Raw genomic sequence first — 55,016 nt, 5'->3', positions numbered from 1 at the left:
GGTGGCATGGTCAAGCGAAGGCGCGGCGTGCATCGCGGCCGGGGACGGATCTGCACCAAAGGGCAGGTGCCTTGCCCGATAGGTGCACCGTTCAAGCCAGGCCAAGCGCCTGGCCGCGCCGCGCCAGCGTCAGGTCGCGAAACGCCCGCGCCCTTCGGCCTTGGCCTTGTAGAGGCGCGTGTCGGCGCGTTCGATCAGCTCACGCCAGTCGCCGTTGCCCGCCTCGCCCAGGGCCACCCCCACGCTGGCGCCGATGGCCAGCGTGAGCGAGCCCACGATGAAGGGCGCATGCGCCGCCGCGACGATCTTCTGGGCCACCGCATCGGCATGCACCCGGTCGCGGATGCCCACCAGCACCACGGCGAACTCGTCGCCGCCCAGCCGTGCCACGGTGTCGCTCGGGCGCACCGTGCCGAGCAGGCGTTTGGCAAACGCCTGCAGCAGCTTGTCGCCCACGGGGTGGCCGTGCGTGTCGTTCACCGGCTTGAAGTGATCGAGGTCCACGTACAGCAGGGCGACGCCGGCGAGGCCATCCGACTCCTGCGCTGCCAGTTCGAGGCAGCGCTCGAAGCCTGAGCGGTTGAGCAGGCCGGTGAGCGCATCGCGCTGGCTGAGTTCGATCAGGCGGCCCTCTTCGCGCTTGTGGTGGCTGATGTCCTGTCCGATGCCGATGAAGCCTTCAAGCTGCCCCGCATCGTTGAACATCGGGATGTAGCTGATCGACAGGTGCTGCGCCACATCGTGGCCCGGGTACTCGCGCTCGAAGCTGACCGACTCGCCCGCGAGTGCGCGCTCCATCCACGGCAGGCTGCGCGTGTGGTCGGCCGGCGTGAGCACCTCGCTCACCAGGCGCCCCACGAGTTCGCTGCGCGGCTTGCCTGCCCAGCGCTCGAAGCCGCTGTTGACGTAGCGGTAGCGGCGATCGGCGTCGACCACCGCCACGAAGCCGGGCATGGCCTCGGTGATCGCGCGCAGCACCGCCGCCTGGCGCTGCTGTTCACGCTTGCTGTCGATCTCGCGCGTGATGTCGCGCATGATCCCCGAGAAGCGCGTGATCTGGCCCTGGCTGTCGCGGTGGCCGATCACCATGTGGTTGACGGGCACCCGAGAGCCGTCGCGCCGGAAGAAGCTGGTCTCGCCGATCCAGATGCCGTGCGCCTCCACGGCCGGCATGACCACGCCGGCCAGCAGATCGTTCGTCTCGGGCGTATTGAAGTCGCTGAAGCGCAAGCCATCGAGCGGCGCGTCGGGCGCGATGCCGAGCACCGCGCGCGCCGCGGGGTTGAGGTAGGTGAGGTCACCTCGGCGCGTGGTCTGCAGCACGTAGTCGCTCGTGTTCTCGAAGATGGCGGTCAGCTCGCGCAGCGCGTCTTCGAGCTGGCGGCGCTCGGTCACGTCACGCCCCACCGAATGCAGCATGGGTTCGCCGCGGCGGCCGAGCTGCAGGCTGTTGGTCCACGAGACCCAGCGCTCGGCACCCTCGGGGTTGAGCATGCGGTTCTCTGAGGTGTACGGCACACCGGTACGTATGACTCGGGCAAGTTTGTCTTCGACGGCTGCGCGATCGGGCGGGTACACGTGGTCGAGCAGGTTGGCGCCCAGCAGCTGCTCGGCCGTGACGCCGAAATGCCGGGCATACGACGGGTTCACATACGTGAGCCGGCCATCGGGCGTGGCCAGCGAGACCATCTCCGTCTGGTCTTCCAGGATGCCCTTCATCTTGCGTTCGCTGGCCACCAGTCGCATGAGCACCGGCTGCACCACGCTGCGCAAGGCATAGATGGCCAGCGCGACGATGAGCGCCATCACGCCGAGCAGGAGCGCGATGCGCTTCTTCAGGGGTGCATAAAGCGTGTCGAGATCGGTCTTGTAGCCGAGCGCGAGGCCATAGTCCTTGAGCGGCGCGTAGGCGCTGAGCACGTCCTTGCCCCGCGGGTCGCGCGCGAAGAGCACGCCGGTCTTGCCGTCGAGCGCGCGCGCGATGGCGCTGCCGGCCTCGCCTTCCATGTCGCGCAGCGGGAGCTCGAAGTGCTGTGACCGAAAGCGCGTGGCGGCGCACACCGCGCGGCTGCCCTCGCGGCCGCACAGCGCGGCGTCGGAGGTTTCGTCGGCGCGGCGCATCTGCACCAGCAATTGATCGACCAGCGGCAAGGGCTGTTCGGTGCGCACGCGCCCAACCGTGCGGCCGTTCTCATCGAGCACGGGCGACTCGGCCAGCAGGTGGTAGCCTTCATCGCCCCAGGCCAGCGTGGCGCTGCGCCCGGGCACATGCAGCGCATGCAGCAGCTTGGCGTGCCCCTGCGTCGAGCTGCCCACACTCACCACCAGGCGGTCCTGCGCGTCGTAGAAGACTGCGGCGCTCACTTCGTTGTGCAGCAGGTTGTTCGCGAGGCTTTGCAGCGCGGCGCGCGCCGCTGCGTCGTCCGGGTGGGCCGACAGATGCGCGAGGCCGCTGCTCACCAGCGGCCGCGTGGCAAGGGTCTCGGGATAGAGGAGCGCCACATCGAGCGTGTGTGCGAGCGAGGTGGCGTTGTTCACCGCCGACTGTTGCAGCGAGGTGGCGAGCACTTCTTCGAAGGTGACGCGCATGGTCCAGAAGCCTGCCACGCTGGCAGCGAGCGCGAGCAGCAGCACCACCGCAAGTGAGCGGCGCTGGATGCGCCTGGCGGCATCGTTCAGGTCGAAGCCCAGCCTGCCTTCGCGCAGCGCCCACAGGGCGATCGCCGCCACCGCGAACCCGAGCGCGGTGGCCGGGCGCAGCACGTTCGCGTTGGCAAATTTGTAGAGCGTGGCGAGGCCGAGAAAGTGCCCCACCAGGCCGGCCACACCGATCAGTGCCACCACGACATTCGCGATGCGGTAGGCCTGATCGCGCCGCGGTGAGCGCGGGCCGCGCAACAGCCACAGCGCGACGCCGCATGCGAGAAAGCCGATGCAGGCGTTGGCCGAGAGCCGGCCCGGGTTCGGCTGCTGTGGCGTGGGCACGCTGCCGGGGCTGGCGATGTCGATGCCCAGGTCGATGCCGAAGAGGATCTCGCAGAACTGCAGGGCAGACACCGCCACCAGCAGCGTGATCGCCACCGCGCCGAGGCGGCGTGCCGCAGCCCGATCCGACTGCGCTGCGTAGAGGCCCAGGCTGGCCGCGCCAAAGAGCAGCGGGTTGGCGAGGCCCACATCGCGCGAACCCGGCACCCAGAGGGCAACCGACTCCCACGGGAGCAGCCAGCGCGCCGCCGTGAGAGCAGCCAAGCCCGCCAGCAGGGCGGCGGCGATGCGAGGGGCCGTCCAGGTCGAGCGATCCATGTGCTGCTGCGCGGCCGCCCGGTGGCTCACCGGGGGCGCGGCGCCTCCATCACCAGCCGAATGCCGACCAGCGGGTAGCGGGTCGCGGTGGTGTTCCAGTTGCGGTAGCTGCACCGTGCGTAGATCGGCCAGGTGTGCCACGAGCCACCGCGGCGCACTTTCACGCTGCCGTCGGCCGGGCCCTGCGGGTCGTCGGCATCGGCGCGGCCGTAGTAGTTCTCGTCGTGCCAGTCGGACGTCCACTCCCACGCGTTGCCGTGCATGTCGTAAAGGCCGAACGCATTGGGCGCAAAGCTGCCCACCGGCGCGGTGAATGCAAAGCCATCACGCACCGGCAACGCCTGCAATTGCCACTGCGGCCAGTTGGCGGCTGCGTCGATGTCGAACACGTTGCCCGTGCGGGCGAGCGTGGCTGGGTCATCTCCGCTGGCGAATTGCGATTGCGTGTCGGCGCGGCAGGCGTACTCCCACTCGGCCTCGGTGGGCAGGCGGTACACGCGCTTCTCTGTGGTGCTCAACCAGTCGGCGAGCGCCACTGCGTCATTCCAGGTGACGTTGACGACCGGGTGCGCATCGGTCTGCGCAAAGCCCGGGTTCTGCCACGAGTAGCGCGGGTTGCGGCCTTCGAAGGCGTCGCCGCGCCGCGTGGTGGCGGGGTCGTACTGCGGGTTGTAGCCGTAGCCGCCTGTGCCGTCGGAGATGGATTCGGGCACGTACTTCGAGGCCTCGACGAAGCGGCGGAACTGGCCGACCGTGACCTCGTGCCGCGCCATGTAGAACGGCCGGTTGATGCGCACCGGGTGCGCGGGCCGTTCGTCGCCCAGCTCCTGCAGGCGCTTGGGGTCGACGTTCGGGAACAGGCGCGCCATCTCGGCATTGGTGGCCGAGTTGCCCATCACGAAGCCACCCGCCGGCACCAACGCCATCGACATGCCCAGGCTGTTGTTCACTTCCATCGGCAACGGGGGCGGGCTCGCACAGCCGGCCATTGCGGCGGCCGCGATGGCCAGGGAGATGTGGGTGCCGAGCTTCATGCGCCTCCTCGCTATCTATGTATGGATTGCGGGCCTCACCCTACCAGAGGCCCCGCGCCTCTACCATCCGGTGATGCTGACAAGCGCTCAACTCCTGGCCTTCCTGCTCACGGCGCTGCTCATCACGGCATCACCCGGCCCTGACAACCTGATGGTGCTCGGCATCGGCATGGCGAAGGGTCGGCGCCAGGGCATGGCCTTCGGCCTGGGCTGCGCGCTCGGCTGCCTGAGCCATACGCTGCTGGCCGTGATCGGCGTGAGCGCGCTGATCGCCGCATCGCCCGTAGCCTTCACCGCGTTGCGCTGGGCGGGCGGGCTGTACCTGATGTGGCTAGGCGTGCAGGCCGTGCGCAGCACCATCGGCAGCCGCGGGCCGGCTCAGCAGCTCGATGCCGCGCCGGGCGACGCCACGCTGAGCGCGCTGTTCTGGAAGGGCGTGCTTGCGAACGCGATCAACCCGAAGGTTGTGCTCTTCTTCCTGTCGTTCCTGCCGCAGTTCGTGGTGCCTTCACAGGGCCATGTCGCCGCGCAACTCGGCGCGCTCGGCCTGGTGTTCACCGCGCAGGCCGCCTTGCTGTTCGGCTTGCTGGGCTACTTCGCGGGGCACGTGGGCGGATGGCTGCGGCGCACGCCGCGCGCAGGCCTGTGGCTCGATCGCATCGCCGGGCTGATCTTCGTGGGGCTCGGGTTGAAGCTCGTCGCCGGGCGCTGACTACGCCTCTTTGCGCGGCTGCGGCCGCATCAAGCCCTCTTGCGCCACCGATGCGACCAGCCGCCCATCGCGCGTGTAAATGCTGCCACGGCAGAACCCGCGTGCGCCGCGCGCGGCGGGCGAGTCGGTCACGTAAAGCAGCCACTCGTCCATGCGGAAGCTGTCGTGGAACCACATCGCGTGGTCGAGGCTCACGCCCTGCACGCTGCCGTTCATGAAGCTCAAGGCATGCGGCAGCAGCGCCGCGTTGAGCAAGCCGAAGTCGGACGAGTAGGCCAGCATGGCCTGGTGCAGCACCGGGTCGTCGGGCAGGTGGTCGGCGGCACGGAACCACGAGTTGTTCGCGGGCTCGCGCACCGGCGGGTCCATCGGGTCCCAGGGGTTGCAGGGGCGGATGTCGATCGCGGTTTCGGCGTGCAGCACCGCGCGCACGCGCTCGGGCAGGCGGTCGATGTTCTTGCGTCGCATCTCGTGCACGCTCATCAGACCCTCTGGCGGCGGCGCCTGCGGCATCGTGGCCTGGTGTTGCGGGCCGTCTTCGCTCACATGGAAAGACGCTGCGAAATTGAAGATCGGCTGGCCGTGCTGGATGGCCACCACACGCCGCGTGGTGAAACTGCCTCCGTCGCGTATGCGCTCGACGTCGTAGACGATCTTGGCCTGCTTGTCGCCTGGGCGCAGGAAGTACGCATGCAGCGAGTGCACGCGGCGGCCGGCTTCGACGGTGCGCGCAGCCGCCATCAGCGCCTGGCCGAGCACTTGGCCGCCGAACACACGGGGGCTGCCGGTGTCGCCGCTGATGCCGCGAAAGATGTTGTCCTCGAGCTGCTCGACCTGCAGCAAACCGACCAATTCCTGCACTTGGGTGTTCATGCATCGGATGATCGCACCGATGCCTGGCACGTACCATCGCAGCTCGTGATGCAACTCGAGAAGCCGTAATGACGATCACGCACTTCCTTCGTTCCCCTCTGGTTCTGGCGCTGTTCGTTGCCGCTGCGGGGCCCGCCATGGCGCAACAGAAGCCGCTGCCCACGCTGCAGGAGTGCGCCGCCATCGGCCAGGCCGCCGACCGCCTGGCCTGCTACGACCGGCTCGCAGGCCGCGCGCCGGCCACACCCGAGCCGGCGAGCACGCCGATCGAGGCGATCACGTCGACCAAGCCTTCCTCCGAGATCGCACCGAAGGACGTGGCCACCACGCCGGGCACCGAACAGACGGGCACGCCCAGCCTGCTCTCCAAGTTCTGGGAACTCGACGCAAAGGACAAGCGCGGCACCTTCAACCTGCTCGGCTACCGCAGCAACTACCTTCTGCCGCTGCATGCCACCAACCACGTGAACCGCAGCCCACAGTCACCCACGCAGGCGCCGGTCCCCAAACCGAACTACCGCAACGTGGAGGCCAAGTTCCAGATCTCGTTGCGCACCAAGGTCTTGCAGGACGTTCTGCTGCCTGGCGGCGACGTGTGGCTCGCCTTCAGCGAAGTGGCGATGTGGCAGATCTATAACGGCTCGGACTCCAAACCCTTTCGCAACACCGACTACGAACCCGAGGCCATGTACATCCTGCCCACCTCGGAGGGCCTGCAAGACCTGCCCTGGGGCTGGAAGTGGCGCTACAGCCAGTTCGGCATGGCGCACCAGTCGAACGGCCAGTCCGACCCGCTCTCGCGCAGCTGGAACCGCGCCTACCTCGGCGCCGGCATCGAGCGCGGCGACTGGACACTCAACGCGCGCTTCAACCAGCGTTTCAACGAGCCGAGCGATCGCGACAACAACCCCGACCTCATCGACTACCGCGGCCGATTCGAGTTCGACGTGAGCTGGGCACCGGGCGCGGCGACCGCGTGGCTGCAGCTGCGCCCGGCCTCGAAGGGCACCTCGCTGCAGTTTGAGTGGACGTACCCGGTGTTCCGCGACCAACCCAACGGCGTGCGCTGGTTCGTGCAGGCCTTCAGCGGCTATGGCGAGACACTGACGGACTACAACTTCCGGCAGAACAGCGTCGGGTTCGGCCTCTCGTTCCTGCAGTTCTAGCTGCTCCTCACGCAGCGCGGCGCACCCCATCGCGCCACTCGGCCATCAGGCCTGCCCATTTCCCGCGCGCCGCCGCGAGGTGGCGCTCCTTCACGTGGCCGTAGCCGCGGATCTCCTCCGGGATCTTCGCCACCGCGATGGCCTGCGCGTGGTTGCCGGCGTTCAGGCCTGACAGCAGTTCGTCGATGCTCGCGCGGTACTCCGCGATCAATGCGCGCTCGGTCTTGCGCTCTTCAGTTCGGCCGAAGGGGTCGAAAGCGGTACCGCGCAGGCCCTTGAGCTTGGCGAGCACGCTGAAGGCGGATCTCATCCACGGGCCGTAGCGCCGCTTCATCAACTCGCCGCGCTCGTTCTTCTTTCCAAACAGCGGCGGGGCGAGGTGGTAGTTGAGCGTGTAGCCGCCCTCGAATTGCGCGCTGATCTTGTCGGCGAAGCTCTTGTCGGTGTGCAGGCGCGCGACCTCGTACTCGTCCTTGTAGGCCATCAGCTTGAAGAGATAGCGTGCCACCGCCTCGGTGAGCTTCGTGCTCGCAAGCGGCGCCTCGGCGGTACGCACCTTGTCGATGAACGCGCGGTACTGCGCGGCGTAGGCCGCATTCTGGTAGCTCGTGAGGAAGTCCACGCGCTTGGCGACCATCTCGTCGAGGTTGACCGAGGGCTTGCGCACGAACTCGATCACCTGCGCCGGCTGGCCCAGCGCCTGCACCGCGCGCAGATCGTGCGCGGCGCGGCGGCCCCATTCGAAGGCGGCCTTGTTGTTGTCGACCTGCACGCCGTTGAGCTCGATCGCGCGCATCAGCGCATCGTGGCTCAGCGGCACGCGGCCCTGCTGCCACGCATAGCCCAGCATCAGCGGGTTGGTGTAGATCGAGTCGCCGAGCAGCTGCACCGCGAGCTGTTCGGCGTCGAGCATGCCGACCAGGCCTGCGCCGGCTGCGGACAGCACTGCCTGCTCGCAGTTCGCACCGGGGAACTGCCAGTCGGGGTTGGTGACGAAGGCCGCCGTGGGCGAGCCGTGGGTGTTCAGCGCCACGTAGGTGCGGCCCTCGCGCACCACGGCCAGCGTGCTCTTGTTCGCGCCGACGATCGGGTCGCAGGCGATCACGAGATCGGCCTCGGCCGTGCCCACCTTGGTGGTGTAGATCGCGTCCATGCTGTCGGCGATCTGGATGTGGCTCCAGGTGCTGCCGCCCTTTTGCGCGAGGCCGGCGGCGTCCTGCGTGACGATGCCCTTGCCTTCGATGTGCGCGGCCATGCCGATCAGCTGGCCGATGGTGATGACGCCGGTGCCGCCCACGCCGCCCACCACGATGCCCCAGGCGGTGCGTGCCGACGGGATCGCCGGCTCGGGAATCGCTGGCTGCGCTGCCAGGCTGGGCCGCGCTGGCTGCGCCTTCTTCGCGCTCTTGAGTTGCCCACCCCGCACGGTGACGAAGCTCGGGCAGAAGCCCTTCACGCAGGAGTAGTCCTTGTTGCAGGTGTTCTGGTTGATGCGGCGCTTGCGGCCGAACTCGGTCTCGACCGGCTCGACGCTCAGGCAGTTGCTCTGCACCGAACAATCACCGCAGCCTTCGCACACCAGCTCGTTGATGACCACGTGCTGCTCGGGCTGCGCCATCGTGCCGCGCTTGCGGCGGCGGCGCTTCTCGGTGGCGCAGGTCTGGTCGTAGATGATGGACGTGGTGCCCTTCAGCTCGCGGTACTCGCGCTGGATGCGGTCAAGTTCATCGCGGTGGTAGGCCTGCACGCCGGGCAGCAACGCCACGCCGTTGTACTTGCCCGGCTCGTCGCTCACGATGCACAGCGCGCTCACGCCCTCGGCCTTGAGGCTTTGCATGATCTGCAGCACCGAGTGGCCCTCGGGCCGCTCGCCCACGCGCTGGCCGCCGGTCATGGCCACGGCGTCGTTGTAGAGCAGCTTGTAGGTGATGTTCACACCCGCCGCGATGCTCTGGCGGATGGCGAGGATGCCGCTGTGGAAGTAGGTGCCATCACCCAGGTTGGCGAAGATGTGCTGGTCGGTGGTGAACGGCGCCTGGCCCACCCAGGGCACGCCCTCGCCGCCCATCTGCGTGAAGGTGCTGGTGCTGCGGTCCATCCACACCACCATGTAGTGGCAGCCGATGCCGGCCACGGCGCGCGAGCCTTCGGGCACCTTGGTGCTGGTGTTGTGCGGGCAGCCGCTGCAGAAGAAGGGCAGGCGGTCGCCGCTGTCGGCCTGGAGCACCTGCAGCGACTTCTCCTTGGCGTCGATCAGGGCGAGGCGCGCGTCGATGCGGGCCGCGGTGTCGGCGTCGACGCCCAGCTTCTTGAGCCGCTTGCCGATCGCCTTGGCGATGATCGCGGGGGTGAGGTCGGCCTGCGCGCGCAGCAGCCAGTTCTTGGCCGGGTTGGGCTGCGACCACTCGCCGCCGCTCTGGTCGCCGTCGGATTCGTCGAACTTGCCTAGCACGTTGGGGCGCACGTCGGGGCGCCAGTTGTAGAGCTCTTCCTTCAGCTGGTACTCGATGACCTGGCGCTTTTCTTCGACCACCAGGATCTCTTGCAGGCCCTGCGCAAACTCGCGCGTGATGGTGGCCTCGAGCGGCCACACCACGTTGACCTTGTGCAGGCGGATGCCGAGGCGGCGGCACGCGCTGTCGTCAAGCCCGAGGTCGTGCAGCGCCTGGCGGGTGTCGTTGTAGGCCTTGCCGCTGGCGATCAGGCCGAAGCGGTCGTTCGGGCCTTCGATCACGTTGTGGTTCAGCTTGTTGGCGCGCACGTAGGCGAGTGCGGCGTACCACTTGTGGTCCATCAGACGCGCCTCTTGCTCCAGCGGCGCATCGGGCCAGCGGATGTGCAGGCCGCCTTCGGGCATCGCGAAGTCCTCGGGCAGCACGATGTTCACGCGGTCGGGGTCGACGCTGATGCTGGCCGAGGATTCGACGATCTCCTGGATCGTCTTCATGCCCGCCCACACACCCGAGAAGCGGCTCATCGCGAAGGCATGCAGGCCCATGTCCAGGATGTCTTGCACGCTGCTCGGGAAGAACACCGGCAACCCGCAGGCCTTGAAGATGTGGTCGCTCTGGTGGGCGGCGGTGCTGCTCTTGGCGATGTGGTCATCACCCGCCAGCGCGATCACGCCGCCGTGCTTGGCCGTGCCGGCCATGTTGGCGTGCTTGAAGACGTCGGAGCAGCGGTCCACGCCCGGGCCCTTGCCGTACCAGATGCCGAACACACCGTCGAACTTCTTGCTCTCAGGGTAGAGGTCGAGCTGCTGCGTGCCCCACACGGCGGTGGCGCCCAGCTCTTCGTTCACGCCGGGCTGGAAGACGATGTTCTGTGCGGCCAGGTGCTTCTTGGCCGCCCACAGCGCCTGGTCGTAGGTGCCGAGCGGCGAGCCGCGGTAGCCGCTGATGAAGCCCGCGGTGTTGAGCCCGGCCATCGCATCGCGCGTGCGCTGCAGCATGGGCAGCCGCACCAGGGCCTGGACGCCGCTCATGAACGCGCGGCCAGTGGGCAGCACGTACTTGTCGTCGAGGGTGACGCTCTCCAGCGCCTTGCGGATCGAATCGGGTAGCGGTGCGTTCATGGCGGAATGTGGCTCCTGTCCTGATGAAGGGCGCCGCCGCAGCTTGTGGCCGCGGTGCGCTTCGCCGTTCTTGCGTGGCAAACGGCAAGCCCAGTGTAGAGATTGAGGCTACGGATGTCCTTGCTTTGTATGCCGTGATTTCGCAGGCTGCGGCAATAATCTTTCTGCAACCTGTCATATGGTGACGAAATGACGCTCAAAAAGCCGACTTCAGGGAAAACCAGCAAACCACCCGCCGACGTGGCCGACGAGCCCCACGGCACCGAACTCGACCGCTACGACGTGCTCATCCTGCGCGAGCTGCAGGCCGACGCGCGGCTGTCCAATTCGGAGCTGGCCTCGCGCATCGGCCTGTCGGCCGCGCCCACCTGGCGGCGCGTGAAGTGGCTCGAAGACCAGGGCTACATCACCGGCTACCGCGCCGAGATCGACCGCCGCAAGATCGGCCTGGGCGTGCTGGCCTTCGTGCGCGTCGATGCTGAACGCAACAACGGCCTGGCGACCCGCGCATTGGAGGACGCGATCCGCAAGCTACCCGAGGTTATCGCCTGCCACTACATTTCAGGCACCGGCACCTTCGAGCTGCAAGTCATGGCGACCGACCTCGATGCCTTCTCCCGTTTCTCCATCGACACCTTGCTCAACCTGCCGAACGTCAAAGACATTCACACCAGCTTCTCGCTGGGTGAGGTGAAGGCCGGCGCCGCATTGCCGCTGGGCCACCTTCAGGCGGCCAAGGCGCGCGCCGCACGCTGACCAGCGCATGTCTCGCTTGAACGCATTGGCAGACTGGCTGTTCGGCACCGAACCCCGGCAGCGCCTGCGTCTGATCCAGTGCGGCACGGCGATGCTGCTGGTGCTGGGCAGCGTGTTCAACATGCACTACCTCGTGTGGGCGGGTCTCGCGCCCGCGGTGCCCACGGCGTGGTGGACGCTCGTGCTGGTGGGCGGCTTCGTGATCTTCTTCCTGGTGATCCGAAGCGGCAGCAACCTCGCCTTTGACGACCCCTCGCTCACCATCCCGCAAATCGTGTTCGCCATCGCGTGCGGCGCGGCGGGCTACGCCATCGCCGGGCGCGGGCGCGGTGGCGCCTTCCCGATCCTGATGGTGATCTTCATGTTCAGCATGTACTCGGTGTCGCCACGCACCGTGCTGCGCACGAGCTTCTTCGCGGTGGCGGTGTTCGGCCTCACGATGGCGGTGATGGCGCGGCTCAAGCCCAGCGTGTACGAGCCGGCGGTGGAATGGGGCCACTTCATCATGATCGCGATCATGGTGCCCGCGGTGGCGGTGCTGGCCGGCCAGTTGAGCCGCCTGCGCGACCGCATGCGCCGCCAGAAGAAAGACATCGCGGTGGCCCTTGCACGCATCCAGGAGCTGGCCACGCGCGACGAGCTCACCGGCCTCATCAACCGCCGCCACATGCTCGAGCTGATGGAGCAGGAGCGCCAGCGCGGCGTGCGCTCGGGCCACCCGTTCAGCATCGCGGTGATCGACATCGACGACTTCCGCGACTTCAACGACCGCTTCGGCCACGACTTCGCCGACAAGCTGCTGCGCCGCTTCTCGAACGAAGCGCTCAACGTCATCCGCATCTCGGACCTTCTCAGCCGCTGGGACGGCGAAGAGTTCCTGCTGATGCTCTCCAACACGCGTGCTTCACTCGGCCGCCTGAGCCTGGAGCGGCTGCGCGACCGCTTTCGCGCCACAGCCATCGACACGCAGGACGGCCCCATCCACCTGAGCTTTTGCGCCGGCGTGACCGAGCACCGCGCGGGCGAATCGGTGACCGAGACGGTGCAGCGTGCCGAATCGGCCCTGCTCAGCGCCAAGGCCTCGGGCGAGAACCGCGTCGTGCTCGGCTGATGGCCGCCGCCAAGCCACCGGTCGCCGGCCACCCGCCGTGGCAGCACCTGCTGCTGGCGCTGGCCGTGGTGGCGGTGTGGGGCACCAACTTCGTGGTGATCAAGGTCGCGCTGGCGCACCTGCCGCCCTTGCTGTTTGCCACGCTGCGCTACCTGTTCGCGTTGCTCCCTGCGGTGTTCTTCTTGCCACGGCCCGCCGTGCCGTGGCGCAACCTGGCCGCCTACGGCGTGCTGATCGGCGTGGGGCAGTTCGGCGTGCTCTACCTCGCCATGCGCAGCCAGATCACGCCGGGCCTGGCCTCGCTCGTGATCCAGACGCAGGTGTTCTTCACGATTCTGCTGGCCATGCGCATCGCTCGCGAGCGCGTGCAGCCTTACCAGTGGCTGGCGCTGGTGCTGGCCGCCGCGGGCATCGCCGTGATCGGCACGCACACCGACGGCAGCACCACGCCGCTCGGTCTGCTGATGGTGTTGTTTGCGGCGTTGTGCTGGGCCGCCGCCAACATCGTCAGCAAGCAGGCCGGCCAGGTGAACATGCTGGCCTACGTGGTGTGGGCGAGCGCCGCTGCGGTGCCGCCGCTGCTGCTGCTGTCACTGGTGTTCGAAGGCTGGCCTGCCATCGAGACCGGGCTGCGCCAGGCCGATGCCGCCACCTGGGCCGCGGTGCTGTGGCAATCGGTGGGCAACACCCTGTTCGGCTACGCCGCCTGGGGTTGGCTGCTGGCGCGCCACCCGGCAGCAAGCATCACGCCGATGGCGCTGCTGGTGCCAGTGTTCGGCATGGCCGCGGCGAGCCTGATGCTCGCGGAACCCTTGCCTGCCTGGAAGCTCATGGCCGCCGCGTTGGTGCTGTGCGGCCTGGCGCTCAACGTGGTCTGGCCCCGCTGGAAATCACGCCGTTCTTCATGAATGTGCATGCTGCACCGCAGCGTGGCACGGCGCTTGCAATTGGTGAATCACACCCTGTCGTGAGTGCGAGATGTTGTCCGAGCTGTCCGAGTTGCCCGCGCCCACCCTGCCCGAAGCTGCGCCGCGCGCATCGCAGGTGAGCGCCGCCTGGAGCGAGCGGCTGCAGTTGCTGCTCGAATCCACCGGCGAAGGCATCTTCGGCATCGACCTCTCGGGCCGCTGCACGTTCGTGAACGGCGCTGCGGCCGAGATGCTCGGCTACCGCACCGAGCAAGTGCATGGCCAGAACATGCACGCGCTGATCCACCACACGCATGCCGACGGCCGCCACTACCCCGAGTGCGACTGCCCGATCTTCAACGCCTTCCGCCAGGGCCTGCCCTGCCGCATCGACAGCGAGGTGCTCTGGCGCGCCGACGGCACCTCGTTCAGCGCCGAGTATTCGTCGCACCCCATCCTCGACGGCGGCGTGGTGCAGGGTGCGGTGGTCACCATCGTCGACATCACCGAGCGCAAGCGGGGCGAGCTGGCCTTGCAGCAGGCGCGCGAGCAACTGGAACGCCGCGTGGAGGAGCGCACACACGAGCTGACGCAGGCGCTCGGCCAGATGCGCGAGCTCTCGGCCTACCTCGAGACGGTGCGCGAAGAAGAGCGCACGCGCATCGCCCGCGAGATCCACGACGAACTCGGCTCGCTGCTGGTGGCGCTCAAGATGGACCTCAACTGGCTGGAAAAGCGCATCGACACGCGCGCCGAGCTGCAGTCCAAGTGCCAGGGCATGGGCCACCTGATCGACACCGCCGTCGACAACCTCGGGCGCATCATCACCGACCTGCGCCCGAGCATCCTCGACCACCAGGGTTTGTGGGCCGCGCTCGAATGGCAGGCGCAGGAGTTCATCGAAACCACCGAGCTGCAGCACGAGCTGCGCGTGCATGTGGCCGCCGGCGTGGAGCCGCCCACCGGCCCGCGCGGCGAGCGCTGGGCGATCGCGGTGTTTCGGATTTTCCAAGAGATGCTCAGCAACGTGGCGCGCCACGCGCGGGCACGCTCGGTCTTCATCCGCCTCTATGTCGATGGCCCGCCCGGGCCCGAGCTGCACCTGGAGGTGCGCGACGACGGCGTGGGCGCCGAGCGCAGCGCCTTCGACGACCCGCGCAGCTATGGCGTGATGGGCATGCGCGAGCGCGCCGGCCACTTCGGCGGGCGACTGCTCATCGACAGCACGCCCGGCACCGGCACCCTGGCCCGGCTGACCATGCCGCTGCCGCCATCGACCGAGGGCTCGTCATGAAACCCGTGCGCGTGCTGATCTGCGACGACCACCTCATCGTGCGCCAGGGCATCCGCCAGGTACTGGCCGATGCGCCCGACATCGACGTTGCCGGCGAGGCCGCCAATGGCCCCGACGCGCTGATGCGCGTGCGCGAAGGCGGCATCGACGTGGTGCTGATGGACATCGCCATGCCGCACCGCGACGGGCTCGACGTGCTGCGCCAACTCAAGAGCGAGTTCCCCAAGCTTCCGGTGCTGATGCTCAGCACCTACCCCGACAAGCAGTACGCCGTGCGCAGCATGAAGCTCGGCGCGGTCGGCTACCTCAACAAGAGCGCCGACTCCGAGCAGATGATCGCGGCCATCCGCAAGGTGGCGGTGGGCGGGCTCTTCATCACGCCCGCCGTGGCCGAGCAACTCGCCGGCGCGATCGGCGCGGGGCACGTCGAGGACAAGCCGCTGCACGAACGCCTCTCGCACCGCGAGTACCAGGTGTTCCATCTGCTGAGCCACGGCCGCAGCGTGAGCGAGATCGCCGACCAGCTCTCCTTGTCGCCCAACACCGTGAGCACCTACCGCTCGCGCATCCTCGAGAAGACTGGCGTGCGCAACGACGTGGAGCTGGCGCTTTACGCCGTGCGGCAGGAGCTCATGCAGGCCTGATCGATCGGCCGGCCTGCACAGGGATACCTGGGCGCGGCCTGGGTGATCTTCGTGAACTACTGCACGGATCGACGCGCGCTGTCCTAGACTGGCCGCTCCCCTCACCCGGAGCGCCAGCGACCATGACCAGCCCCCGCGACTACGCCACCGCCGCCCCTGCACGCAGCGAGATCGACGCCCTCCAGGGCCCCGCCGTGCTCGAGTTCGGTACCGGCTGGTGCGGGTTCTGCCGCGCCGCGCAGCCGCTGGTCGAGGGCACGCTGGCGCAGCAGCCGGGGGTGAAGCACCTCAAGGTCGAAGACGGCCCGGGGCGGCCGCTGGGCCGGTCCTTCGGCGTGAAGCTGTGGCCGACGCTGATCTTCCTGCGAGACGGGCGCGAGATGGCGCGAGTGGTGAGGCCTCAGTCGCAGGGCCAGGTCGCCGAGGCGCTGGCACGCATCGCGTGAGCTGGCCGCGCGCGGTGCCCAGGCCATTCGGCCCGCTCTGCGACCTGCTCATCGGTCTGCTCGGCGCCCTCTGCCTGAGCACCGCGCAGGCAGCGCCCAGCGTGCCCTGGATGCCCAGCACCACAGCCCGCGCCGATGTGCAATTGCTCATCGACGACGCCGGGCTCGACCTGATCGCGAGCCACTGGCCGCTTCCGCGTGCCGCGGTGCAGCGCGCGCTGGCCGCCCTGCCCGCGCAGTTGCCCCCCGCGCTCGATGCCGCGCGCGAGCGGCTGCAGCGCGAACTCGCCGCGCACGGCGGCAGCGCCATGTCGCTCACGCTGCGCAACCGCGCCGAGGCCTTGCCCGGCTTCGGTGACGACAGCACGCCCGGCAGTTCGCTCAGTGTGCGCACGCCCTCGCTCGATGGGCCCTACCTGGCCGCCCAGGTCGGGGCGCGCGTCGAGGCCCGTGCGCATGTGGACCGTACGGGGGAGACCGCCCGCCTCGACGAGAGCGCAGTTGCGGCGGAGGTGCTGGGCTGGCAGTTGCAGGCCTGGGCTCACCGAAGCTGGTGGGGGCCGGGCTGGCAGAGCGCACTCGAACTCAGCAACAACGCGCCCGCGCTCGCCGGGGCAGGATTCCAGCGCAACTCGGCCTCCACCTCATCGTCGCGCTGGCTGTCGTGGATGGGGCCATGGAACTTCGAGTTCTTCGTCGCCCGCACCGAGGGCGTCAGCAACCCGATGAACCCGATGCTGACGGGCACGCGCCTCACGCTGCGGCCCTTTTCGTGGCTCGAACTCGGCCTCACGCGCACCGCGCAATGGGGGGGCGAAGGGCGACACGAGTCGCCCACCGAACTGGCCCGCCTGCTGCTCGGCCGAGGCACCAACGCGGACACCGAGGCCGAACAACCGCTCGACCCCGGCAACCAGATCGCCGGGCTGGACCTGCGCGCGCGCTGCCCCTCGAGCCTGGGTTGCGCGGCCTACCTGCAGCTGGCGGGCGAAGACCAGGGCGGCCTGCTGCCCTCGAAGCTGCTCGGCCTCTACGGCTTCGAGACCTGGACGGCCGACGGCGCGCACCGCTACTTTGCCGAGTACGCCGAGACCGGCTGCCGCATGCCGATCGGCCAGGACGCCGACCCCAACTGCGCCTACCGCAACCACGCCTACCCGCAGGGCTACGTCAACGCGGGGCGCTGGCTCGGCGCGAGCGTGGGGCCCAACTCGCGGCTGCTCACGCTCGGCTGGATCGACGTGCGCCACGCCGGCTCGCTGCGCCTGCACTTCGGCGATGTCGGTTCGCGCATCGGCAGCTACAGCCCCTTCGACGACGACCCGCGCACCTCCGGCCGGCTGTTCGGTGTGTCGGCGCGGCGCAGCTACACCTGGGGCGAGGCCACGATCACGCCCGAGTTCGACTGGACGCGCGTGGACGCGGCCGATGGCCCATCAACCGACACACGCGTGGGCGTGCGCGTGAGCATGGGCCTGGACACCACCACGGCGCGGCTGAACCAGGCCCTGTCCACCCAATGGGCCAGCCCGCAGCCCGATTGGCCCACCCGCTTCTTCCTGGGCGCGGCGCTCTTCGGTGGCTCGCTGATGTTCGACGAATCGGTCGACCATTTCGCGCAGCGCCACGGCGAAAGCATGTCGGCGCGCACGGTCACCGATGTCGGCAACGCACTGCCGATCGCAGCACTCGGCTATGCCGGCGTGTCATGGCTGGCGCAGCGCGGCACACCTGAGGGCGAACTCGGCTTTGCCGCCACGGCCGCCGGTGCCAGCGCCTTGCTCGCGGCCCAGCTCACCAAGCTTGCCGTCGACCGCGCGCGCCCCACCGAGAACCTCGGGCCCCACGCGCACTCGCAGTCACGCAGCGACAGCTCCTTCCCGTCGATCCACAGCGCCGTGGCCTGGGCTGTGCTCACGCCCTATGCCAAGCAGTACGACAACCCCTGGCTCTACGGCGTGGCTGCGCTCACCAACGTGGCCCGCGTGATGGACCGAAAGCACTGGCTCTCGGACACCGTGGCCGGCGCGATGCTCGGCTACACGCTGGGCGACTACTTCTATCGCCGCCAGCTCGGTGCCACCGGCAACGCGGTCGACACGCAGCCGACCGTGTGGGTCACGCCCAGCAGCGTGATGCTGAACCTGCCGTTCCGCTGATGCCGCTGGCATAGTGGCAGGCCGTGATTGCCCTTCCACGTCAAGACCCCGAACTGCTGCGCCGCCTGCTGCGCGCCAAGGACCGCATGGACGCGGCCTCGCACGAGGCCTGGCCCGTGACGCGGCTGGCAGAGGTGAGCGGCGTCTCGCAGGCGCATTTCGCGCGGCAGTTCAAGCAGGCCTTCGGCACGCCGCCGCACCGGTACTTGCTCACGCGGCGCATCGAGCGCGCCACCGCCTTGCTGCGCGATACCGATCTGCCGATCACGCAGATTGCGTTCGAGACCGGCTGGGAGAGCCTGGGCACTTTCGGGCGCACCTTTCGCGACATCACCGGCGAGAACCCGGGCGTGGTGCGCGAGCGTGCACGGGCGGCGGCGCAAGGCCTGGGGCAGGTACCGCACTGCGTGGTGAGCGCGGCGCAGCGCCCCCATCTCACGACAGCAGTTTCGGAGAAGCGCCGTGTCGAATCGGGCATTACAAATGGAACCCTCGACAACAAGGAGCGCTCATGACACAGGTTCAAGTGGTGGGTTTGTACGTGCACGACCAGGACGAAGCGCTCGCGTTCTACGTCGACAAGCTCGGCTTCAGGGTACACACCGACGTGCGCAACGGCGAGTTCCGCTGGCTGACGGTGCAGCACCCCGATCAGCCCTCGTTCCAGCTCGGCCTGTTCCGCCCTGGCCCGCCGATGCTCGACGAAGCCACGGCCCAGGCAGCGCGCGAGCTGGTCGCCAAGGGCGCCATGCCACCGCTGGTGCTGGAGATCGACGACTGCCGCAAGGCCCACGACCGCCTGCTCGGCCTGGGCGTGGAGTTCACGCAGGTGCCCATCGAGCGCTTCGGCACCATCGACGCAGGGTTTCGCGACCCGTCGGGCAACGGCTGGAAGATGATCCAGGCGCGCCGCTGAGCCAGCCGCTCCTCATCATGTGCTTCGCCGGCTTCTGGAATGGAGACACCGCCATGGCCACCTTGAGAAAGACAACGCCCGCAGCAGGCGCTGACGACGCCGCCGCCCTCATCGACCGGCGCATCGCCGAGCTCGGCGGCTGGCGCGGCGACACGCTCGCGCAACTGAGGGCGATCATCCTCGACGCCGTTCCCGGCGTGGTCGAGGAATGGAAGTGGAACAACCCGGTGTGGTCGTGCCACGGCATCATCTGCACCGGCGAGGCCTACAAGGCCGCGGTGAAGACCACCTTCGCCCAGGGCGCCTCGGTGCCCGACCCGGCGGGGCTCTTCAACTCGAGCCTCGATGGCAAGGTGCGGCGCGCGATCGACTTCCGCGAAGGCGAGACGCTCGACAAGAAGGCGCTGAAGGCGCTCTTCAAGGCTGCGGCCGAGGTGAACAAGGCCGGCACGCGAAAGTAGCCGGCACGCGAGCAGGCTGCTCAGGCCATGCGCCCGCGCTGGCTGAAGAGCGGCGAGCTCGCGCTGGCCATCGCCAGCTCGCTGGCCGCATCCATCAGGGCACGCCCCAACTGGTCCATGCGCTGCGGCGTCAGGCGCAGCAGCGGGCCCGCGATGGTGATCACGCCCATCGCCTCTTGCCCGCGGCGCCGCACGGGCGCGGCCATGGCGGTCATGCCGGGCGCGTACATCTCGACGATGGTGCTGTAGCCGCGCTCGCGGTCGTCGTCGAGCAACTTCCACAAGGCCTTGAAGGTGGTGGGCGCCTGCGGGCCGAACTCCTTCGGCGAGCCGAAGCCTTGCAGCGACACCAGTTCGGCCGCCCGTTCTTCGGTCAATGTCATCAGCCAGGCATGCCCGCCGGCGCTGCACGACAGACGCACGTCAATGCCCATGTCGGGGTCGTAGCGCAAGCCGCCCCGCGCGCCCTGGGCCTTGGCGACGAAGGTGAGGCGATCACCATCGACCAGCGCCAGGCGCACCAGCTCGCCGCTCAGTTCGGCGAGCCGGTCGATGATGGGTTGCGCGATGTCGACCACGCCCGAGCCGCCGAGAAAGCTCAGGCCCATGGCGGGCAGCTTGGTGGTCAGGGCGTAGTCGCCCCGCGCGCTCAGTTGCCGAACGTAGCCGCAGCGCGCCATCTCGGCCAGCAGGCGGTGGCAGGCGCTGCGCGGCAGCACCAGCTCATCGGCGATCGCGGCCAGCGCGAGGCCTTGCGGCTGCTGCGCCAGCAGTTCGAGGATGCTGAAGGCGCGCTCCAGCGTGCCGGCGGGCGGGGTGGGGTCGGGGGTGGGTTCTCTCATGGGCATGGCACCACATTTCCATGATTCGGAATGAAATTCCAACCTGGAATGCTGTTCAGCATCGGCGCCCATCATGCCTCGCGTCCCACCCCAATGCCTGACCAAAGGCCAATCCCACGCGCCCACCCCAGGGCGCATTCGACAGGAGACACCCGTCATGAAGCATCTGTTCCGACTCGCCCTGCTCGCCCTGGCCCTGGCCCCGGCCGCCGGTGCCATCGCACAGGACATTCAAGAGCGCACGATCAAGTTCGGGCACCTGAACAACCCCGACCACCCGGTGAGCCTGGGCGCCAAGCGCTTCGCGGAACTCGTCGCGGCCAAGAGCGGCGGCAAGATCAAGGTGCAGGAGTACCCCTCGTCGCAGCTCGGCAACGAGCTGCAGCAGCAGTCGGCCCTCCAAGGCGGCGTGCAGGAGATGACGGCCCCGGCCACCACCTCGCTGGCGGGCATCGTGAAGGAGTTCGGGCTGATCGACTTCCCGTTTGCGATGGCCAGCTACGCGCAGGCCGACGCCATGCTCGACGGCCCCTTCGGCCAGGCCCTGCTCGCCAAGCTGCCCGAGAAGGGACTGGTCAGCCTCGGCTACTGGGACCTGGGCTTTCGCAACGTCACCAACAGCCGCCGCCCGATCACCAAAGCCGAAGACCTCGAAGGCCTGAAGCTGCGCGTGATTCCCAACCCGGTGTTTCTGGACACCTTCAAGGCCTTCAAGGCCAACCCGGTGCCGATGCCGTTCGCCGAGTTGTACGGCGCGCTCGAAGCCAAGGCCGTGGACGGCCAGGAGAACCCGTTCGCCGTGATCCTGTCGAACAAGTTCTACGAGGTGAACAAGTACGTGAGCGCGACGCAGCACGTGTACGCCGCGAACATCCTTCTGGTCAGCAAGAAGTTCTGGGACAAGCTCTCGCCGGCCGAACAGAAGATCCTGCACGACGCCGCCAACGAGTCGCGCGCCTACCAGCGCCAAGTGAGCCGCGCCGCCGCGCAGAAGGCGGTGAGCGAACTGCAGGCCAAGGGCATGCAATACAACGAGGTCGCCCCCGCCGAGCAGGCGCGCATGCGCGCCATCGCCCAGCCGGTGGCCGAGCGCTTTGCCGCGAGCTACGACCCCGCCATCGTCAAGCTGTACCAGGCCGAGCTGGCCAAGGGGTCCAAGCCATGAGCGGGCAGCCCAAGATCCTGGTGCTGCACGGGCCCAACCTGAACCTCTTCGGGCGGCGCGAGCCGCACATCTACGGCACCACCACGCTGGCCGAGATCAACGACAAGCTGGTCGCGCTGGCGCGTGAGCTGGGCGTGGAGATCGAGACCTTCCAGTCCAACCACGAGGGCGCGCTGGTCGACAAGTTCCACGAGAACATCGACACCGCCGCCGGTGCGTTGCTCAACCCGGCCGGGTTGACGCAGCACGGCGTGTCGCTGCATGACGCCATCAAGGCCATGCCCTTCCCGGTGATCGAGGTGCACATGTCGAACATCGCCGCGCGCGAGGCCTGGCGGGCGCACTCGATCATCTCGCCGGCGGTGCGTGGCACGGTGCAGGGGCTGGGATGGCGCTCGTACACCGCGGCGTTCCGCACCGCCGTGGAGTGGGCGAAGGAACCCAAGACCGCCTGATGGCCGCGGGCGGCGCGTGCCGGCGCGCCGCGCCTGGGGGGCTCGGCCGCTTGCCTGCGGCCGGGGGCCAGCCTCTACACTGGCGCAATGAACGAACCAGTACATCGCCCCCGTGTTGTGCTGCGCGCCGCCGCCAAGACCGGCGGTGCGGCCCGGGCTGCCGGCAAGTCGCCTCGCCCGAAGAGCGCGAACAAGGAACCCACCCGCACCAACGACCCGGAGCGCACCCAGGCCAACATCCTGGAGGTGGCCGAGGCCGAGTTCGGCGAGAAGGGGCTGGCCGGCGCGCGCATCGACGAGATCGCCGCCGCGACCAACACCAGCAAGCGGATGATCTATTACTACTTCGGCAGCAAGGAGGGCCTCTACCTTGCCGTGCTCGAAGAAGCCTATCGCCGCGTGCGCGACATCGAGGCCGAGCTGCACCTGCAGGATCTCGAACCCGAAGAAGCCTTGCGCCGGCTCGTCGCGTTCACCTTCGACCACCACCTGCACCACGAGAACTACATCCGCCTGGTGATGTCCGAGAACATCCACCGCGGCGAGTACCTCGCGCAAAGCCCGCGCATCCAGGACCTCAACGTGCCGGCCATCGCCGCCATCAAGAACCTCTACGAGCGCGGCGTCAGGAGCGGCCTTTTCCGCCGCGGGCTCAATGCCATCGACATCCATGCGTCGATCTCGGCCTTGAGCTTTTTCAACGTCTCCAACCGCCACACTTTCAGCCTGATCTTCAAGCTCGACATGAACTCGCCGGCCTACATCGCCGAGCGCCGCGAAAACGTGGTCGAGATGGTCGTGCGCTTCGTGCGGAAAACCTGAGTCCCAAGCCGGGGTTTCGTACGCCCTCCGCTCAGCCGGCGGCGGGATAGGTGTTTTCACCCACATCAAAACTAACCAGTTCGTACAAAACTTCGAGAAGGAGACAACGATGTTGGATAGATCGATCGATGGCTTGTGCCGGCTGTTCGGCGCGCTCATGGTGGCCTGCATGGCTCTCATGGTGGTGATGGTGTTCGGCAACGTGGTGCTGCGCTACGGCTTCAACTCGGGCATCACGGCCTCCGAAGAACTCTCGCGCTGGCTCTTCGTGTGGATGACCTTCCTCGGCGCCATCGTCGCGGTGCACAAGCACGCGCACCTGGGTACCGATGCGCTGGTCTCTCGCCTGCCGCTGCTGGGCAACAAGCTGTGCTTCGCGGCTGCGCACCTGCTGATGCTGTGGGTGTGCTGGCTGATGGGCCGCGGCGCCTGGCAGCAGACGGTGATCAACCTCGATACCACCAGCGCCGTGATGGAGATCCCGATGGCGTGGCTCTATGTGAGCGGCATCGTTTTCGCGGCCCTGGCCGGCGTGATGGTGCTGATCGAGTTGATCAAGCTGCTCACCGGCCGCCTGGCCGAATCCGATCTGATCGGCGTGGTCGAGTCCGACGACATGCCGCATGGCCAGCCCCAGGCCGGCGAACCGAAGTAACAGCATGACGATCGCAATCTTTCTCGGGGCGCTGCTCGGCGCCATGGCACTCGGAGTGCCGATCTCGTTCTCGCTGCTGGTGTGCGGCGCGGCCCTGATGGCCCACCTGGACATGTTCGACGCGCAGATCCTGGCGCAGAACACCATCGAAGGCGCCAACAGCTTCCCGCTGCTGGCCGTGCCCTTCTTCATGCTGGCCGGCGAGATCATGAACGCCGGCGGCCTGTCGCGGCGCATCGTCAACTTCGCGATGACGCTGGTGGGCCACGTGCGCGGCGGGCTGGGTTATGTGGGCATCATGGCCGCGGTGCTCATGGCCGCGTTGTCGGGTTCGGCCGTGGCCGATGCCGCCGCGCTCGCCGCACTGCTGCTGCCGATGATGAACCGCGCCGGCTACGACACCGCACGCTCGGCGGGCCTGCTGTCGTCGGCCGCCATCATCGCGCCGGTCATCCCGCCCAGCATCGCCTTCGTGGTGTTCGGCGTGGCGGCCAATGTGTCGATCTCCAAGCTCTTCATGGCCGGGATCGTGCCCGGCATCCTGCTGGGCGCGGCGCTGTGGTTCACCTGGTGGTTCATGGTGCGCAAGGAGAACATCCAGCCCGCGCCCCGCGCCAGCCGCAAGGAGGTGCTGAACTCGCTGCGCGACGCCACCTTCGCGCTCGTGCTGCCGGTGATCGTGGTGGTGGGTCTGAAGTTCGGCGTGTTCACCCCGACCGAGGCGGCCGTGGTCGCCGCGGTGTACGCGCTCTTCGTGTCGACCGTGATCTACCGCGAGTTGAAGATCTCGCAGCTCTACAAGCTCTTTCTGGCCGCGGCGCAGACCACCTCGGTGATCATGTTCCTCGTCGCCGCGGCCATGGTCTCGGCCTGGATGATCACGGTGGCCAACCTGCCGGCCGAGCTCACGACACTCCTCAAGCCACTGCTCGACAGCCCCACGCTGCTGATGGTGATGCTGATGGTGATCACCATGCTGGTCGGCACCGCGATGGACATGACGCCCACCATCCTGATCCTCACGCCGGTGTTCATGCCGCTCGTCAAAGCGGCAGGCATCGACCCGGTGTACTTCGGCGTGCTCTTCGTCATCAACAACGCCATCGGGCTCATCACGCCGCCGGTGGGCACCGTGCTCAGCACGGTGGCGGGCGTCGGCAAGATCAGCATGGATTCGGTCACGCGCGGCGTGTGGCCGTTCATGCTGGCGCAGTTCGCCGTGATGTTCCTGATGGTTCTCTTTCCTGCCATCGTGACCGTGCCGGCACGCTGGTTCTTCGGTTGATACACCCCACTCACCACAACGGAGACACCCCCATGAAGCGCATGTTCCTCAAGAGCCTCGTCGCGATCGCCACCCTGGCGGCCCTCGGTGCCGTGCAGGCCCAGACCCGCACCATCAAGTTCGCCAACCAGAACGCGAAGGGCCACCCGATCGTGCAGGGCATGGACAAGTTCGCCGAACTGGTGGAGGCCAAGTCGGGCGGCAAGCTCAAGGTCACCGTGTACCCAGGCGGCGCGCTCGGCAGCGACCAGGCCAACATCTCGGCCCTGCAAGGCGGCACGCTGGAGATGGCCTCGATGAACTCGGGCATCTTCGCGAGCATCGTCAAGGACTTCGCCGTCTACGACTTCCCCTTCCTCTTCTCCAACCCGAAGGAAGTGGCTGCGGTCGTCGACGGCCCGGTGGGCACGTCGCTGCACGCCAAGCTCGAAGAGAAGGGCCTGATCGGCCTGACCTACTACGAGCTGGGCTTTCGCCAGATCACCAACAGCAAGCGCCCCATCACCAAGGTCGACGACATCGCCGGCCTCAAGCTGCGCGTGATCCCCAACCCGATCAACATCGACTGGGTGACGGCGCTCGGCGCCAACCCCACGCCGCTGCCCTTCCCCGAGGTGTATGCCGCGCTGGAGCAAAAGGCCGTCGACGGCCAGGAGAACCCGGTCGCCACCATCCAGGGCGCCAAGCTGTACGAAGTGCAGAAGTACATGACGCTGACCAACCACCAGTACAACCCGCAGTCGGTGGTGGTGAGCAAGAAGTTCTGGGAGTCGCTCTCGCCGGCCGATCAGAAGATCGTGCGCGAGGCGGCGCTCGAATCGGCCAAGTTCCAGCGCGAAACGGCACGCACCGCAGCCGCTGGCATCCTCGATGCGCTGAAGAAGTCCGGCATGCAGGTCAACGAACTCGCCCCCGCCGAGCTGGCCGCCATGCGCGAGAAGATGAAGCCGGTGATCGCCAAGCACACCGCCAACGTGGGCGAGGCCACCGTCAAGGCCGTGCTCGCCGACATCGAAGCGGCGCGCAAGTAAGACACCTCACCCAAGCGGAGCAGACCTCGTGATCGACGGCAGCACCGAGGTCATTGCGCACCTCGGCTTCCCCACGCACGCCTTCAAGGCGCCGCTCATCTACAACCCGTACTTCGAGTCGGCGGGCATCAATGCCGTGGTCGTGCCCATGGGCTGCAAGCCCGAGGGCTTCGCGACGGCACTGCGGGCGCTGTTCACGCTCGAGAACGTGCGTGGCGCACTCATCACGATGCCGCACAAGGTGAGCGTGGTCGATCTGCTCGATCAAGCCACGCCCGCCGTGCGCGTGGCCGGCGCCTGCAATGCGGTGAAGCGCACGGCCGAAGGCAAGTTGGTCGGCGACCAGTTCGACGGCACCGGCTTCGTGCGCGGCATCGAGCGCAAGGGGCTGCGCCTGCACGGCTCGAATGCGCTGGTGGTGGGCTGCGGCGGCGTGGGTTCGGCCATCGCCGCCTCGCTCGCCGCCGCCCAGGTGGCGCATATCGCGCTCTTCGACCTCAACACCACAACGGCCGACGAACTGGCGCAGCGGCTGCAGGCCCACTTCCCGCGGGTGCGCGTGAGCACCGGGCAGCGCGATCCGGCCGGCTTCGGCCTTGTCGTCAACGCCACGCCGCTGGGCATGAACCCCGGCGACCCGCTGCCGGTGGACGTGTCGCGCCTTGCGCCCGGCACCTTCGTCGGCGAGGTGGTGATGCGCAACGAGATGACGGCATTCCTGCAGGCCGCGACCGAACGCGGCTGCCGGGTGCAGGTGGGCACCGACATGCTGTTCGAGATGATCCCGCCCTACCTCGAGTTCTTCGGCTATCCGACCACCACGCCCGAGAACCTGCGAAGCCTCGCGCGCATCCAGTACCAGGAGGCCCCAGCATGAGCGATCTGTTGCTTGACCCGGTTCACGCACGCGAGCCACTGCAGGCCTCGTACAGCGACGAACACAACCCGCTCGGCCTCAACGGCATCGAGTTCATCGAGTACGCCACCTCGGCGCCGCAGGCGCTCGGGCAGGTGCTGGGGATGATGGGCTTTCGCGCGGTGGCGCGGCACCGATCGCGCGAGGTGATGCTGTACCGGCAGGGCGGCGTCAACATCATCGTCAACGCCCACCCCGCCGCCGGGGCAGATGCCCCCGCCACCGCACCCGCCACGCCCACCATCAGCGCCATCGCACTGCGCGTGCGCAACGCCAACGAGGTGCACCGCCACGTGCTCGAACGCGGTGGCTGGGATGCCCCCTCGCACCCGCAGGCGATGGAGCTCAACATCCCCGCCATCCACGGCGTGGGCGGCAGCCGCATCCACTTCGTCGACCGCTACCGCGAGCTGTCGATCTACGACGTCGACTTCGTGCCCCTGCCTTCGGTGGAGCAGCAATCCGGCTGCATCCCCGGCATCCACTTCTTCGGTGTGGTGCAGTACATCGGCCTGGGCCGCAGCGCCGACTGGATCGAGTTCTATGCCGAGCTGCTGGGCACCACGCTGATCCCAGACGAGCAGCGCTACGGCATCATGCCGGCCGGCAAGCTGCTGCAGGCCCCCGCCACCGAGCCGGCCAATGGCTTCATGCTGCAGCTGGTGGAGCCGCCGCTCGATGCCACCACCTCGCTGACGTCACCCAACGAGCAGTTCCAGCGCATCGGTCTCGGCGTGCCCGATGTGCTCGCCGCGGTGCGCACGCTGCGCGGCCTGGGCATGGAGTTCGTCGAAACCAACGCGGCCCACACCGAGCGGCGCGGCGCGCTCACCAAGACCCACCTCGGCGGCGTGGTCTTCGAGCTGGTGCAAAGCGGAGCCGCGCCATGAGCGCCACGCTGCGCCCCGCGCTGCAGCCCGCGGCCCAGGGCTTCGGCATGGACACCATCACCCTGGCCGGCCCGCTCGAAGCCAAGCTCGATGCGATGCGCGCCGCCGGCTTCGAGCAGGTGATGCTCAAGGCCAACGACCTGGTCGGCCACCCGCAGGGCTGGCGCGCCGCGGTCGATGCGGTGAAGGCCAGCGGCCTGCGCGGCACCGGCTTCCAGGTGCTGCGCGACTTCGAAGGCTTGAGCGGCCACCTGCACCACTACAAGCTCGACATCGCCAAGACCATGCTCGAGATGTGCGCCGCACTCGGCTGCGACGTGCTGCTCGCGTGTTCGTCGACCTCCACCCACGCGAGCGACGACCTCGACCACATCGCCCGCGACCTGCGCAAGCTCGCGATGCTGGCCATCCCGCACGGCATCCGCATCGCCTACGAGGGCCTCTCGTGGGGCCGCACCGTCAACGAATACACCACCGCGTGGGACGTGGTCTGCCGCGCCGACGCCCCCAACCTCGGCCTGTGCTTCGACTCGTACCACGTGCTGGCCGCCAAGACACCGCTCGACGGCATCGACGAGATCGACCCGGGCAAGATCTTCCTCGTGCAGCTGTCCGACTTCATGTGGCAGGAGACGCGCACCTTCGAAGAACGCATGACCACCGCGCGCACCTTCCGCGTCTTCCCCGGCGAAGGCGTTCACACCGCGCAGGTGGTCGAGATGGTGCAGCGGCTCGACGCGCTGGGCTACGAGGGCGATTACAGCTTCGAGGTCTTCAACGACGACTATGTTCAGATGCCACTGCCCATGGTCAGCGAACGCGCCTGGCGCTCGGCCCAGTGGCTGGCCGACGACGTGCTTCGCCGCGGGGCGCCGCAGCCCAACCAGCTGCGGCTGCGGCGTTCGGCCTGATGCGCCGCTGACATGAAAGAAGGGCACCCGAGGGTGCCCTTCTCCGCTTTCACACCGTGCTCAGCGCACGCGGATCGCGATCAGCCGCCCGGTCGGCGTGCTCGCACCTTCCACGATGTAGAGCATGCCGCTCGCGCTCAGGCTGATCATGCCCGGCGAGGGGTAGGTCCACACCGGCTGGCGCGTGGCCAGGTCGATCGCATGCACGGCCCGGTCGGTGCTCACGAAGAGCAGGTTGTCGGTGACGACCACGTTGCGGTGGAACTCCGCATCGGTTGCCGTACCCGTCCACGACCACAGCACCTCGCCGGTGGCTTCGCTGATCGCATCGAGCGACTTCGGCGCGTTGCGGCCGGCGTAGACCACGCCCTTGGCAAGCGCCGGGGTCGTGCGGTACGTCTGCTGCGTGGCCCACCGGGTGTTGCGGTTCTCCATCGAGTAGTTCACCAGCCGGCGGCTGTCGTACTGCTCGACACTCGACGACGCACGGCCGCTGAACGCACCGCCGCTGTAGGCGATCACGTTGTCAGGCGAACCCAGCATGGGCGAGGCGTGGTACGAGTAGCCCCAGCCTGGCGCATACGGGTCGGGGATGGAGGCAACCAGCGCACCATCGGCCTTGCCGTACACCTGCAAGCCGGTGCCGCTGTAGTGGTACACGTAGCGCCCATCGACCGCAGGCGTGGCCATGTCGTCGTCACCCGCCGTCTGCAACCAGGCGCGGCTGCCCGCGGTGGCGTCGAACGCATAGGTGCCGCCACCGTAGTAGCCACCAGTGAGGTAGGCGCGGCCGTCGCTGATGGTCGGTGCCAGCGTGTGACCCCACTGCGACTCGAACGGCGACTGGAAGATCGTCGCGCCGTCTGCCGCATTGAGCGCATGGAGGTACGTCCACGAGTGCCCCATCGTCGCTGCATAGACCACCCCGTTCACCACGGCCGGTGGGTTCAGGCTCGCATCGCGAGAGAAGTCGCGCCGCCACAGCGGCGTGCCGTCGGCCTCGTTCAGCGCGTGCAGCGACACCGGGCTTGCGTAGTCGTCTTCGCTCACGAACACCTTGCCGCCTTCACTCACCACCGCGTTGATCGCACCGATCACACCGCCGGGCGTGCGGCGCCATTCCCACGCGTACTGGAAGCGCGCGGCATCGAGCGTCACCGGCACGTAGCCGGTGTGCGCCGCATTGCCCTGGTGCATCTGCCACTCGGCCTGCACCGGCGGCGCCGCGACGGTGATGGCGAAGGGCACCGCCGTGCGCGCCGTCTTCTTCTTGTTCTTGCAGTCATCGTCCTGGCAGCCAGCGAACAACAGCTTGCCGCTGTAGCTGCCTGCGGCCAGGCCGCTCGCCGTGCTCAGGCGCACGGTGAAGCGGCCCTTGCCCAGCGACTCGATCACCGGCGCCGAATCGAATGCCGCCGGCACGCCGCCTTCGATCACCAGCCGGGCCCGGTTGGGCGTGGGCCCGCTGTACTGCAACGCCAGCTCGACACCGCTTGCCGCGCCGCTGGCCACCTGCACCTCGATGCTGCCGGGTGTGGCCGCCAACGTGGCCTGCACCGCGGCGGCGAGCGCGCCCATGCGCGACTCGCTCGTCGAGGTGTCAAAGCTGTCAGCAGTGTCAGCAGCCTCCTCGCCACCGCCACACGCAGCCAGAGCCAGGGCGGCCGCAGCCGTCCACCATAGTTTCTGCATTGTTTTCTCCCTGTTTACCGTGATGGGCCCTCCATTGCTGAGGGCCAGCGAACGCCGCGCCAAACCCACTCAACTGACGCGGTAGAGAGACTGTAACGAGACCACCCTGACAGCGTTCTGTCAGGAGTCTTCAACAGCTGGCTTCAATCACAACGCGTGCCATTGCGGCAGGCAGTGCTCGGCCAGTGCGGTAACCCACGGTGGCTCGCTCGGATCGAAGGTGAGGCCGAGCGCCGGGCTCACCAGAAAGCGTGCACGCCAGAACGCATCCGCGTCTTGCGCCAACACGTGGGCTTGCAGGTGCTCGAAGGGAATGGCCAGCGTGCCGAGGTGCAGCACCTGGACTGGCGCGGTGATCTCTTCCAGCCGCCCGCTGTCTTCAAAACGCAGCACCACGTCGCCGTAGTCCATTTCGTTCAGCGCGACCTCGTTGCGGCGTGACTTGATCGGCGCGCCACGCAGCTTCAGCAGATCGTCCGGCAGCAGCGTGAACGCGAAGCCCGCGAACGAGAGGTAGGGGTCGAGCCGCATCGTGTGCGCGGCTCCGAACAGCAGCCCCGGAGCGGCTCAGCGCCCGAGCTGCGCCAGCGCCGCCTGCAGACCTGCGAGGCCCCCGACACGCTGATCGTTGATGAAGACCTGCGGCATCTGCCGCACCGAGGGGCCGCACTTCTCGAAGAAGGCCAGGCGCTCGGCCTCGTCGTCGATCTTGATCTCCTTGAAATCGATCGAGCGGGTCTTGAGCAGCATCTTGGCCTGGTCGCATTGCGGGCAGGCCGACTTGGAATAGATGACGATGTCGAGATTCATGCGATGGAGTTTAGGGGGACACGTTCGCACCCCGGTAGACCAGACCGTGCTTCGCATGTCAAATGGCGGGCGGCACAGAAGCAAGGAGCTGACGATGGGAGACAAGAAGGAACGCAATTTCCTCGAAGCCTTTCTCGAAGGCGGCGAAGCCGCACTTGACTTGCTTACGGACAACGAGGCCGTCAAGGCGGTCCCGGTGGTCGGCACCGCAATCAAGGTGCTCAAAGGTATCGACGATGCGCGAGACCGCGCGCTCGCCGCCAAGCTCGAGAGATTCATACAAGACCCGTCTCTTCAGTCCGACAGCGCGCGCGAGAAACTCAGGAGCGGCATCTCCACCGATTCAAAGGAAGCGGCCAAGGTCGGTGAAACCTTGTTCCTTGTGCTCGACAAGATGACTGACCTGGAAAAGCCGGGTCTGCTTGCCCGTGTGTTCCGGGCCTTCCTCGATGGGGTCATCTCATCAGTGGAACTGCGTCGCCTCTCTCACGCCCTGGATGGGGCGTTTACGGACGACGTGATGTCACTGGAACATTGGCAGGAGTCCGCGCACGTCTCGTATGGCTCCGAGTGGAAGCAGCCATTGGTAGGCGTCGGTCTGACCCGGGTCGTTACCGGACAGAGCTGGAACGATATGACGGAGGTTCACTATGAACTCACTGAACTCGGCCTGACGCTTTACAAGACGCTTTGGCACACGCGGTGAACCCTGCCCAGGCCGGCAGCTCGCGCCCGCATCGTGGCAACCCGCTTCCATCTGCCCTTCACGCAAAGCCAACGCACAAAAGAGTTGCGCCGCACGGATCAGAGATCGGTGCGGCGCAAGCGTGTTAGGTGTCCTCTGCGCTGGGGTACGGGTTCCCGATTGCCCGCCCAGTGATGCGGTCGGTTGGCGCGTCGAACAGGAAGGATTTTCGCGGTCTGGGGCGGCGGTGATACGGCGAAAAGCAGGTGAATCCGGCGCCTTCTTGCGTGACCCGAATCACGAGCCGGTTACTGCGGCTTCACCAACGCCGCGCGCCGCTCAAGGCTCTCGAGCGGCCAAAGGTCCGACGCCTTGTAGTACTCGGGCACCGCGGGTGTGCCCGGGGGCAGCACCACCCAGGGCTGTTTGGTGGTGGTGAAGATGTGCACGCCCGGCGGGCAGCGGTCGGGCTCGTCGAGCGTGCCCACGCGCACGAAGGACACCGCATCGCCCGCGCCGGCGTAGTGACTCCACAGCGCCACCCTGCACTGCGGGCAGCGCACGATCTTCTGGCCCTTGCCGCTGTTTGACGGCGTGAGCAAGGTCTCGGGCGCGCCGCTCAGCAACTGCACGCGGTCGGATTCGATCATCGCGTTGAGCGCGAACGCGCTGCCGGTCTCGCGCTGGCACCAGCGGCAGTGGCAGCAGTTGACGAACATCGGCGCGCTGGCCAGCCGGTAGCGCACGTGGCGGCAGGTGCAACCGCCTTCGAGGCCCATGTCGGGTGCGTCGCTCATGTGTTGTCCTTCGCAAAAGGGTGCGGCTCGGTCATGGGCTCAGGGCCGCTTGCCGCGCGCCAGTTCAGGCGTCCTCGCACAACTGCAACGCATGCGCCACGCCGAGGCGCGGGCTGCTCAGGATCTGCAGGCCGGTGTCGGCGAGCAGGCCGGCAGCATCGGCCATCGAGGCCTGGGCCAGCACGACCGTCTCACCGGGTTGGGCGCTTTGCCGCACGCCCGTGGCGATGGCGGCGAGGTAGGCCTCGCGCTGGCCGGCCTCGAAGTGCGGCCACGCGCCTTCGATCCACAGCGTGCGCAGCTGCAGCGGCAGGCCCAGGCGCTCGGCAGATGACTGCAGCAGCGCCTGCGTGGGTTCGAGTGTGCTCTGCAGCGCCGCCACCACCAGCACGGGCGCGCCGAGTTGCAGGGCCGTGTCGGCCATGGCGCGATCGATGCGGGTGACGGGGATGGGCGCGCGGGTCGCTTCGGCGAGGCCGCCGATCGTCGAGCAGGTGCAGACCACCACGCGCGCCCCGGCGGCGGCCGAGAGCATGGCCGAGCGCACGCCGGCGATGAGCGCGGGGTCGTCGAGGCCGGCGCCTTGCGCGCGCGCCAGCAGGTCTTCGCGCACGAGGTGGGTGGCGCGGCGCTGGGGCGCGGCGGTCTTCAGCATGGCGTCGAAGGTGGCCACGTGCACGGGCGAGGTATGGAGGAAGGCGATGTCGGCCATGGTGTTGTCAACGTTTCAGAAGCACTGGAAGAGACGACGCGATCATCACCACCCCCGACACCGTGAGCAAGCCCAGCACCACGCGCCGGAAGGCGGCGTCGCTCAGGCCCACGTACAGCCGCGTGCCCAGGATGGACGGGATCAGCAGCGCCGGGATCACGACGGCGAAGAGCGGCCACATCTCGCGTGTGACCATGCCGCTGCCCACGTAGGTGGCGAAGGTGACGCTGAGCGCGGCGAGGTTGAAGTTCTGCAGCACGGCGCGGGCGGTGTCCTTGTCCCAGCCGCGCACGGTGCACCAGAACGACGGCACGACACCGGTGAAGCCACCCAGCCCGCCCATCACGCCCCCGGCCGCGCCGGCGATGGCGTCGCCGATGCGCCCGCCTCGCGTGATGCGCGGGAAGCGTTGCGCGAAGAGCATGGCCGAGCAGCACACCATGAGCGTGACACCGAGCCCGAACTTGAAGATCACCGCATCGACATACGGCAGCACGGCCACGCCCAGCGGCACGCCGACGAGCGCACCCAGGAGAAAGGGCCACAGCAGCGGCCACTGCAGCCCGCGCCTCAGCCGTACCGCCGCGAAGATCTGGCCCGACAGGCCGCCGGCAATCGAGAGCACCACGGCCAGCCGAGGGTCGATGCCCCATACCCAGATCGACATCGCCACCATGCCGAACGCAAAGCCCGAGAGGCCTTGCACGAAGCCGGCGACGACTGCGCCACCGGCGAGCAACGCAATCTCAGCGCCCGTCATGCGAGCCGTGCATCAGCTGGATCGACCATCGTAGTGCTGGACCTTCACCGCATCGAGGTCAATGCCTTCGATGCAGCGGATGTTGATGGCCGCGATGGCGTTGCCCTTCGGATCGACGCCTTCACCGTAGGGGTGGATGCCGCAGGTGGGGCAGAAGCGGTGCTTGATCACGTGCTTGTTGAAGGTATAGCTGCTGGCCGCGCTCTCCGGTGACTTGAGCACAAGGCTCGCGCGCGGCACGAACCACAGCAGAGAGCCCTTCCGCTGGCACATCGAGCAGTTGCAGGCGAGTGCGGAGTCGATCTCGCCCTCGACCTCGAACGAGACCTGGCCGCAGTGGCAGCTTCCTTGGTGTTTCATGCGCGCTCCCGTGGATGGGTCGCGCCATTCTGCCGCCCTCTTCCTTCTCGCGCACGCCGTTTGCTCCATGCGGTAGGACAGAACCGACAGGAATGCCCCGGCTTGTCCGATGCACGGCGCATGCCACGCGGCGCACAGTGGCCTTTTGACTTCCCAAGGAGTACGCCATGCAACAAACCACCGCGCGCAAGGACATCGAAACGCTGGAAAAGCGCTTCTGGCAATCCATGGTCGACGAAGACACCGACACCGCACTGACCATGCTGGCCGAGCCATCCCTGATGGTCAGCGAGCATGGAGCCATGCAGTTCGACCATTCGGGCTATCGCAAGATGGCCGAACAAGGGGGCATGGTGATCAAGTCCTTCAAGCTGAGCGACATGAAGGTGGTCTTTCCCACCGACGACACCGCGCTGCTGACCTACCGGGTGAAGCAGTCGATCGCACAGCGTGATCGGGCCGACCACGAGATCCACCAGGACATGGCCGACTCTTCGGTCTGGACGCGCCAGAACGGCGGCTGGCGCTGCGTGATGCACACCGAAACACCGGTGAGCAGCGAGGCGCACTGACCTCGCCGTCGCGGCTGCCAGGTCAGTGAACGGGCGATCCCTATGATCGCCCGATGATCAGGCACGACACACGACCTGAGGCGGTGGTTCTCCACGGCCTCAATGGCGGCCAGCGCGAGGTGGCCCCGTGGGTTGACACCCTGTCGCCCGAGTTCTCGGTGCGCACACCCGACCTGCTGGGTCATGGCGGGCGGGCGCTGCCGGCCACGCTCGCGGTCTCGGCCATGGCCGATGACTTGGTGTCCCAGCTCGACGCCTCGCGCCCGGCCTTGCTCATCGGCTACAGCTTTGGCGGCGTGGTGGCCTTGCGCGCAGCCTTGCAGCACCCGCAGCGCGTGCGCGCCGTGGTGTGCGTGGCCACCCGCTGGCACTACGATGCCACGACCATCGCGCACTCGACGCACGTGCTGGGCGAGGCGCGCCTGGCCGGCATGCCGGGGCGGGCCGCGCTGTTGCAAGGCATCCACCAGCCCCACGACTGGCGCGATGTGGCCGAGCGTCTGCGCGCCATGCTGGCAGGCTTCGCGCAGGATCCACCGCTGAGCGCCGAGATGCTGGGCGGCGTGCGCTGCCCCTGCCTCGTGGTCACCGGCACCACCGACCCGATGGCCCCGGTGGACACCACGCTGGCCCTGCACCGCAGCCTGCCGGCCAGCACCATCGCCACCTTCGAAGGCAGCGGTCATCCGCCCGAGAACCTGCCCATGCCGCTGATGCGCAAGGCGTTGCTCTCCTGGACGGCCAGGCTGCGCTGACGCGCCCGCCCCAGGTCAGCTGGCAGACGATCCGCCCACGCGGCCGGCCGGCATGTGCTCCTCTCGCAGATCGAGCACGGCCTCGGGGGCATCCGCCTCGGCGTCGCTCTCCTGGTCGAGCTGGCGGCGCAGGCGCTCGGTGTCGAGCTCGCCGGTCCACTTGGCGACGACGATGGTGGCCACGCCGTTGCCGATGAGGTTGGTCAGCGCGCGCGCCTCGGACATGAAGCGGTCGATGCCCAGGATCAGCGCCAGCCCGGCCACCGGCACGCCGCCCACCGCCGACAGCGTGGCCGCCAGCACGATGAAGCCGCTGCCGGTGACTCCCGCCGCCCCCTTGGAGGTGAGCAGCAGCACGGCCAGCAGCGTGATCTGCTGCGTCAGCGTCATCGGCGTGTTGGTGGCCTGCGCGATGAACACCGCCGCCATGGTCAGGTAGATCGAGGTGCCGTCGAGGTTGAACGAGTAGCCGGTGGGGATCACCAGACCCACCACCGACTTGCGCGCGCCCAGGTTCTCCATCTTGGCCATCATGCGCGGCAGCACCGATTCGCTCGACGAGGTGCCCAGCACGATCAGCAACTCTTCCTTGATGTACTTGATGAACTTCCACACCGAGAAGCCGTGCAGCTTGGCGATGGTGCCGAGCACGACGAAGATGAAGACCAGACAGGTGGCGTAGAAGGTGCCCATCAGCTTGCCCAGCGACCACAGCGATTCGACACCGTACTTGCCGATGGTGAAGGCCATCGCGCCAAAGGCGCCGATGGGTGCCACCTTCATGATGAAGCCGACAATGGCGAACAGCACGTGCGAGGTCTTCTCGACCATGTCGAACACCAGCGTGCCGCGGCCGCCGAAGCGGTGCAGCGCAAAGCCAAACAGCACCGAGAACAGCAGCACCTGCAGGATCTCGCCCTTGGCGAAGGCATCGACCACGGTGCTCGGGATCACATGCAGCAGGAAGTCGACCGTGCCCTGCATCTTGCCGGGGCCGGTGTAGGCCTCGATGGACTTGGTGTCGAGCGTGGCCGGGTCGACGTTCATGCCCTCGCCCGGCTTGACCAGGTTGACGATCACCAGGCCCACGACCAGCGCCAGGCTGCTGACGACCTCGAAGTAAAGCAGTGCCAGCCCGCCGGTCTTGCCGACCTTCTTCATGTCTTCCATGCCGGCGATGCCCACCACCACCGTGCAGAAGATGATCGGCGCGATGATCATCTTGATGAGCTTGATGAAGCCATCGCCCAGCGGCTTCATGGCCTCGCCGGTGGCCGGCGCGAAGTGGCCCAGCAGCACCCCCACCACAATGGCGAAGATGACCTGGGCGTAGAGCGACTTGTAGATCGGCTTGCGGGTGGACATGGCAACCGGCTCCAGACGATGCACAGACCGCGAAGTGTGCGCGCACGACGCCCGCTTGGCGAGCCCGGAGACGGCACGGCGGTCGAACCACGCCGCGCGCCGTGCAGCCCGGCAGCGGGCGGGCCGCGGCCGACAAACCGCTTCAGCGCTTGCGGCGCCCCGCTTCCTGCCTGCGCCAGTACTGGAACTCGTCTTCGTGGTGCTCCACGTCGAGCTCGTCGATGCGCGTGCGAAGCCGCTCCTGCACGTCGGCCACCGCCTGGTTGTAGACAAGCGGCCCGATTTCTTCAAGGAAGTAGTTCAGCAGCGCTCCGGCGGCGATGTTGCCGATCTTCTCGTCCATGTTGTCCGCGAAGTAGCGCTCGATGGAGGCGATGGCCTCCTGGCGCGCATCCTTCGGGATCTCGATGCTCATGACCGGCCTGCCGCCCGGCGGCCGCGTTGCGAGCGGGTCGCGGCCCTCATTTCTTGCTGCGCTGCTGCCACGCGAGCAACTCGCCGACGAAACCACGCCGGAAGGCGATCACGCAGATGACGAAGATCGCGCCGATGATCACCGTCACCCACGAACCCACGCGATCGGCCAGGAAGTTCTGCAGGCCGATGATGGTGAACGCGCCGATCACCGGGCCGGCAAAGGTCCCGAGGCCGCCGAGCAGCGTCATGAGGATCACCTCGCCCGACAGCGACCAGTGCACGTCGGTCAGCGTGGCGAAGCCGAGCACCAGCGTCTTGAGCGAACCGGCCAGGCCGGCCAACGCGCTCGACAGCACGAAGGCCAGCAGCTTGTAGCGCGCCACGTCATAGCCGAGCGAGATCGCGCGCGGCTCGTTCTCGCGGATGGCCTTGAGCACCTGACCGAAAGGCGAGTGCACCACGCGCATGATGAACAGGAACACCGCGACGAAGATCGCCAGCACCAGGTAGTACATGGTGATGTCGTCGCGCAAAGGCACCAGCCCGAGCAGCTTGCCGCGCGGCACGCCCTGCAGGCCGTCTTCACCGCCGGTAAAGGGGGCCTGCAGGCAGACGAAGAACACCATCTGCGCCATGGCGAGCGTGATCATTGCGAAGTAGATGCCCTCGCGGCGGATCGCGATCAGGCCGACCAGCAGGCCCAGCAATGCGGCGATGGCCATGCCAGCCACCAGGCCCAGTTCGGGCGACCAGCCGGCGCTTCGCACCAGCCAGCCCGTGGCGTAGGCCGCCGAGCCGAGAAACGCCGCGTGCCCGAACGACAGAAGACCGGTGTACCCCAGCAGCAGGTTGAAAGCGCAGGCAAAGATGGCGAAGCACAGCGCCTTCATCATGAAGACGGGATACAGGCCGATGAACGGTGCCGCGGCCAGCAGCGCGAGCACCACCGCCCACGCGATGCGGGCGTTGCGGGTCGGGCTGGTGGCCTGAACGTTGGCTTGGGAGGTGGCCATGCCTTACTTCTCCTTGCCGAAGAGACCGGCGGGGCGAATCATCAGCACGATGGCCATGATCACGAAGACGACGATGTTGGAGGCCTCGGGGTAGAAGACCTTGGTCAGCCCCTCGATCAAGCCGAGCGCGAGGCCGGTGAGGATGGAGCCGAGGATCGAGCCCATGCCGCCGATCACCACCACCGCGAACACCACGATGATGAGGTTGCTGCCCATCAGCGGCGTGACCTGGATGATGGGCGCGGCCAGCACGCCCGCGAGCGCCGCGAGCGCCGCACCGCCTGCGTATGTGAACATCACCAGCATCGGCACGTTGATGCCGAAGGCCTGCACGAGCTGCGGCTTCTCGGTACCGGCCCGAAGCAGAGCGCCCAGGCGCGTCTTCTCGATCAGCGCCCACACGCCAAGACAGACCACGAGCGAGGCGACCACTACCCAGCCGCGGTAATTGGGCAGGATCATGAAGCCGAGGTTGGTCGCGCCCTGCAATGCATCGGGCACTGGATACGACTGCCCCGACACGCCGTACTGCTCGCGGAACACCCCTTCGAAGATCAGCGAGATGCCGAAGGTGAGCAGCAGGCCGTAGATCGGGTCGAGCTTGTAGAGGTTCCGCAGCAAGGTGCGCTCGATCACCAGCCCGATGGCTCCCACCACGAGCGGCGCCACGATCAGCGCGAACCAGTAGTTGAGGCCGAGCTTCTCGAGCGAGAACCAGGCCACGTACGCGCCGATCATGTACAGCGCGCCGTGGGCAAAGTTGACGATACCCAGCAGCCCGAAGATGACCGCCAGCCCCAGGCTCAGCATGGCGTAGAACGAACCGTTCACCAGGCCCAGCATGAGCTGGCCCATGAAGGCCTGTATGGGGATCCCAAATATTTCGGTCATGGCGGTAATCAGTAGGACGTCAGACGCGCTCGCACCTGCGAAGCAAGGTGCCCATCAAACAACACCCGCGGAACCGGCTTTGCCGGTCCGCCAGGTGGCGCCCCCTGGGGGCAGGAGCGAGAGCGACTGGGGGGCTTTTATTTCCAGAGCGCGCACTTGCTCTCGGCCTTGGTCGTCCAGGCCTCTTCGCCCTTGAAGGTCTGGACCACCTTGTAGTAGTCCCACGGTTCGGTCGACTCCTTCGGCGTCTTGACCTGCATCAGGTACATGTCGTGCACCATGCGGCCGTCGTCGCGGATGAAGCCGCCCTTGGCGAAGATGTCGTTGATCTTGGTCTTCTTCATGTGGGCGAGCACCTTGTCGGCGTCGTCGGTGCCGGTGGCCTTCACGGCGCCGAGATAGTTCGCCGCGACCGAGTAGTCGGCCGCCTGCAGCGACGAGGGCATGCGCTTGATCTTCTCGAAGAACTTGCGGCTCCAGGCGCGCGTCTCGGCGTCGCGGTTCCAGTACCAGCTGTCGGTCAGGTACATGCCCTGGGTGGCATTCAGGCCCAGCGAGTGCACGTCGTTGATGAACATCAAGAGGCCGGCCAGCTTCATGGTCTTGGTGATGCCGAACTCGTTGGCCGCCTTGATGCTGTTGATGGTGTCGCCACCCGCATTGGCCAGGCCCAGGATCTGCGCCTTGCTCGACTGCGCCTGCAGCAAGAAGGAGGAGAAGTCGCTCGCCGACAGCGGATGCTTCACCGAGCCCACGATGGTGCCGCCCGCGGCCTTGACCACCGCCGAGGTGTCGTTCATCAGTTGCGCGCCGAAGGCGTAGTCGGCCTGCAGGAAGTACCAGCTCTTGCCGCCGGCCTTCACCACCGCGTTGCCGGTGCCCTTGGCCAGCGCCACGGTGTCATAGGCCCAATGCACGGTGTAGGGGTTGCACTGCTCATTGGTCAGCGCGGAGGTGGCTGCACCCACCGAGATGAAGAGCTTCTTCTTCTCGGCCGCCACCTTCGCCATGGCCAGGCTGGTGCCCGAGTTGGTGCCGCCGATCAGCATGTCCATGCCCTGGGTGTCGAACCACTCGCGCGCCTTGGCGGCCGCGATGTCGGGCTTGTTCTGGTGGTCGGCCGTGAGCAGCTCGATGGTCTTGCCGTTGACCTTGCCACCAGCATCGGCAATCGCCATCTTGATCGCCTCGATGCCGGCCGGGCCGTCGATGTCGGAGTACAGGCCCGACATGTCAGTGATGATGCCGATCTTGATCACGTCACCCGAGACCTGCGCCTGCGCAGGGGCGAATGCGGCGGCGCAGGCCAGCGAGCTGGCGGCGGCGATGTGCTTGAGTTTCATGGTGTCTCCTTCAGGGTGGGGTGGGAGGGGTCAAACGCCGAGGTACTCACGGAGTTGTTCCATGCGATCCGGCAGTTGCGACTGGGTGAACTCTTGAAGAATGCGGCCGTGCTCCATCACGAGAAAGCGGTCGGCCAGAGGCGCGGCGAAGCGGAAGTTCTGCTCCACCATCACGATGGTGTAGCCCTGCTTGCGCAAGGCAGTGACCATCTCGGCGAGCTTCTGCACGATCACCGGGGCCAGGCCCTCGGAGATCTCGTCGAGCAGCAGCAGCTTGGCGCCGGTGCGCAGGATGCGCGCCACCGCCAGCATCTGCTGCTCGCCACCCGACAGGCGGGTGCCCTGGCTGGACGCGCGCTCCTGCAGGTTGGGGAACATGTCGTAGATCTGCGCGATGCTCATGCCGCCTTCGGCAAGCCGCGGCGGGAGCATCAGGTTCTCTTCGCACGAGAGCGAGGAGAAGATGCCGCGCTCCTCGGGGCAATAGCCGATGCCCAGGCGCGCGATGCGGTGCGTGGGCAGGCCGATCACCTCCTGCCCCTTGACCCGGATGCTGCCCTTGCGCGCGCCGATCAGGCCCATGATCGCGCGCAGCGTGCTGGTGCGCCCCGCGCCATTGCGGCCGAGCAAGGTGACGACCTCGCCCTCGTCGACGTGGAAGTTCACGCCGTGCAGCACGTGCGATTCGCCGTACCAGCCCTGCAGCTCGCGCACTTCCAGAAATCGATTGCTCATCCTGCGAACCTCTGTTGCTCGATCGGGTCAGGCCGCCCCAAGGGCAGGCCTGCGCCCCCTCGGGGGGCAGGAGCGAAGCGACGTGGGGGCTCCATCAATGTGCTCCTTGCAGTTCGGCGTGTGCCGTGCCCATGTAGGCCTCCATCACCGCCGGGTCCTTGGACACCACGGCGTAAGGGCCCTCGGCCAGCACCGCGCCACGCTGCAGCACGGTGATGGTGTCGGCGATGCTCGCCACCACGCTCATGTTGTGTTCCACCATCAGGATGGTGCGCTTGGCCGACACCTTCTTGATCAGCGCGCGGATGCGGTCCACGTCTTCCAGGCCCATGCCCTGCGTGGGCTCGTCGAGCAGCATCAGCTCGGGCTCCATCGCGAGCGTGGTGGCGATCTCGAGCGCACGCTTGCGGCCGTAGGCGAGGTTGACGGTGGGGGTCTCGGCGTAGTCGGCCAGGTCGACCTCACGCAGCAACTCCATGGCGCGCTCGTTCAGCACATGCAGCGAGCGCTCGGGCTTCCAGAAGTGGAACGAGGTGCCGAGCTTGCGCTGCAGGGCCACGCGCACGTTCTCGAGCACGCTCAGGTGCGGGAACACTGCCGAGATCTGGAACGAGCGGATGATGCCGCGCCGCGCGATGTGCGCCGGCCGCTCGCCGGTGATCTCCTTCCCGTTGAAGACGATCTGCCCCGACGTCGGCGAGATGAAGTGCGTGAGGAGGTTGAAGCAGGTGGTCTTTCCGGCGCCGTTGGGGCCGATCAGCGCGTGGATGTGGCCGCGCTTGACCTTCAGGTCGACGTTGTTGACCGCAACGAAGCCCTTGAACTCCTTCGTGAGCTTGCGCGTTTCGAGAATGATGTCGTCGCTCATGGGGGGTGACTCATCTGGTCTTGGCTTCGGGGGTAGCGCCCAGGCGCTCGGATAGGCGGCGGGCGAGGTCGATGACGGTGTCGCGCTGCTGCGCCACGAAGCGCGTCTTGAGGCCGGCCTTTTGCATGCACACGCCCAGGCCGGCCACCACCTCGCCCGACGCGCCATGCACCGGCGCGGCCACGCAGTACACGCCCTGGCGCACGTTCTCGTCGTCGATGCTGTAGCCCCGTTCGCGCGTTGCGGCCAGCTCCAGCAGCAGGTCGGTGCGGCGCATGGCCGGCAGGCTCAGGTAGGCAGGCAGGCGCGCGGCGGGAAAGAGCTGCCGCACCCAGGCCTCATCGTGAAAGGCGAGCATCGCGCGGCCGGTGGCGGCACGGTGCGCTGGCAGGCGCATGCCCACGCTGAATGACATGCCGAGCGGGCGCATGCCGTTGCGCACGCTCACGTAGATGACGTCGGTGCCGTCGAGCACCGAGAGGATCAGCGTTTCTTGCGGCGGGCTGCCCAGGCTCGCCCACAGGCGCTCGAACTCCTGCGCCGGCGTGGTCGCTTCCGCGAACGCATGAGCCAGGCCCATCACGCGCGGACCGATGTAGAAGGCGCCGTCGTCCTGGCGGCGCAGGTACCCCAAGGCGGCCAGCGTGTTGCACAGGCCATGCACGCTGCTCTTGGGCAGCGACAGGCTGGTGGCGATGCGGGCCAGGCTCATGGGCCCGCGCTCGCGCTCCAGAAGGTCGAGCAAGGCCATGGCGCGCGCCACCGCCGGCACGAGAGCTGGCTTGGTGTCTTGAGGGGGGGTGGCCACGGCAGCTTGCATGCGATGCGGATGGGTGAAGGCCCCGGATTGCAGAGGAACGGCGGCGAATTCGTTCAACTGGCTGAACTCCGTTCAGTCAATTGAACCGACGAAAGCCGAGTCTAGGAGCGGCCACCCCGCTGGCAAGTTGCGCCAAACCCGAACTAGGGAAAGCCCGAGCCTGCCCATGCACTCGCACCTTGGTGCAAAACCCCGATCCCCTGCGGCCTTTGCGAACGTTCAAAAATTTGAAGGCTCACAACAAGGGCAATGAATCGCTTTGAACGCTGCGTCCGTAGAGTCCGGTACTCATGAACACGCCCACCGTCACCCGCTACAGCGCCGTCGCCATCGGCTTTCACTGGCTCCTGGCGCTGGCCATCGTGGGCGCCTTCTGCATGGGCGTGTACATGAGCGACCTGCCGTTCTCGCCGCAGCGCCTGAAGTACTACAACTGGCACAAGTGGGCGGGCGTGACGATCCTTGCGCTCTCGGCCCTGCGCTTGCTCTGGCGCCTGACGCACCGCCCCCCACCCGACCTGCCGGCACCGGGCTGGCAGCAGCTTGCCGCGCATGCCACGCACTGGGCGCTGTACGCGCTGTTCTTCGCGGTGCCGCTGGTGGGCTGGGCCTACAGCTCGGCCGCAGGCTTCCCCATCGTGTGGTTCGGCGTGCTGCCGCTGCCTGATTTCGTGTCACCCGACAAGGCGCTGGCCGAAGCCATCAAGCCCTGGCATGGTTACCTTGCCTACACCCTGGCGGTGCTGGTGCTGATGCACGTGGCCGCCGCCCTCAAACACCAATTCATCGACCGCGACGGGCTCATCGGCCGCATGTCGCTGCGCGGTTGAAAGGACCGCCCCACCCCATGAAGAACCTCATCGCATCCGTGCTGCTCGCAAGCGTTGCCTTCGGCGCCGCCGCGCAGCAAAAGCTCGTGCCCGCGCAAAGCGAGATCGCCTTCACCAGCCGCCAGATGGGCGTGCCGGTCGAGGGCAAGTTCAAGAAGTTCGATGCGCAGATCGCCTTCGACCCCAAGAAGCCCGAGGCCGCGAAGATCGCCTTCACGGTGGATCTGGCCAGCGTGAGCTTCGGCGCCACCGAGACTGAAGCCGAGGTCGCGAAGCCCGACTGGTTCAACACCAAGGCCTTCCCGCAGGCGAACTTCCAGTCGACCACCGTCAAGGCCACCGGCCCGGGCAAGTACGAGGTCGCCGGCAAGCTCACGATCAAGGAAGCGAGCCAGAACATCGTGGTGCCGGTGGCGCTGGCGCAGGCGGGCGGCACGACCACCGCCACCGGCGGCTTCACGCTCAAGCGCCTCGACTACCGGATCGGCGATGGCGACTGGAAAGACACCTCGATGGTCGCCAACGAGGTGCAAGTGAAACTGAAGTTCGCGCTGACCGGCGTGGGTAGTCTTTAGCCCCCCAGTCGCTTCGCTCCTGCCCCCAAGGGGCGCCGCCTGGCGGCCCGGCAGAGCCGGATCCGCGGGCGTTGCTTGATCCCACCCCCCGATCCACCACCGATCCACCACCGATTCACCACCGCTTCACCACTAGGAAGTCAACCATGACCAAGACCCTGCTCGCCACCGCCCTCCTCGCCGCAGCCGGCTTCGCGCAAGCCCAGAACGCCACCTACGCGATCGACCCGACACACACTGCCGTGACCTTCGAGGCTCAGCACTTCGGTACCAGCACGATCCGTGGCCGTTTCGACAAGAAGGAAGGCAGCGTGACCTTCGACAAGGCCGCCAAGAGCGGCAAGGCCGAGATCACGATCGACATGAGCTCGGTGAGCACCGGCGTCGGCCCGCTCGACGGCCACCTGAAGAGCAAGGATTTCTTCAACGCCGCCGAGCACCCCACCGCCAAGTTCGTGGGCGACAAGTTCGTCTTCAATGGTGACAAGGTGGCCACGGTGGCGGGCTCGCTCAGCTTCCTGGGCAAGACGCAGCCGGTGACGCTGACCGCCACCAATTTCAACTGCTACCAGAACCCGATGCTCAAGCGCGAGGTGTGCGGCGGTGACTTCGAGACCACCCTCCAGCGCAGCGCGTTCGGCAACAGCTACGGCCTGCCGGGCATCCCGGACAACATCAAGCTGCTGATCCAGGTGGAGGCGGTCAAGCAGTAAGGGGCCACGCGCCCGCGGCGGGTTGAGCGGGCCTTCGATACCTCAGGCTGAACGGTCATGAAGTGTTCGCAGGCCACCTTCCGCTCGGCTTGAAGTATCGAAGGCCCGCTCCGCCCCCGCCATCACGCCGACGTCATCACGCCGGCACCAGATGCCGCCGCAGCATCGCCCTCAACTCCTCATCGCGGAACGGCTTGGCCAGGTGGTCGTCCATGCCCGCTGCCAGGCTGTGCTCCCGGTCGCCTTGCAGCGCATTCGCCGTGAGCGCCACCACCGGCGTACGCGGCAGACCCTGCTCGCCTTCGTGCTCGCGCATGCGGCGCACGGCCTCGAAACCATCCATCACCGGCATCTGGCAATCGAGCAGCACGAGGTCGGGCGGATGAGCGCGGAATGACGCCACCGCCTGCAAGCCGTCTTCCACCAACTCGACGGTGAGCCCCAGGTTCTTGAGCGCAGCCTCGGCCACGAGCGCGTTGACCGGGTTGTCTTCAGCGACCAGCACCCGCCCGTGCAGCGCCGCCGGGGCTTCGGTGTGATCGACCTCGGCCTGCGACAGCGAGGCTTCAGCCGCCGGCGCAAGATCGACGGTCACGGTGAAGCATGAGCCACGCCCTTCCTGGCTGGTGCAGACCAGATCGCCGCCCATGGCCCGCGCCAGTTCGCGCGCGATCGTGAGCCCGAGCCCCGTGCCGCCGTAGCGGCGGGTGAAGGAACTGTCGGCCTGGTGGAAGGCATCGAAGATGCGCGGCAGCTCGTCGGGCGCGATGCCCACACCGGTGTCGTGCACGGCGATGCGCGCACGGCCCTCGCGATGGCGCGCCACCACCGTCACCGCGCCCTCTTCGGTGAACTTGATCGCGTTGCCGACCAGGTTGTGCAGCACCTGGCGCAGACGTGCCGGGTCGCCTCGCACATGGCAGGGCCGCGGCATGTGCAGCCGCGCGCTGAGTTGCAGACCCGACTGGAATGCCGACGGCACCGACAGCGACACCACGTCGTCGATGAGCGCGGCCAGGTCGAACACCTGCGGCGAGAGCCGCGCCTGACCGGCTTCGAGCTTCGAGAAATCGAGGATGTCGTTGATCAGCGTGAGCAGGTGCTCGCCGGCACGATCGATCAGCGCGAGCTGCTCCGCGGGCTCGGCTGGCTTTTGCTTTTGCAGCAGGCGCGTGAGGCCGAGGATGCCGTGCAGCGGCGTGCGCATCTCGTGGCTCATGGTCGCGAGGAACTGGCTCTTCACCGCGCTTTGCCGCTGCGCAAGGCGCAGCGCCTCGGCGCGCTCCTCGGCGATGCGGTCGGTGGTGAAGCGCAGGGAAAGCAACTCGCGAATGCGGGCCTCGCCGCGCCGCGCCTCGATCATCACCAGCACCAGGAAGTTGAGCATGCCCAGGCCGACGAACAGGCCGAAGCGGCTGCCGGTGTGCAGCGAGTACGCAGCTACCGGCACCATCATCGAGGCCAGGAACGCCGCCACATGTCGAAAACTCGGCTGCAGCACGAAGGAGCCGACGGCCGCCACGCCGACCAGCGCGGCAAGCAGCAAGGCGGTGAGGTAGGGCTGGTTCGTCGGCGCCAGCCACAGCGTCACCAAGCCCCAGGTGAAACCATCGGCCAGCAGGATGGCGCTGAAGCTTTGCCGACCGAACCAGTCCAGCGTCGACCTGTTGCGAAAGAACTGGTGCGTGAGCGCGAGCCGCCACCCCGAGACCACGCAACGCGTCGCGAACCAGACCCAGCAGGCCGTGTCGTTCACGTACGGCAACAGGCCCATGCAGATCAGGAGCGCGAACGCCATGCCTGACAGCGTGGTGACCTGCGAGCGCTCGAACAGCATCACCATCTGCGCCTGGGTGACGCGGCCATCCAGCTCAGCTTGCTGAGCGGCCGTCATAGCTGGCGACATGGACACAGCCCCGCGCATCGAACGCCTCACACCCCGGACCACAGATGGCTCGATTATCTGGAGCCACCCTTCATTCGCCCCCCGGGCTTGCGAGCGCAGCCATGCGATTGATCACGTTTGCGCGGTGTTTCTGCACTGGCGTGCAGCACCTCGCGTTGCGCGAGAAGCGCGAAGCCTCGCCAGGGCGGGGCTTCGTGAGCCGGGGCTCGCTTACGGCCTCAGGCGTGCGCCACGCGGAATCGCGCCACCGCCTGGGCCAGCAAGCTCGCCTGCTCTCGCAGGCTCTCGGCCGCGGCCGAGCTTTGCTCCACCAGCGCGGCGTTCTGCTGCGTCATCTGGTCGAGCTGCGCCACCGTGCCATTGACCTGGCCGATGTCGCTGCTCTGGGCGTTCGATGCCTCGGTGATCTCGCCGATGATGTCGGTCACTCGCTTCACCGAGTCGACGATCTGCGTCATCGTGGTGCCGGCGTCCTGCACCAGGCGCGAACCTGATTCGACACGATCGACGCTTTCACCGATCAAACCCTTGATCTCGCGCGCGGCCTGCGCGCTGCGCTGTGCGAGGTTGCGCACCTCGCCCGCCACCACCGCGAAGCCACGGCCTTGCTCGCCCGCGCGGGCGGCCTCCACCGCGGCGTTGAGCGCGAGGATGTTGGTCTGGAACGAGATGCCGTCAATCACGCCAATGATGTCGGCGATCTTTTTCGAGCTGGCGCTGATCTGCTCCATCACCTGCACCACCTGCCCCACGACCGCGCCGCCCTTGGCTGCAACGCCCGAAGCCGAACTCGCGAGTTCGTTCGCGCCGTGCGCCGATTCGGCGGTGTGGCGCACCGAGCCGGTGAGCTGCTCCATGGAGTTCGCGGCCTGCTGCAGGTTCGAGGCGGTGCGCTCGGTGCGCTGGCTGAGGTCGAGGTTGCCGGTGGCGATCTCGCTGGATGCGGTGGCGATCGAGTCGCTGGTGATGCGTATCTGAGCCACCATGTCGCGCAGACCGGTCGTCATCTGCACCAGCGCCGCCTGCAGCGATTCTGCGTGCACGCCCGCCTTGACCTCGTAGGCGAGTTCGCCCGAGGCAATGCGCTTGACGGCCTGACGCAGGGTGTCGGGCTCCTCGCCCAGGTCCTTCCAGACCGAGCGCACGATGACCCACGACGCCACGCCGAGCGAAAGCAGCACCACCAGGCCGGTGGCCACGGTGGCAATGAGGCTCAGGCGCACACCGGCGGCGGCGGCTTCGTAGCGCGCATCGACCGTGGCCCTGGCCTGCTCCTTCGCCGACGACAGTGCCTTGTCGAGCGCACCTTGCGCCGCTTGCATCTGCTGCACCCGCGCCATGCCGTCGGGTGCCTTGTCGATCATGCCCTTGGCGGCGGCAACAGCGGCGGTCTGGTACGCATCGAAGGCGCCGCGCAGGGCCTGCGCATCCTGCGACTTGCCATCCAATGCCTGAGCCACATCCAGGGCCCCGTGGCCTGACTTCACCAGCGCGGCAATCTCGGTCAGGCGCTCGGCATCACCTTCTGCGGCCGCGGTCTGCACCGTCAGCCGCACGTTCTCGGTGATGCGGTCGATCTCCGTGACACGTGCGAGGTAGGGGTCGTCCACGTTGCGCAATTGCGTGACACCGGCCGACAGCCGGGCACCGATCGCCGCACTGAGGATGACGCCGACGATCAGCACGATCGCTGCGCTGGCCGGGAGGCTCCAGATCTTGGTTCGAAACTTCATGACGAATCCTGTGAACACTTCTGGCCAGGGCGAGGCCGGGCGCTTTTCTGCCATGTGCGCATGTTGGCGCCGGGCCCTGGCATGGGTCGCCGGGAAACGCACCCGATGGCGGTGCATTTCCGGCGACCTCGGTCCGCGTCGAGCGCGCTCAGTTGAGCGTGGACAACACCTTCACCGTGCCATCGACGGCTGACTTCTCGATGTAGCCCACCGCCTTCGGGTCGGCGGCCACGGCCTTCTTCACGGCTGCTGCATCACCCGCCTCCTTCGGTGGCTGGGCCTTGCCCGAGAACACCAGGCGCGACCACGCGGCCTTCACCTGCGCTGCATCGCGGCCAGTGGCCTGTTTGTAGAAGTCGGCCCGCAAGGGCGACGACTCGGGAAGGTCCACGGGCGAGAAGCTCTGGTTCTTGCCGAGAAAGACATCGGCAACCTGCTCCTTGCTCAGGCTGCCGGCCGAGGGGTGGCCGATGACCACGATCTCGGCTGCGAAACCTGCGCCCGAGAGCAGGGCGAGCGCGGCGGCCACGACGAATCCTTTGCTGCTGTTCATCGTTGGCTCCTCAGAATACGAAATCGACGCCGAGCGACACGACGTTCGCGGAGCTGCCGTTGGCGAAGTTCCAACCGGGGCTGGTTTTCAGGCGGCCAGTGGACTGGTCACCCGTTTGCACGTGGTCGTACTGCAGCTTGAGAGCGATGTTCTGGTAGGCATCCCAGCGCAGGCCGACCGAGCTTGTCTTCTGCGTCGGCGTGACCTGGTACAGCAGCGTGTTGATCGCGCCATTGAGGAAGCCGCCTTGCGTTTCGTCCTCGATCTGCGCCTTGACCTCGGAGTGGATCAGGTAGGGCGTGAACTTGCCGAAGCGGTAGCCGCCGGCCACGTACCAGGCGCGGCTGTCGGAAAGGATGGCATCGCCGCTGTAGCTGACGAACTCACCCAGAACAAACCAGTCGCCCGGGTCGTACTGAGCGCCCAGCGCAATGGCGTGGGTGCTCATGTCGCTCGTGTCGTACTTGGCCAGCATGTCGGTCTCGCCGAGTGCGCGCATGCCGTTGTAGAGCGGCGCGAGGGCGTCGAGCTGCAAGTCTTCCTTGAGGTAGGTGTAGGCCGCGCGCAGCGTCAGGGAGCCGATCTCGACGGTGTCGTTCACGCCCCAGCTCGTCGTGGCCTTGGCGGTGCCACCACCGGACACGTCGACCTTGTTTGTGCCGTAGTAGGCCTGCACGGTGTTCTGCGCGGAGCCGATGGCGCTGCGGTAGGTGGCGTCGATGCCGTCATTGCTGGTCAGCGGCAGCACGCCATAGACCTCCAGGGGCGGGCGCGCCCAGGCATGGGCGTATCCGACCAGCCGAGATTCGGACATCAGGTAGGCCGGCAGCGCGATGCGGCCCGCGCGCAGGCTGAGCGAATCGATGGGCTTGTAGGTGAGGTTCGCCCACTCGACCTGCGGCGTGTACGACGAGTCGTACTGGTACTGCGAGATGACCTGCAGCACAGCAGACCACTGCGGTTTGAAGACGGCGTTGACTTGTGCGCCGAGCTTGCTGTCGGGGGTGAACGACGTCGCGTTGGTGTGGCCCGCGCCGTTCGGCTGGAACGGGGTGCCAACGAAGTCGGCGGTGTTCAGATCCGAGTGCACCGCAGACGCTGTGCCGAAGCCGCTGAAGCGGAACTCAGGGTCTGCGTGGGCGGCGCCTGCGCCCAGGGCGAGGCAGATCGCGGCCACCACAGGCCGCAGGGGAAATGATTTCATGAAGGAGCTTTCAACATCAGTGCGGTCATGCACGCAATGTTTTTCGACTGTTCCCTCTAACGATTGAGAGCTCCGGCGAAAACCTCTTCGCCTGATTCGTGACGGATGCGGCAGTCCCGATGCCTATCGCGACGCCCGCATGCGAGAAAGGCGCAACGGCTTCGTTTGCCACTGCGCCTTTCATTCGTCGTGGGGGCAACGCGGCTGCGTTGCATCAGAGGTGCTCAGCTCGCCGTCGCCCGCTCCGCGTTCGCGGCCTGCAGGCGCTGCATCAGCACATCGAGCGCGATCATGCAGGCGATGCCGATGGCGACAAAGCTCACATAGAAGCCGAGGTCGGTCGGCTTGATGACGCCGGGCAACCATGCGTCGCGGTTGGCCGTGGTGCATACCACCGAGGCCGCGCCCATGCCGGTGTAGTGCATGGTGCACACCGCAGCACCCATCAACAGCGCCGCGCCGGTGCGGTGCAGTTGGCCGCGGGTGTGAAAGGCCAGCCACAGCGCCGCCGTGGCGGCCACGATGGCGATCACGACCGACAGCGCGACGACGGCCCAGTCCCAAGCCATGAAGCCGCCGAAGCTCATGGCATACATGCCGAGGTAATGCATCGCGGCCACGCCCAGCCCGGCCAGCGGGCCCGCGATGAAGAGGCGGCGCCACTCGAACTCACGCGCGCTGGCGATGTAGCCGAGCGCCGCCGCCGACACGGCCACGGCAGCCAGCAGCGACACCAGGGTCTCCAAAGGGCGATACCCAACGCTCAACGGCACCTTGAAGGCCAACATGCCCAGGAAGTGCATCGACCAGATGCCCACGCCGCCGAGCGCCAGTCCGGCCAGAAAGATGTTGACCTTGCTCACCACGCCGGCGCGGCGCTGCATGGTCGACGACGTGACCCACAGCGCGGTGTAGGCACCGGCGGCGGAGACGAGAAACGAGAGGATCACACCCCAGGTGTCGTAACTGGCGGACAGGATTTCGGGTTGCATAAGAGGTGGGTACTGCGTACTGCGAAGAGGCGATGGAGGGCCGGCGCGGGCAGGCCCACCGGTGCGAGTGGCGCGATGGTTGGCCCTCGGCGCCTATGCGGGTATACCCTCAATGAGGGGGTCGGCGCACGCAGAGACTTCGGGTGTGCAATGCGCACGCTTCGCAGGCGCGCGGTGGCGGCCACCGCCCGGCCGGAACGCGAACTCCGTCACGCCCACGCGCCCATGCATTCCCTGGGAGAATTCGCCCCATGACCTCGAACGATCTCCAAGCCGTGGTCGCCCACATGGGCGCGGCCGCCCGTGCCGCCAGCGCCCGCATGGCGGCGGCCTCCACCCACGCCAAGAACGACGCCCTCGTGGCACTGGCCCGCCTCCTGCGCGAAAGCGGTCAGCCGCTGGCCGATGCGAACGCCAAGGACATCGCCGCTGCCGAGGCCGCCGGTCTGGCCGCCCCGATGGTCGACCGCCTGCGCCTCACCGACAAGGTGATCGCCACCGTGGCCGAAGGCTGCGAGCAGATCGCCGCCATGCCCGACCCGATCGGCGAGATCACCGGCGTGAAGCGCCGCCCGAGCGGCATCAGCGTGGGCCAGATGCGCGTGCCGCTGGGTGTCTTCGGCATGATCTACGAGAGCCGGCCCAACGTGACCATCGAGGCCGCCTCGCTCGCCATCAAGAGCGGCAATGCCTGCATCCTGCGCGGCGGCTCCGAGGCCATCCACTCGAACCTGGCGCTCTGGAAGTTGGTGCAGGCGGCGCTCACCGAAGCTGGTCTGCCAGCCGATGCAGTGCAACTCGTGCAAACCACCGACCGCGCCGCTGTCGGCTACCTGATCGCATCGCCCGAGTCGGTCGACGTGATCATCCCCCGCGGCGGCAAGGGCCTGATCGAGCGCATCAGCCGCGAGGCGCGCGTGCCGGTCATCAAGCACCTCGACGGAAACTGCCATGTGTATGTGGATGCCGCGGTCGACATGGCGCTGGCTCTCAAAGTCACCGACAACGCCAAGACGCAGAAATACAGCCCCTGCAACGCCGCCGAATCGCTGCTGGTGCACGAGGCGGTGGCGGCCGAGTTCCTGCCGCAGATCGGCGCCGTGTTCGCCGCCAAGGGTGTGGAGGTACGCGGCGATGCCACCGCGCTCGCACTGCTGAACGGCGTGCCGCAGATCAAGCTCGCCGAAGCCACCGAACAGGACTGGAGCGAGGAGTACCTCGCGCCCGTGATCAGCGCCAAGGTGGTGAAGAACCTCGACGAAGCCATCGCGCACATCAACCGCTATGGCTCGCATCACACCGATGCGATCCTCACCACCAACCACCCGAACGCGATGCGCTTCCTGCGCGAGGTTGATTCGGCCAGCGTGATGATCAACGCCAGCACACGCTTCGCCGACGGCTTCGAGTACGGCCTGGGCGCCGAGATCGGCATCAGCACCGACAAGTTCCACGCGCGCGGCCCGGTGGGTCTGGAGGGGCTGACCTCGATGAAGTGGGTGGTGCTGGGTCAGGGCGAAGTTCGCACCTGACTGGGAGACACCCAGCACGAGCGCCGCGGCTGAGGCGCTGAGCTACAGCAGCGCAGCGCGTACGTCGCGCCAAAAGGGTTCGTCGACCGCCGCGAGCAAACCCACGCCCTCGTCGGCTGCACGGTACGCGCCGCCGTCAAAGCGCGCGACATGGCCACCGGCCTCCTGCAGCAACAGGGCCCCGGGCGCGTGATCCCAGGGCAGCGTGCGGTAGAACAACGCGAACTGCTGCTGGCCCGTGATGATCGCCGGGTACTCCACGCCCGCGCAGCGTTCACCCGGCAAGACCTCGCCCACGGCGGCACTCCCAGCCTCGACGCGCTGCTTCAGTTCGGGCGGCAGGAAGCGCGTGAGTACCGCGCCCCGCGCGTGTTCGAGCGGCGCGCGCTCCGGCGGTACGCGCATGCGTTGCCCGTCGCGCTGGCAGCCACCGCCGCGCTGCGCACGCCAACGCTCGCCCGACACCGGGTTGAACACCCAAGCCCCCACGGCTTCGCCATCGATCAGCAATGCGGCCATCAGCGCGAACACCGGCCGGCCCGCCACGAAATTGCTGGTGCCATCCAGCGGATCGACCAGCCACACCCGACCTTCGTCCATCCCGTGAAGCAAGGCTGGGTTGGCGGCGCAGGCCTCTTCACCCACCACGCGCGAGCCAGGGAACAGCGCCAACAATCCCTGCTCGATGAGGGCCTCGGCCTCACGGTCGGCCACGGTGACGAGTTCGTCCTTGGCCTTCTCGATCACGTCGCCATCGCGCAGTTGGCGAAAACGTGGCATCACCGCCCGATCGCTGGCCTCGGCCAGCAGGGGCAGCACCTGATCGAACATCGATTCGAGGGGCAGCATGCCGAAATCATCGCACTGCGCGGCGTGCCCTTCGCTAACATCCTGCGATGACCACGCCCCGCCGCGCACTCGTCCTCTTCTCGGGTGGACAGGATTCCACCGTCTGCCTGGCCTGGGCGCTCGAGCGCTACAGCTACGTCGAGACCATCGGCTTCGACTACGGACAGCGCCACGGCGTGGAGCTGGAGTGCCGGCTGGCGGTGCGTTCGGCGCTGTACACCCAGTTCCCGGAATGGGGCGGGCGGCTCGGCGACGATCACCTGATCGATCTCTCGCTGCTCGGCCAGATCTCCGACACGGCGCTCACGCAGGAGCGCGAGATCGAGATGAATTCGAGCGGGCTGCCCAACACCTTCGTGCCCGGTCGCAACCTGCTGTTCTTCAACTTCGCCGCCGCCGTGGCCTACCGCCGCGGCCTCAACGTGCTGGTGGGCGGCATGTGCGAGACCGACTACTCCGGCTACCCCGATTGCCGCGACAACACGCTGCGCTCGCTGCAGGTGTCGCTGAGCCTCGGGCTCGATACGCAGATGAGCATCGAGACCCCGCTGATGTGGCTGGACAAGGCACAAACCTGGTCGCTCTCGGCCGCGCTGGGTGGCGAGGCGCTGAACGAACTGATCGTGGAGAACACGCACACCTGTTACCTGGGCGATCGCTCGCGTCGCCACGACTGGGGGTACGGGTGCGGGCACTGCCCGGCGTGCGCGTTGCGGGCGCGCGGATTCAAGGCGTGGCGCTCGGCGAGCCATGTGCAGACGGCTTCTTCGTTTGCGGCGACGGATCGGATGGGGTTGTAGGCGCCTGGCGGCGCGGGTGGCGCGCGGGAGCATCGCCAAAGTGCTGCGCAATCTGCCGCGCGCACGGAGCCACAGCGATCAGCGATCAGCGACCAGAGCGCTCGCGAACCACCACCCGCTCAGCCTGAGGTTTCGAAGGCTCGTGCTGCTCTTCGCATGTCTTGTTCACTGCGTGAGGCCGCGCCGGGGTTTCGGCCCGGCGGCCGAGTTACTTTCTTGTGTCGACAAGAAAGTAACCAAAGAAGCGAGCCCTGCCTCCTCGGCCCTCGCTGCGCGAGGGCTGCCTTGCGCTGCTCGGTCTTGGTGGGCGGGGCAGAAACTCGCTCCGTCGCCTGCGGCGACTGCGCTCAAACATCTGCCCCAAGTCAGTTGTGGATGCGCGCTGCGCGCGCGCCCACCAAGCCC

55 protein-coding genes are annotated in these 55,016 nt (G+C 67.4%); 29 read left to right on the top strand and 26 right to left on the bottom strand.

Annotation, left to right across the window (positions count from 1 at the left end; all coding sequences use genetic code 11):
- Positions 1-129: 129 nt before the first annotated feature.
- Together AC1KAR_RS20155 and AC1KAR_RS20150 are read right to left on the bottom strand one after the other, a co-directional pair.
- A complete protein-coding gene (locus AC1KAR_RS20155) occupies positions 130-3,303 on the bottom strand; it encodes a sensor domain-containing diguanylate cyclase (protein ID WP_480321078.1) in 3,174 nt (1,057 codons plus the stop codon).
- A gap of 26 nt (positions 3,304-3,329) precedes the next feature.
- Positions 3,330-4,337, bottom strand: coding sequence for a formylglycine-generating enzyme family protein (locus AC1KAR_RS20150; RefSeq protein WP_480321076.1), 1,008 nt, complete (start codon positions 4,335-4,337; stop codon positions 3,330-3,332).
- Between the two features lie 73 nt (positions 4,338-4,410).
- On the opposite strand from AC1KAR_RS20150, the gene AC1KAR_RS20145 reads away from it, so the two are divergent.
- The gene (locus tag AC1KAR_RS20145) at positions 4,411-5,049 is read left to right on the top strand and encodes a LysE family translocator (RefSeq protein WP_480321074.1); all 639 of its coding nucleotides are present in this window, start codon (positions 4,411-4,413) and stop codon (positions 5,047-5,049) included.
- Here AC1KAR_RS20145 and tesB read toward each other — a convergent pair whose 3' ends face one another.
- On the bottom strand, positions 5,050-5,922 hold the full coding sequence (tesB, locus tag AC1KAR_RS20140) for an acyl-CoA thioesterase II (RefSeq protein WP_480321072.1): 873 nt from the start codon (positions 5,920-5,922) through the stop codon (positions 5,050-5,052).
- A 68-nt stretch (positions 5,923-5,990) separates the two neighbouring features.
- Here tesB and AC1KAR_RS20135 point away from each other — a divergent pair, with 68 nt between their 5' ends.
- Positions 5,991-7,088 (top strand): phospholipase A, encoded by a 1,098-nt coding sequence (locus tag AC1KAR_RS20135; RefSeq protein WP_480321070.1) that lies wholly within the window; start codon positions 5,991-5,993, stop codon positions 7,086-7,088.
- Between the two features lie 7 nt (positions 7,089-7,095).
- Here AC1KAR_RS20135 and AC1KAR_RS20130 read toward each other — a convergent pair whose 3' ends face one another.
- Positions 7,096-10,662, bottom strand: coding sequence for an indolepyruvate ferredoxin oxidoreductase family protein (locus tag AC1KAR_RS20130; protein ID WP_480321068.1), 3,567 nt, complete (start codon positions 10,660-10,662; stop codon positions 7,096-7,098).
- Between the two features lie 189 nt (positions 10,663-10,851).
- Between AC1KAR_RS20130 and AC1KAR_RS20125 the strand changes: the two genes are divergently transcribed.
- The 10 genes from AC1KAR_RS20125 (at position 10,852) to AC1KAR_RS20080 (ending at position 19,357) form a co-directional block, all read left to right on the top strand.
- Entirely contained in the window at positions 10,852-11,418 is a 567-nt protein-coding gene (locus tag AC1KAR_RS20125) for an Lrp/AsnC family transcriptional regulator (protein WP_480321066.1), read from the top strand.
- Positions 11,419-11,425: 7 nt separating this feature from the next.
- On the top strand, positions 11,426-12,529 hold the full coding sequence (locus AC1KAR_RS20120; protein ID WP_480321064.1) for a GGDEF domain-containing protein: 1,104 nt from the start codon (positions 11,426-11,428) through the stop codon (positions 12,527-12,529).
- Positions 12,529-13,437, top strand: coding sequence for an EamA family transporter (locus tag AC1KAR_RS20115; protein WP_480321062.1), 909 nt, complete (start codon positions 12,529-12,531; stop codon positions 13,435-13,437). Before AC1KAR_RS20120 ends, AC1KAR_RS20115 begins: the two co-directional genes overlap by 1 nt.
- Before the next feature lie 70 nt (positions 13,438-13,507).
- The gene (locus AC1KAR_RS20110) at positions 13,508-14,731 is read left to right on the top strand and encodes a PAS domain-containing sensor histidine kinase (protein WP_480321060.1); all 1,224 of its coding nucleotides are present in this window, start codon (positions 13,508-13,510) and stop codon (positions 14,729-14,731) included.
- Positions 14,728-15,375 carry a response regulator gene (locus AC1KAR_RS20105; RefSeq protein WP_480321058.1) on the top strand — a complete coding sequence of 216 codons (648 nt, stop codon included), beginning with the start codon at positions 14,728-14,730 and terminating at the stop codon, positions 15,373-15,375. Before AC1KAR_RS20110 ends, AC1KAR_RS20105 begins: the two co-directional genes overlap by 4 nt.
- A 122-nt stretch (positions 15,376-15,497) precedes the next feature.
- Positions 15,498-15,821, top strand: a complete 324-nt coding sequence (locus AC1KAR_RS20100; protein WP_480321056.1) for a thioredoxin family protein — start codon at positions 15,498-15,500, stop codon at positions 15,819-15,821.
- Positions 15,818-17,980 (top strand): capsule assembly Wzi family protein, encoded by a 2,163-nt coding sequence (locus AC1KAR_RS20095; RefSeq protein WP_480321054.1) that lies wholly within the window; start codon positions 15,818-15,820, stop codon positions 17,978-17,980. The genes AC1KAR_RS20100 and AC1KAR_RS20095 overlap by 4 nt, the downstream gene beginning before the upstream one ends.
- A 23-nt stretch (positions 17,981-18,003) precedes the next feature.
- The gene (locus AC1KAR_RS20090; protein ID WP_480321052.1) at positions 18,004-18,495 is read left to right on the top strand and encodes a helix-turn-helix domain-containing protein; all 492 of its coding nucleotides are present in this window, start codon (positions 18,004-18,006) and stop codon (positions 18,493-18,495) included.
- The gene (locus AC1KAR_RS20085; RefSeq protein ID WP_480321050.1) at positions 18,492-18,896 is read left to right on the top strand and encodes a VOC family protein; all 405 of its coding nucleotides are present in this window, start codon (positions 18,492-18,494) and stop codon (positions 18,894-18,896) included. The genes AC1KAR_RS20090 and AC1KAR_RS20085 overlap by 4 nt, the downstream gene beginning before the upstream one ends.
- A 53-nt stretch (positions 18,897-18,949) precedes the next feature.
- The gene (locus tag AC1KAR_RS20080) at positions 18,950-19,357 is read left to right on the top strand and encodes a DUF1801 domain-containing protein (protein ID WP_480321048.1); all 408 of its coding nucleotides are present in this window, start codon (positions 18,950-18,952) and stop codon (positions 19,355-19,357) included.
- 20 nt (positions 19,358-19,377) lie between these two features.
- Here the strand turns inward: AC1KAR_RS20080 and AC1KAR_RS20075 are convergent, their stop codons facing one another.
- Positions 19,378-20,199, bottom strand: a complete 822-nt coding sequence (locus AC1KAR_RS20075; RefSeq protein WP_480321046.1) for an IclR family transcriptional regulator — start codon at positions 20,197-20,199, stop codon at positions 19,378-19,380.
- Positions 20,200-20,356: 157 nt separating this feature from the next.
- On the opposite strand from AC1KAR_RS20075, the gene AC1KAR_RS20070 reads away from it, so the two are divergent.
- From AC1KAR_RS20070 to AC1KAR_RS20030, 9 genes are all read left to right on the top strand, one after another.
- The gene (locus tag AC1KAR_RS20070) at positions 20,357-21,364 is read left to right on the top strand and encodes a TRAP transporter substrate-binding protein (protein WP_480321044.1); all 1,008 of its coding nucleotides are present in this window, start codon (positions 20,357-20,359) and stop codon (positions 21,362-21,364) included.
- Complete coding sequence (locus AC1KAR_RS20065; RefSeq protein WP_480321042.1) at positions 21,361-21,819, top strand: type II 3-dehydroquinate dehydratase; 459 nt, start codon at positions 21,361-21,363, stop codon at positions 21,817-21,819. Before AC1KAR_RS20070 ends, AC1KAR_RS20065 begins: the two co-directional genes overlap by 4 nt.
- Before the next feature lie 87 nt (positions 21,820-21,906).
- Positions 21,907-22,641: a TetR/AcrR family transcriptional regulator gene (locus AC1KAR_RS20060; protein WP_480321040.1), complete on the top strand. Its 735-nt coding sequence runs from the start codon at positions 21,907-21,909 to the stop codon at positions 22,639-22,641.
- A 109-nt stretch (positions 22,642-22,750) separates the two neighbouring features.
- Entirely contained in the window at positions 22,751-23,296 is a 546-nt protein-coding gene (locus AC1KAR_RS20055; RefSeq protein WP_480321038.1) for a TRAP transporter small permease, read from the top strand.
- Between the two features lie 4 nt (positions 23,297-23,300).
- Positions 23,301-24,581, top strand: coding sequence for a TRAP transporter large permease subunit (locus AC1KAR_RS20050; RefSeq protein WP_480321036.1), 1,281 nt, complete (start codon positions 23,301-23,303; stop codon positions 24,579-24,581).
- A 32-nt stretch (positions 24,582-24,613) separates the two neighbouring features.
- A complete protein-coding gene (locus AC1KAR_RS20045) occupies positions 24,614-25,612 on the top strand; it encodes a TRAP transporter substrate-binding protein (RefSeq protein ID WP_480321034.1) in 999 nt (332 codons plus the stop codon).
- A 28-nt stretch (positions 25,613-25,640) separates the two neighbouring features.
- Positions 25,641-26,489, top strand: a complete 849-nt coding sequence (locus AC1KAR_RS20040) for a shikimate dehydrogenase family protein (RefSeq protein WP_480321032.1) — start codon at positions 25,641-25,643, stop codon at positions 26,487-26,489.
- Positions 26,486-27,418: a 4-hydroxyphenylpyruvate dioxygenase gene (locus AC1KAR_RS20035; RefSeq protein WP_480321030.1), complete on the top strand. Its 933-nt coding sequence runs from the start codon at positions 26,486-26,488 to the stop codon at positions 27,416-27,418. The genes AC1KAR_RS20040 and AC1KAR_RS20035 overlap by 4 nt, the downstream gene beginning before the upstream one ends.
- Complete coding sequence (locus AC1KAR_RS20030; RefSeq protein WP_480321028.1) at positions 27,415-28,329, top strand: sugar phosphate isomerase/epimerase family protein; 915 nt, start codon at positions 27,415-27,417, stop codon at positions 28,327-28,329. The genes AC1KAR_RS20035 and AC1KAR_RS20030 overlap by 4 nt, the downstream gene beginning before the upstream one ends.
- A 60-nt stretch (positions 28,330-28,389) precedes the next feature.
- On the opposite strand, the gene AC1KAR_RS20025 is transcribed toward AC1KAR_RS20030, so the two are convergent.
- The 3 genes from AC1KAR_RS20025 to AC1KAR_RS20015 form a co-directional block, all read right to left on the bottom strand.
- On the bottom strand, positions 28,390-30,021 hold the full coding sequence (locus AC1KAR_RS20025; RefSeq protein ID WP_480321026.1) for an outer membrane protein assembly factor BamB family protein: 1,632 nt from the start codon (positions 30,019-30,021) through the stop codon (positions 28,390-28,392).
- 147 nt (positions 30,022-30,168) lie between these two features.
- The gene (locus AC1KAR_RS20020) at positions 30,169-30,552 is read right to left on the bottom strand and encodes a hypothetical protein (protein WP_480321024.1); all 384 of its coding nucleotides are present in this window, start codon (positions 30,550-30,552) and stop codon (positions 30,169-30,171) included.
- A 36-nt stretch (positions 30,553-30,588) separates the two neighbouring features.
- Positions 30,589-30,831: a glutaredoxin family protein gene (locus tag AC1KAR_RS20015; protein WP_480321022.1), complete on the bottom strand. Its 243-nt coding sequence runs from the start codon at positions 30,829-30,831 to the stop codon at positions 30,589-30,591.
- Between the two features lie 94 nt (positions 30,832-30,925).
- Between AC1KAR_RS20015 and AC1KAR_RS20010 the strand changes: the two genes are divergently transcribed.
- Positions 30,926-31,537: a hypothetical protein gene (locus tag AC1KAR_RS20010; protein ID WP_480321020.1), complete on the top strand. Its 612-nt coding sequence runs from the start codon at positions 30,926-30,928 to the stop codon at positions 31,535-31,537.
- A 287-nt stretch (positions 31,538-31,824) separates the two neighbouring features.
- Here the strand turns inward: AC1KAR_RS20010 and AC1KAR_RS20005 are convergent, their stop codons facing one another.
- From AC1KAR_RS20005 to AC1KAR_RS19990, 4 genes are all read right to left on the bottom strand, one after another.
- Positions 31,825-32,313, bottom strand: coding sequence for a GFA family protein (locus AC1KAR_RS20005; RefSeq protein WP_480321018.1), 489 nt, complete (start codon positions 32,311-32,313; stop codon positions 31,825-31,827).
- A 64-nt stretch (positions 32,314-32,377) separates the two neighbouring features.
- Complete coding sequence (locus AC1KAR_RS20000; protein WP_480321016.1) at positions 32,378-33,025, bottom strand: aspartate/glutamate racemase family protein; 648 nt, start codon at positions 33,023-33,025, stop codon at positions 32,378-32,380.
- A 7-nt stretch (positions 33,026-33,032) separates the two neighbouring features.
- Entirely contained in the window at positions 33,033-33,785 is a 753-nt protein-coding gene (locus AC1KAR_RS19995; protein ID WP_480321014.1) for a sulfite exporter TauE/SafE family protein, read from the bottom strand.
- Positions 33,786-33,797: 12 nt separating this feature from the next.
- Positions 33,798-34,145, bottom strand: a complete 348-nt coding sequence (locus tag AC1KAR_RS19990) for a GFA family protein (protein WP_480321012.1) — start codon at positions 34,143-34,145, stop codon at positions 33,798-33,800.
- 167 nt (positions 34,146-34,312) lie between these two features.
- On the opposite strand from AC1KAR_RS19990, the gene AC1KAR_RS19985 reads away from it, so the two are divergent.
- Both AC1KAR_RS19985 and AC1KAR_RS19980 read left to right on the top strand, forming a co-directional pair.
- Positions 34,313-34,717 carry a nuclear transport factor 2 family protein gene (locus AC1KAR_RS19985; protein ID WP_480321010.1) on the top strand — a complete coding sequence of 135 codons (405 nt, stop codon included), beginning with the start codon at positions 34,313-34,315 and terminating at the stop codon, positions 34,715-34,717.
- 53 nt (positions 34,718-34,770) lie between these two features.
- Positions 34,771-35,472, top strand: a complete 702-nt coding sequence (locus tag AC1KAR_RS19980; protein ID WP_480321008.1) for an alpha/beta fold hydrolase — start codon at positions 34,771-34,773, stop codon at positions 35,470-35,472.
- A 15-nt stretch (positions 35,473-35,487) separates the two neighbouring features.
- On the opposite strand, the gene AC1KAR_RS19975 is transcribed toward AC1KAR_RS19980, so the two are convergent.
- From AC1KAR_RS19975 to AC1KAR_RS19940, 8 genes are all read right to left on the bottom strand, one after another.
- The gene (locus tag AC1KAR_RS19975; protein ID WP_480321006.1) at positions 35,488-36,837 is read right to left on the bottom strand and encodes a dicarboxylate/amino acid:cation symporter; all 1,350 of its coding nucleotides are present in this window, start codon (positions 36,835-36,837) and stop codon (positions 35,488-35,490) included.
- A 142-nt stretch (positions 36,838-36,979) separates the two neighbouring features.
- Positions 36,980-37,252, bottom strand: a complete 273-nt coding sequence (locus tag AC1KAR_RS19970; RefSeq protein ID WP_480321004.1) for a DUF2164 domain-containing protein — start codon at positions 37,250-37,252, stop codon at positions 36,980-36,982.
- A gap of 46 nt (positions 37,253-37,298) precedes the next feature.
- Complete coding sequence (locus tag AC1KAR_RS19965) at positions 37,299-38,267, bottom strand: branched-chain amino acid ABC transporter permease (RefSeq protein WP_480321002.1); 969 nt, start codon at positions 38,265-38,267, stop codon at positions 37,299-37,301.
- Between the two features lie 3 nt (positions 38,268-38,270).
- Entirely contained in the window at positions 38,271-39,158 is an 888-nt protein-coding gene (locus AC1KAR_RS19960) for a branched-chain amino acid ABC transporter permease (protein WP_480321000.1), read from the bottom strand.
- A 137-nt stretch (positions 39,159-39,295) separates the two neighbouring features.
- Positions 39,296-40,501: an ABC transporter substrate-binding protein gene (locus AC1KAR_RS19955; RefSeq protein WP_480320998.1), complete on the bottom strand. Its 1,206-nt coding sequence runs from the start codon at positions 40,499-40,501 to the stop codon at positions 39,296-39,298.
- Between the two features lie 30 nt (positions 40,502-40,531).
- The gene (locus AC1KAR_RS19950; RefSeq protein WP_480320996.1) at positions 40,532-41,236 is read right to left on the bottom strand and encodes an ABC transporter ATP-binding protein; all 705 of its coding nucleotides are present in this window, start codon (positions 41,234-41,236) and stop codon (positions 40,532-40,534) included.
- A 94-nt stretch (positions 41,237-41,330) separates the two neighbouring features.
- Positions 41,331-42,104: an ABC transporter ATP-binding protein gene (locus AC1KAR_RS19945; protein WP_480320994.1), complete on the bottom strand. Its 774-nt coding sequence runs from the start codon at positions 42,102-42,104 to the stop codon at positions 41,331-41,333.
- A gap of 10 nt (positions 42,105-42,114) precedes the next feature.
- Positions 42,115-42,912: an IclR family transcriptional regulator gene (locus AC1KAR_RS19940; RefSeq protein ID WP_480320992.1), complete on the bottom strand. Its 798-nt coding sequence runs from the start codon at positions 42,910-42,912 to the stop codon at positions 42,115-42,117.
- Positions 42,913-43,214: 302 nt separating this feature from the next.
- Between AC1KAR_RS19940 and AC1KAR_RS19935 the strand changes: the two genes are divergently transcribed.
- From AC1KAR_RS19935 to AC1KAR_RS19925, 3 genes are all read left to right on the top strand, one after another.
- Positions 43,215-43,754, top strand: coding sequence for a cytochrome b (locus tag AC1KAR_RS19935; RefSeq protein ID WP_480320990.1), 540 nt, complete (start codon positions 43,215-43,217; stop codon positions 43,752-43,754).
- A gap of 17 nt (positions 43,755-43,771) precedes the next feature.
- The gene (locus AC1KAR_RS19930; protein WP_480320988.1) at positions 43,772-44,329 is read left to right on the top strand and encodes a YceI family protein; all 558 of its coding nucleotides are present in this window, start codon (positions 43,772-43,774) and stop codon (positions 44,327-44,329) included.
- A 146-nt stretch (positions 44,330-44,475) separates the two neighbouring features.
- Positions 44,476-45,042, top strand: coding sequence for a YceI family protein (locus tag AC1KAR_RS19925; RefSeq protein WP_480320986.1), 567 nt, complete (start codon positions 44,476-44,478; stop codon positions 45,040-45,042).
- Positions 45,043-45,178: 136 nt separating this feature from the next.
- On the opposite strand, the gene AC1KAR_RS19920 is transcribed toward AC1KAR_RS19925, so the two are convergent.
- From AC1KAR_RS19920 to AC1KAR_RS19900, 5 genes are all read right to left on the bottom strand, one after another.
- Positions 45,179-46,936 (bottom strand): ATP-binding protein, encoded by a 1,758-nt coding sequence (locus tag AC1KAR_RS19920; RefSeq protein WP_480320984.1) that lies wholly within the window; start codon positions 46,934-46,936, stop codon positions 45,179-45,181.
- A gap of 230 nt (positions 46,937-47,166) precedes the next feature.
- Positions 47,167-48,681 carry a methyl-accepting chemotaxis protein gene (locus AC1KAR_RS19915; protein ID WP_480320982.1) on the bottom strand — a complete coding sequence of 505 codons (1,515 nt, stop codon included), beginning with the start codon at positions 48,679-48,681 and terminating at the stop codon, positions 47,167-47,169.
- 148 nt (positions 48,682-48,829) lie between these two features.
- A complete protein-coding gene (locus tag AC1KAR_RS19910) occupies positions 48,830-49,234 on the bottom strand; it encodes a hypothetical protein (RefSeq protein WP_480320980.1) in 405 nt (134 codons plus the stop codon).
- A 10-nt stretch (positions 49,235-49,244) separates the two neighbouring features.
- Entirely contained in the window at positions 49,245-50,438 is a 1,194-nt protein-coding gene (locus AC1KAR_RS19905) for a hypothetical protein (protein ID WP_480320978.1), read from the bottom strand.
- A 224-nt stretch (positions 50,439-50,662) separates the two neighbouring features.
- Positions 50,663-51,430 (bottom strand): MHYT domain-containing protein, encoded by a 768-nt coding sequence (locus AC1KAR_RS19900; RefSeq protein ID WP_480320976.1) that lies wholly within the window; start codon positions 51,428-51,430, stop codon positions 50,663-50,665.
- Positions 51,431-51,681: 251 nt separating this feature from the next.
- Here AC1KAR_RS19900 and AC1KAR_RS19895 point away from each other — a divergent pair, with 251 nt between their 5' ends.
- Positions 51,682-52,962, top strand: a complete 1,281-nt coding sequence (locus tag AC1KAR_RS19895) for a glutamate-5-semialdehyde dehydrogenase (RefSeq protein WP_480320974.1) — start codon at positions 51,682-51,684, stop codon at positions 52,960-52,962.
- A gap of 42 nt (positions 52,963-53,004) precedes the next feature.
- Here AC1KAR_RS19895 and AC1KAR_RS19890 read toward each other — a convergent pair whose 3' ends face one another.
- Positions 53,005-53,811, bottom strand: a complete 807-nt coding sequence (locus AC1KAR_RS19890; protein ID WP_480320972.1) for an inositol monophosphatase family protein — start codon at positions 53,809-53,811, stop codon at positions 53,005-53,007.
- A 47-nt stretch (positions 53,812-53,858) separates the two neighbouring features.
- Here AC1KAR_RS19890 and queC point away from each other — a divergent pair, with 47 nt between their 5' ends.
- Positions 53,859-54,611 (top strand): 7-cyano-7-deazaguanine synthase QueC, encoded by a 753-nt coding sequence (gene queC, locus AC1KAR_RS19885; RefSeq protein ID WP_480320970.1) that lies wholly within the window; start codon positions 53,859-53,861, stop codon positions 54,609-54,611.
- The last annotated feature ends 405 nt before the right edge of the window (positions 54,612-55,016 follow it).

It is taken from the genome of Piscinibacter sp. PDB1-1 (genome assembly GCF_056675995.1).
The sequence above is the reverse complement of the archived record's forward strand: the minus strand, read 5'-3'. Positions and strand labels throughout refer to the sequence as shown.

What these genes read in the sequence shown, in the direction of transcription:
- AC1KAR_RS19935 (WP_480320990.1), top strand. Translation starts at nt 43,215, where the DNA reads ATGAACACGCCCACCGTCACCCGCTACAGCGCCGTCGCCATCGGCTTT.
- AC1KAR_RS20025 (WP_480321026.1), bottom strand. Translation starts at nt 30,021, where the DNA reads ATGCAGAAACTATGGTGGACGGCTGCGGCCGCCCTGGCTCTGGCTGCG.
- AC1KAR_RS20030 (WP_480321028.1), top strand. Translation starts at nt 27,415, where the DNA reads ATGAGCGCCACGCTGCGCCCCGCGCTGCAGCCCGCGGCCCAGGGCTTC.
- AC1KAR_RS19895 (WP_480320974.1), top strand. Translation starts at nt 51,682, where the DNA reads ATGACCTCGAACGATCTCCAAGCCGTGGTCGCCCACATGGGCGCGGCC.
- AC1KAR_RS20060 (WP_480321040.1), top strand. Translation starts at nt 21,907, where the DNA reads ATGAACGAACCAGTACATCGCCCCCGTGTTGTGCTGCGCGCCGCCGCC.
- AC1KAR_RS19975 (WP_480321006.1), bottom strand. Translation starts at nt 36,837, where the DNA reads ATGTCCACCCGCAAGCCGATCTACAAGTCGCTCTACGCCCAGGTCATC.
- AC1KAR_RS19910 (WP_480320980.1), bottom strand. Translation starts at nt 49,234, where the DNA reads ATGAACAGCAGCAAAGGATTCGTCGTGGCCGCCGCGCTCGCCCTGCTC.
- AC1KAR_RS19980 (WP_480321008.1), top strand. Translation starts at nt 34,771, where the DNA reads ATGATCAGGCACGACACACGACCTGAGGCGGTGGTTCTCCACGGCCTC.
- AC1KAR_RS20110 (WP_480321060.1), top strand. Translation starts at nt 13,508, where the DNA reads ATGTTGTCCGAGCTGTCCGAGTTGCCCGCGCCCACCCTGCCCGAAGCT.
- AC1KAR_RS19965 (WP_480321002.1), bottom strand. Translation starts at nt 38,267, where the DNA reads ATGGCCACCTCCCAAGCCAACGTTCAGGCCACCAGCCCGACCCGCAAC.
- AC1KAR_RS19955 (WP_480320998.1), bottom strand. Translation starts at nt 40,501, where the DNA reads ATGAAACTCAAGCACATCGCCGCCGCCAGCTCGCTGGCCTGCGCCGCC.
- AC1KAR_RS19945 (WP_480320994.1), bottom strand. Translation starts at nt 42,104, where the DNA reads ATGAGCGACGACATCATTCTCGAAACGCGCAAGCTCACGAAGGAGTTC.
- tesB (WP_480321072.1), bottom strand. Translation starts at nt 5,922, where the DNA reads ATGAACACCCAAGTGCAGGAATTGGTCGGTTTGCTGCAGGTCGAGCAG.
- AC1KAR_RS19960 (WP_480321000.1), bottom strand. Translation starts at nt 39,158, where the DNA reads ATGACCGAAATATTTGGGATCCCCATACAGGCCTTCATGGGCCAGCTC.
- AC1KAR_RS19990 (WP_480321012.1), bottom strand. Translation starts at nt 34,145, where the DNA reads ATGAAACACCAAGGAAGCTGCCACTGCGGCCAGGTCTCGTTCGAGGTC.
- AC1KAR_RS19920 (WP_480320984.1), bottom strand. Translation starts at nt 46,936, where the DNA reads ATGACGGCCGCTCAGCAAGCTGAGCTGGATGGCCGCGTCACCCAGGCG.
- AC1KAR_RS19925 (WP_480320986.1), top strand. Translation starts at nt 44,476, where the DNA reads ATGACCAAGACCCTGCTCGCCACCGCCCTCCTCGCCGCAGCCGGCTTC.
- AC1KAR_RS19900 (WP_480320976.1), bottom strand. Translation starts at nt 51,430, where the DNA reads ATGCAACCCGAAATCCTGTCCGCCAGTTACGACACCTGGGGTGTGATC.
- AC1KAR_RS19890 (WP_480320972.1), bottom strand. Translation starts at nt 53,811, where the DNA reads ATGCTGCCCCTCGAATCGATGTTCGATCAGGTGCTGCCCCTGCTGGCC.
- AC1KAR_RS20075 (WP_480321046.1), bottom strand. Translation starts at nt 20,199, where the DNA reads ATGAGAGAACCCACCCCCGACCCCACCCCGCCCGCCGGCACGCTGGAG.
- AC1KAR_RS20150 (WP_480321076.1), bottom strand. Translation starts at nt 4,337, where the DNA reads ATGAAGCTCGGCACCCACATCTCCCTGGCCATCGCGGCCGCCGCAATG.
- AC1KAR_RS20145 (WP_480321074.1), top strand. Translation starts at nt 4,411, where the DNA reads ATGCTGACAAGCGCTCAACTCCTGGCCTTCCTGCTCACGGCGCTGCTC.
- AC1KAR_RS20125 (WP_480321066.1), top strand. Translation starts at nt 10,852, where the DNA reads ATGACGCTCAAAAAGCCGACTTCAGGGAAAACCAGCAAACCACCCGCC.
- AC1KAR_RS19950 (WP_480320996.1), bottom strand. Translation starts at nt 41,236, where the DNA reads ATGAGCAATCGATTTCTGGAAGTGCGCGAGCTGCAGGGCTGGTACGGC.
- AC1KAR_RS20100 (WP_480321056.1), top strand. Translation starts at nt 15,498, where the DNA reads ATGACCAGCCCCCGCGACTACGCCACCGCCGCCCCTGCACGCAGCGAG.
- AC1KAR_RS19995 (WP_480321014.1), bottom strand. Translation starts at nt 33,785, where the DNA reads ATGACGGGCGCTGAGATTGCGTTGCTCGCCGGTGGCGCAGTCGTCGCC.
- AC1KAR_RS20070 (WP_480321044.1), top strand. Translation starts at nt 20,357, where the DNA reads ATGAAGCATCTGTTCCGACTCGCCCTGCTCGCCCTGGCCCTGGCCCCG.
- AC1KAR_RS20135 (WP_480321070.1), top strand. Translation starts at nt 5,991, where the DNA reads ATGACGATCACGCACTTCCTTCGTTCCCCTCTGGTTCTGGCGCTGTTC.
- AC1KAR_RS20050 (WP_480321036.1), top strand. Translation starts at nt 23,301, where the DNA reads ATGACGATCGCAATCTTTCTCGGGGCGCTGCTCGGCGCCATGGCACTC.
- AC1KAR_RS20000 (WP_480321016.1), bottom strand. Translation starts at nt 33,025, where the DNA reads ATGGCCGACATCGCCTTCCTCCATACCTCGCCCGTGCACGTGGCCACC.
- AC1KAR_RS20130 (WP_480321068.1), bottom strand. Translation starts at nt 10,662, where the DNA reads ATGAACGCACCGCTACCCGATTCGATCCGCAAGGCGCTGGAGAGCGTC.
- AC1KAR_RS20055 (WP_480321038.1), top strand. Translation starts at nt 22,751, where the DNA reads ATGTTGGATAGATCGATCGATGGCTTGTGCCGGCTGTTCGGCGCGCTC.
- AC1KAR_RS20020 (WP_480321024.1), bottom strand. Translation starts at nt 30,552, where the DNA reads ATGCGGCTCGACCCCTACCTCTCGTTCGCGGGCTTCGCGTTCACGCTG.
- AC1KAR_RS19930 (WP_480320988.1), top strand. Translation starts at nt 43,772, where the DNA reads ATGAAGAACCTCATCGCATCCGTGCTGCTCGCAAGCGTTGCCTTCGGC.
- AC1KAR_RS19905 (WP_480320978.1), bottom strand. Translation starts at nt 50,438, where the DNA reads ATGAAATCATTTCCCCTGCGGCCTGTGGTGGCCGCGATCTGCCTCGCC.
- queC (WP_480320970.1), top strand. Translation starts at nt 53,859, where the DNA reads ATGACCACGCCCCGCCGCGCACTCGTCCTCTTCTCGGGTGGACAGGAT.
- AC1KAR_RS19970 (WP_480321004.1), bottom strand. Translation starts at nt 37,252, where the DNA reads ATGAGCATCGAGATCCCGAAGGATGCGCGCCAGGAGGCCATCGCCTCC.
- AC1KAR_RS20085 (WP_480321050.1), top strand. Translation starts at nt 18,492, where the DNA reads ATGACACAGGTTCAAGTGGTGGGTTTGTACGTGCACGACCAGGACGAA.
- AC1KAR_RS19915 (WP_480320982.1), bottom strand. Translation starts at nt 48,681, where the DNA reads ATGAAGTTTCGAACCAAGATCTGGAGCCTCCCGGCCAGCGCAGCGATC.
- AC1KAR_RS20010 (WP_480321020.1), top strand. Translation starts at nt 30,926, where the DNA reads ATGGGAGACAAGAAGGAACGCAATTTCCTCGAAGCCTTTCTCGAAGGC.
- AC1KAR_RS20155 (WP_480321078.1), bottom strand. Translation starts at nt 3,303, where the DNA reads ATGGATCGCTCGACCTGGACGGCCCCTCGCATCGCCGCCGCCCTGCTG.
- AC1KAR_RS20015 (WP_480321022.1), bottom strand. Translation starts at nt 30,831, where the DNA reads ATGAATCTCGACATCGTCATCTATTCCAAGTCGGCCTGCCCGCAATGC.
- AC1KAR_RS20120 (WP_480321064.1), top strand. Translation starts at nt 11,426, where the DNA reads ATGTCTCGCTTGAACGCATTGGCAGACTGGCTGTTCGGCACCGAACCC.
- AC1KAR_RS20035 (WP_480321030.1), top strand. Translation starts at nt 26,486, where the DNA reads ATGAGCGATCTGTTGCTTGACCCGGTTCACGCACGCGAGCCACTGCAG.
- AC1KAR_RS20045 (WP_480321034.1), top strand. Translation starts at nt 24,614, where the DNA reads ATGAAGCGCATGTTCCTCAAGAGCCTCGTCGCGATCGCCACCCTGGCG.
- AC1KAR_RS20065 (WP_480321042.1), top strand. Translation starts at nt 21,361, where the DNA reads ATGAGCGGGCAGCCCAAGATCCTGGTGCTGCACGGGCCCAACCTGAAC.
- AC1KAR_RS20105 (WP_480321058.1), top strand. Translation starts at nt 14,728, where the DNA reads ATGAAACCCGTGCGCGTGCTGATCTGCGACGACCACCTCATCGTGCGC.
- AC1KAR_RS20115 (WP_480321062.1), top strand. Translation starts at nt 12,529, where the DNA reads ATGGCCGCCGCCAAGCCACCGGTCGCCGGCCACCCGCCGTGGCAGCAC.
- AC1KAR_RS19985 (WP_480321010.1), top strand. Translation starts at nt 34,313, where the DNA reads ATGCAACAAACCACCGCGCGCAAGGACATCGAAACGCTGGAAAAGCGC.
- AC1KAR_RS20005 (WP_480321018.1), bottom strand. Translation starts at nt 32,313, where the DNA reads ATGAGCGACGCACCCGACATGGGCCTCGAAGGCGGTTGCACCTGCCGC.
- AC1KAR_RS20080 (WP_480321048.1), top strand. Translation starts at nt 18,950, where the DNA reads ATGGCCACCTTGAGAAAGACAACGCCCGCAGCAGGCGCTGACGACGCC.